The sequence below is a fragment of the Ochrobactrum sp. AP1BH01-1 genome (genome assembly GCF_018066705.1).
Taxonomy (GTDB): domain Bacteria; phylum Pseudomonadota; class Alphaproteobacteria; order Rhizobiales; family Rhizobiaceae; genus Brucella.
Map to the genome: position 1 here is coordinate 1 of NZ_JAGPOU010000005.1, position 57,671 is coordinate 57,671.

A 57,671-nucleotide genomic window follows, 5' to 3' on the forward strand; every position below is an offset into this window, starting at 1 on the left:
CAAAAATCTCAATCCGCTCACAAAGCCCGCTGCCAATCACCCAACCCGAAGGTCAAATCCCTGTCAGCGCCTCGTCTGCGGTGCCGGGCTTCTAGATCAGTCAAACCAACCTGTCAACCACTTTTTTTGAAGAAAATCACAAACTTACAAGCTGCTCTTTCCTTCCAACATCAACAGGACTTCCGCCCCGCCAACGCCGCCGGTCTAATCAAATCAGACATCGCTGTCCAACCCGTTCAACCAACCCAAGGGACGCATCAGTCTGCCGCTAGCAGCGTCGCCGCCCTCGTTGTGGAGGCGTATATAGGGGCGGCCCCTCCTCCATGTCAACAGCACCAAAGAAGTTTTTTGATGTTTTTTTGACAGCTTTCCACAAGCTGCCGGATTCCCACGTAATCGCCTTATATTATAGAGCGCTCATTGCCCCGGCAGCACTTGGGGAGGGCCTTAAACCGGCCTTATTGCCCGAATAGCTTCCACGCAACTTTTGAAACCGGCAAACAACACGCCTTGCGGGCGATTGTGGAAATCATTGTCCGGCAGGCTTGTCGTTGACTTACGTTTCATCGGCAGGCAAAACTCACATACCCTTTCGGGGCCCATTTGGGAGCCTTCCGACAAGATGGAAGACACCTTTATACCGGATTGGCGGTTTTCCCGCTTTTCCGATAAGCAACTTCAAGCACGTTTTGTGCGGTCAGTTTTATAGAGGACCGGCTATATCAGTATGAAAGAGTTGGGGCCGAACAATCTCGATCCGGGTGACGAGCCCCCGCTGAGCGTAGGCGGACGGCGGCGGCCTCCGGATCGTCGTGAGGTTTCTGCCCGCTGGCTCGCCGGTACTTTTCTGACCGGCGTCACCTCATGCATGCTGATTGGTGTTGCATTGTTCGCCGCCTTGGACGGTCGCGAACAGTTGGCGACCCCGCCTGAAATCCTTGCCCGAAACGACATGCCGGGTGTAGCCGACGACGTCGACGTTACCAAGGGCGGGCGTCTGGTCAGTACCGTTTCCCAGCAAAAACCGCGCGACCGGCGCCGTTTCGATCTTTCCACGATGCAGAAGGTGGGCGAGCGCGAGGTTATCCGGACCAGGCCGTTCGAATTCGTTCGCATGGCCCTTGCCGTCGACCATCCGACCAATCGCAAATATCCGGCCTTCGACGCCTTGACGGTATTCTCTGAAGGCCCTGCGGCACCACAACCGGCCGACGCCGGCCAGATTTACGGCGCCAAGGTCGAAAGCGAAGTCAGCCTGCATGTGGTTGATTTTCCGATGAACAGCACGACCTTCGACGCATCCAGCGACCTTACCGTCGATGAGGTCGAAAAGGTTGTGCGTGATACCGGCGGTCTCCTGACCGACGGCGACGTGCAGGTCGCCTCGCTTCATTATGTCGACCCCGCCCGTTTTGGCGGCTCGGACTCTCCCTTCGCGCTTGGCCCCGCGCTTGGTGTGAAGATTACGCAGGAAAATGTCAGCGTCGCGCAGCGCGGCGATGAAGATACGGTCAGTGAAGGTTTCTCGGAAGAACTGATTCCGTTCCGCCAGACCGCTGAAATTACGCAGGCGCTCGAAGATGCCGGCTACACCGGCGATGATGCCAGCAACATGGCCGATTCGCTTACGAGGCTGATGAATTCGCCGCGGCTCAAGGAAGGCAGCGTTCTGCGGGTGGGTACAGAAACCCGCGATGGCGTGGACCGTATCGTGCGTGCGAGCATCTACAATCGCACGACCCATCTGGTCACGGTCGCCCTCAACGACCGCGGACAGTATATTCCGTCCGACGAACCGGAACAGACCCCGCTCCTGCAGACGGCTTTCGACGGCAATGCCCTTCCAACGGCTATTCGAGGCAATTTGCCGAGTGTCTATGACGGGATCAGCCGTGCCGCGCTCGCCTATGGCATGTCGGAGACGATGCGCGAACAGCTCGTCAAGATGCTGGCAAGCGATGTCGACCTGCAATCGCGTCTGACGCCGAGCGACCAGATCGACGCATTCTTCTCGCTGCCGGACGACCCCGACAAACCGGAAGCCGATTCGCAACTTCTTTATGTTTCGGCTAATTTCGGTGGAACAACCCGGAAATTTTATCGCTATCAGGCTCCGGACGGCAGCGTCGATTACTTCAATGGCGACGGCAAGAGCGCGAAGCAGTTCCTGCTCCGCAATCCGGTTCCCAATGGTGTCTTCCGCTCGCCGTTCGGCATGCGTCGCCATCCGATCCTTGGCTATAGCCGCATGCATACCGGCGTGGACTGGGCCGCACCGCGCGGCACACCGATCATCGCCTCCGGTAATGGTGTGGTGGAAAAGGCAGGCTGGACCAATGGCTATGGTAACCAGACCCTGATTCGTCATGCCAATGGTTATGTAAGCAGCTATAGCCATCAGAACGCCATCGCCCGCGGCGTTACGGCGGGGGCCCGCGTGCGGCAGGGGCAAGTCATCGGCTATGTGGGATCGACAGGTCTTTCGACCGGCCCTCATCTGCACTACGAACTGATTGTGAACGACACCAAGGTCGATCCGCTGCGCATTCGTCTGCCCGACAACAAGGCGCTTTCCGGCAAGGAACTCGAAGCCTTCAAGCAGGAACGCGACCGCATCGATGCGCTTTTGAACAGCGATGACAATGGCACAAAGCTGGCTTCGAACGGATCGACGAAGAGCTGACAAAAAAGGCCGGATGAAGTGCCCGGCCTTTCTGCAGAATTATCGAACCTATTCGGTGAACTCTACCGTGACGCCGGGCTTCACCAGCTTCGCGAGCTCTTCCGCATCCCAATTGGTCAGTCGCACGCAGCCATGGCTTGAGGTCTTGCCGATTCTCGATGGCTCGGGCGTGCCGTGGATGCCGTAGGTCGGCTTGGAAAGCGCGATCCAGACTGTTCCCACCGGCCCGTTCGGCCCAGGCGGAATGGTCAGAATCTTGTCGTTGTTGCCCTGCTTGAAATTGATCTTCGGATTATAAGTGTAATTCGGATTGATCGCGATGCGCTCGACCTGGACGGTGCCGGACGGTGACGGATTGTCCGACGAACCAATGGTCGAGGGATAGGCAACGACAAGTTTGCCGGTCTCATCATAGCCGCGAACCTGCTTGCGTCCTTTGTCGGCAATGATACGGGCCACCTTGGTCCGGACAGGCTTGCCGAGATTGGGAATCTTCACGACCGAGCCGGGCTGGTTGAAGTTCACGCCGGGATTGATCTCTTTCAGATAGGCTTCGTCTATATGAAACTTCTCGCCCAGCATTTCTGTGACCGATGTATAGGCCATCGCCGGAAGCTGCGCCTTGTGGGCGTAATCTTCCGGAATGGAGGCGACGTATTGCCGTCCCACATCCTCATTGGTGATTGTGTATTCGATAAAGGCCGGACCGCCTGTCGCTTCCAGCTCCGCATTGACCGCCGCTTCATCCGTCGGGCTGATCGACTTTCCGGTCAGCTCGCCATAGGCGGCAGCCGCCTTGTCGACATTGCTGCCCGAACGGCCGTCAATGACGCCCGGCGATGCACCGGCGCGGTCGAGGAGTATTTGATAGGCTGCGATCTTCGCCTTTGCGCCCTGCCCCTTCGGCATTTCGATGGCCGGGGCCATGTCGCTTGGATTGGGAACACCTCTTGGCTGTTCATAACCCGGCTGGCCGTAATCCTGCTGGCCGTCATAGCCGGGATTGGCGCTGGCTGAATTGGTATTGTCCGGATACTGATCGCCTGCCGGTGGCAGTTCAGACCGCTGCACCTGCCCATCCCTGTTGCCGCGATATTGCGGCGCTGCGGGAGCATCAGGGTAGTAATTGGGGTCTTCGGGCACATTGCCGAAACCATCATAGGGCGCGCCGCCATCGACCGGACCATCGAGCGTCCAGTTGTCATCCGGCTGCGGCGCCCGGCGAACCCGGCGATCATAGGCGTTCGGGTCATAATTATTGGCATCCTCGACACTGAGGATCCGCCCGCGACGATCCATGGTAATGCGGCGGCCATACTGGTCGATGAACACTCGCACCCGGCGATCATGATAGATTTCCTCACCCGGATCATAAAGCTGCGCAAGCTGTACCGGGCGTCCGGCCACCGTTGCAGAACTGCTTTCGTCGGCCCGGGCAGCACCATTGACGGCGGTTGCCGCCACGGAAGCAAACAAAGCGAAACGAAGCATGCGTGTGTAATGCGCCATGAAGAATGCCCTGGGTGATCGAGAGATCATGGATGCCGCGAATATGGTTAATAACTGATTAGCTGATAAAGCAGATGCCAGATGAACTGGACATGAAAATGGCCAAGCTCGGCGGAAAACCGGAAAACTTGTCAGGGCTTATACGAAAAAGCGCCGCAACCTGTCCGGTTGCGGCGCCCGTGGTTTTCAACTCGTGAACGTTCAGGCGTTCTCGTCTACCTTGCGGCTTTCGTCCTCTTGCGCAGTCCGAATCGGACGGAAGTTGAGCCGGTCCGAACCGGCAGTGATCTTGACGATGGAACCGTCCAGAATGTCGCCCAGGAGAATGCGCTCGGCGAGCGGGTCCTGAACTTCCTTCTGGATGACGCGCTTCAAAGGACGCGCGCCATAGGCCGGGTCGTACCCCCTGTTGGCCAGCCATTCGCGTGCATCCTCTTCCAGCTGCAGCACGATCTTGCGATCGCTCAACAGCGTCTGGAGACGCTGCATCTGGATATCGACAATCGCACCCATGTCTTCACGGCGCAGCCGGTGGAACAGGATGATTTCATCGACACGGTTCAGGAATTCCGGACGGAAGGCAGCCCGCACCACGCCCATCACTTCCTCACGCACCGTTTCGACATCCTCCTTCTCGCCAAGGTTGACGAGATATTCGGCACCGAGGTTCGAGGTCATGATGATGACCGTATTGCGGAAGTCGACCGTGCGTCCCTGCCCGTCAGTCAGGCGACCGTCGTCCAGTACCTGCAACAGCACGTTGAACACATCCGGATGCGCCTTTTCGATCTCGTCGAACAGGATCACCTGATAGGGCCTGCGGCGCACGGCTTCCGTCAGGACGCCGCCTTCCTCATAGCCGACATAGCCGGGAGGCGCACCGATCAGCCGGCTCACGGAATGCTTTTCCATGAACTCCGACATGTCGATACGAACCATGGCCGTGTCGTCCTGGAAGAGAAACGCGGCGAGCGCCTTGGTCAGTTCCGTCTTGCCGACACCTGTAGGGCCGAGGAAAATGAACGAACCGATCGGACGGTTGGGGTCCTGAAGCCCGGCGCGGGCACGGCGAACGGCCTTGGAGATGGCCTGCACCGCTTCGCCCTGGCCGACGACGCGTTTTGCGAGCTCGTCTTCCATGCGCAGCAGCTTCTCACGCTCGCCTTCCAACATCCGGTCGACCGGAATGCCCGTCCAGCGTGAAATGATCTGCGCAACGTGGTCAGGCGTAACGGTTTCCTCAAGCAGAGAGCCCTTGCTTTCCTGACTTTCCGCTTCGACGAGCTGCTTTTCCAGCTGCGGAATCTTGCCATAGGCAAGTTCGCCCGCCTTCTGGAATTCGCCGTTGCGCTGCGCAATGGCAAGAGCGTTGCGCGCTTCTTCAAGCTGGCGCTTGAGATCGGCGGCCAGTCCGAGCTTCTGCTTTTCTGCCTGCCATTTCGCGGTGAGTTCTGCCGATTCTTCTTCCAGATCGGTCAGTTCCTTTTCAAGACGCTGCAAGCGGTCCCTGGAGGCTGCGTCGGTTTCAACCTTCAGCGCTTCGCGCTCGATCTTCAGCTGCATGATGCGGCGGTCGATCTCATCCAGCTCTTCCGGCTTGGAATCGACCTGCATGCGCAGGCGCGATGCCGCCTCATCGACAAGATCGATAGCCTTGTCGGGCAGGAAACGGTCGGTGATATAACGGTTCGAGAGTGTGGCCGCGGCAACCAGAGCCGAATCCGAAACGCGCACCTTATGGTGCTGCTCGTATTTTTCCTTCAGGCCACGCAGGATCGAAATCGTATCCTCGACGGTCGGCTCATCGACGAACACCGGCTGGAAGCGGCGGGCAAGCGCTGCATCCTTTTCCACATATTTGCGGTATTCCTCCAGCGTCGTCGCACCGACACAATGCAGTTCCCCGCGCGCAAGGGCTGGCTTCAACAGGTTCGATGCATCCATCGCGCCATCGGACTTGCCCGCACCGACCAGCGTATGCATTTCATCGATGAACAGGATGATCTGTCCGGCAGCCGTTTGCACCTCCGAAAGCACAGCCTTCAGACGCTCTTCGAACTCCCCGCGATACTTGGCACCGGCAATCAGCGCGCCCATGTCGAGCGCCATCAACTGCTTGTCCTTCAGGGATTCCGGCACGTCGCCATTGACGATGCGCAGCGCCAGACCTTCCGCGATTGCGGTCTTGCCGACGCCCGGCTCACCAATCAGAACCGGATTGTTCTTGGTGCGGCGCGACAGAACCTGGATAGTGCGGCGGATTTCCTCATCGCGGCCGATCACCGGGTCGAGCTTGCCGGAACGCGCATCCTCGGTCAGATCGCGGGCATATTTCTTCAACGCATCATAATTGCTTTCAGCAGACGCCGAATCGGCGGTGCGGCCTTTGCGCATGTCGTTTATGACCTTGTTGAGCGCCGTCGGCGTCACACCGGCAGCGGATAGTATTTCAGACGTCTTTGCGGTTTTTTCCATCGCCAGAGCGGTAAGAAGGCGCTCGACGGTGACGAAACTGTCCCCAGCCTTGCTGGCAAGTTCCTCGGCAAGCGAGAAAACCTTGGCAAGCGGCTGTGAAAGATAAAGCTGGTCGTTGCCGCCCGATACTTTGGGCAGCTTTTCGAGCGCGGCCTGCAATCCGATGCGCACATCAGCAATCCGCCCGCCTGCGCGTTCGATCAGCGACGAGGCAAGCCCCTCATCGTCATCGACGAGGACCTTCAACAGGTGTTCCGGTGTGAACTGCTGATTGCCGGACGACAGCGCAAAAGTCTGAGCAGACTGAATGAAACCGCGGACGCGTTCCGTATATTTTTCGATATTCATGATGTCTCCTTTGCCTTCCGGCCCGTCAAGCGGCACCAGAAGATATATGGTGACGAAGCCCCCACTTTGGGCGAGCTTCCTTCCATGACTGCATATGGGACGATGGCCCAGTTTCGGCAAGGGTTACAGGCACTTGCAAAACCAAATAAAAATGGCGCGGAAACCGCGCCATTTTTTACTCATTTACGAAAAGACAATCAGGCGTCGGAATTTGCGGGTTCCGTTGCCGGCGTCTCGTCACCGCTATCCTTGGCGGCGCGGCGCGGACGGCCCGGACGGCGCGTGGCGCGGCGTGGTGCTGCTGCTTCTTCGGCGGGTGCTACATCGGCAGCAGGAGCGGCCTCGGCGACAACCGGTGCTGCGGGCTCGGCGACGACTTCAACCGGAGCCGGCACCTCTTCAGCCGCTGGCTGAGCCTGCTTTTCCTGCGATTGTTCATCGGAACGTTCGTCGGCGTTGAAGCGCTCACGCTGCGGACGGCGACCACGACCGAGACGGCGGTCGCGATTGTCGCGTTCGCGCGGCTGCTGGCGGCCTTCGCCGGATTTTACCGGTTCGCCGCTTTCTTCACCGTAGACAACCTCGGCTGGCGTGCCTTCGATGACCGGCTGCGGGCCGGAACCATTGACGGGCTGCTGCACGGCGGCAGGCGTGAAAACGGCTTCCTCGTCATCCGCGCCGTCATCGTCGAAGCTTTCTTCGCGCTGGAACGGCACCGGATTCTGCGCCATGGCAGCCATGATGATGCGATTGTAATGTTCAGCGTGCTGAAGATAGTTTTCTGCCATCACGCGATCGCCAGATGCCTGTGCGTCGCGCGCAAGCGCCGAGTATTTTTCTGCAATATGTTGCGCATTGCCGCGGATCTTCACATCCGGGCCATTGCTTTCATAGTTGCGCGACAGAGGATTGGGGCCCTTGCGGTTGTTGTTGTTATTGTTATTCCCCCGTCCGCGCATGCGCCTGTTCTGCTGTGCTGGCCTCATATTCATCTCTTTTCAGATTAAAGGGCGTAGAAACTCCACAGCCAAAAAAGCTGCCGGTTTCGCGCTATCGAGCCATGGAGGAAGTACGCCCTAAAAACTTCCCACAAATCGACTGCTCCTGAGTTTAGGTACACCTTTTGAAGGTCCCCGAAACTCCGCGGTTGCATTAATGCATAACTCTTCCGAAAAGCTTTGCTCTTCGAGAGTATGCTTGAAAGTCGTGTACTTCCGCACAAGCCATCCCCAAAGAACCCTCCAGGGAGCATGACCGAAAATCGTCATGGAGCATTTCCGCTACCGCCCATCAGCGGGCAAAACCATTCTGGCTGTATACGGTGGCCGGAAACTAAACGGCTTCGCCGCAAATTCCAAGTGTTTTTTAGCGGTTCATCGCATCAAAATTGCGTAATCGATCCGTGCGCGAAAAGCATGGCCCTTCTGTGGCCGCCAAGATCACTTGCATGTCCTGCGAGTGAAAAGCCTGCGCTTTCGAACAGCGCTTCAACGTCCTGGAATTGTCCGGCGCCGATCTCTACGGCAACCATTCCATCCTTATATAGGTGATCCGCAGCCTTCTCTGCAAGGGCCCGGTAGAAATTCAACCCGTCGCCCCCGCCGTCAAGTGCCGCAACCGGATCATATTCACGCACCTCGCGCGACAGCCCGGCAATATCGTCATGCGGAATATAGGGCGGATTTGAGACGATAAGATGAAACCGTCCGCTCACATTCTGGAACCAGTCGCTTTTTAGCGCGGCAAAGCGATCGCCGACGCCATTGGCCGCAGCGTTGATTCGCGCCATTGCAAGCGCTCCGTCCGCGACGTCGAGGCCGATGCCGTGGGCGCACTCGAAGCGGTGCAGAAGCGAAATAACGATCGCGCCCGTTCCCGTCCCCATGTCGAGGAGCTCAAGCGCACTCTCCTGCTCGGCCAGCACTTCCAGTGCCGGTATGACCAGCTCCACCAGCGCTTCGGTATCGGGGCGCGGTTCAAGCGTTTCAGCAGAAAGCCGGAAAGGCAGGCCGAAAAACTCGCGCCCGCCCATGATCCGGTGAACCGGCTCTCCCGTTGCGCGGCGATTCAGCGCATTGGAAAGGTTCTCGATTGCTGTCGCATCCACCAACTGTTCGGGCGCCGATATCAGATCGAGCCGTGTCTTGCCCGTCGCCCATTCGACCAGAAGCCGCGCGTCGAGGTCTGGCGTATCCAGCCCCGCCGCACGGAGCCTTGTCCGTGCACCGGCCATCAGGTGGTCGAGGCGCATCTCGCTCACTTTTACTGCCCCAGTTCCGTGAGGAGCGCGGTCTGGTGATCGGAAATCAGCGCGTCGACCAGTTCGTCCAGATCGCCTTCCATGACCCGGTCGAGCTTGTAAAGCGTGAGATTAATGCGGTGATCGGTGACGCGGCCCTGCGGGAAGTTATAGGTACGGATTCGCTCGGAGCGGTCGCCCGAGCCGACCTGGCTGCGCCGCGATTCCGAACGCTCGTTTTCGGCCTTCTGACGCTCCATGTCATAGAGGCGTGCGCGCAGGATTTGCATGGCGCGGGCGCGGTTCTGATGCTGGGACTTTTCGGCCTGAACGACCATGATGCCGGTCGGGATATGCGTAATGCGCACCGCCGAGTCGGTGGTGTTGACGTGCTGACCACCGGCTCCCGAGGCGCGCATCGTATCGATGCGGATGTCCTCATTGCGAATTTCAATGTCGATGTCTTCGGCTTCCGGCAGTACCGCGACGGTCGCGGCGGAGGTATGGATACGCCCACCGGCTTCCGTTTCCGGCACGCGCTGCACGCGGTGCACGCCCGATTCGAACTTGAGCTTGGAAAACACGCCCTTGCCCGACACGGTGGCGATGATTTCCTTGTAGCCTCCGGCATCGCCTTCACTGGCCGAGACAAGCTCCACCCGCCAGCCTTTTTCCGCAGCATAGCGCTCATACATGCGGAAGAGATCGCCGGCAAAGAGCGCGGCTTCAAGACCGCCGGTACCGGCACGGATTTCCAGAATGGCGTTCTTCTCGTCGGCAGCATCTTTCGGCAGGAGCAGGATCTGGACTTCCTGTTCCAGTGTCCCGATGCGCTTTTCGACTTCCGGCAGTTCTTCCAGCGCCAGCGCGCGCATCTCGGCATCCGTGGAAGCGTCGTCACGCATGGCCGCCAGTTCAACCGCTTCCTTGCGGGCACCGGTCAGCTCGCGAATCTTGCCAACCACTTCCTGCAGATCGGAATATTCCGATGCGAGCTTCACATAGGTTTCCGAATCCGGATTGTTGGCCATCTGGCTTTCGATCATTGAGAACCGCTTCAAGAGCTGGTCCATCCGGTCTTGCGGCAATGCGATCATGTTATGTCCTAAAAATTGTCGGCACCGAATGCAGAACGGCCCGCCGCGCAATACCGCGCCGCGACCGTCCGGTCAGATCAATCTGCTTCGCTATAACGGAATATCGTTGTCTTCGGCAAATCTCATCAAAAGTTCGCGCAGCGAATGCGCGCTGTTGGGCTTGTCCAGCTCTTCCGCCAACAAGGCGGTGAGCTTGCCCGCGTCCAGCGCGCCAAGCATGGCCTTGACCGGGCCAATGGCTGCCGCCGACATCGAAATCGACCGGAACCCGATACCGACCAGCGCCATGGCAGGAAGCGGTCTGCTGGCCATTTCCCCGCACAGGGTAAGCGGCTTGCCGTGCCGGTTGCTGGTTTCGACAATGTGACGAAGCGCACGGAGGAATGCGGGCGAAAGCTGGTCAAAGCGCCCCGACATCAACGAGTTGCCACGATCCGTCGCCATCAGAAACTGAAACAGATCGTTCGACCCCACGGAAATGAAATCGACGAGCGACATCAATTCCTCAAGCTGCCACAATAGCGACGGCACCTCGACCATCGCGCCGAGTTTCAGGCACATGGGCAACTGGTGAGCAAAGCGCGACAGATGACGGACTTCCCGATCGATGATCTCACGCGCGGCCTTCACCTCGCTCACTTCCGTGATCATCGGCAGCAGGATTTTCAACTCGCGTCCGCCCGCCGCCTTCAAGAGCGCCCTTATCTGGGTGCGCAGCAGACCCGGACGATCAAGCGTCAGGCGGATGGCGCGCCAGCCGAGCGCCGGATTTTCTTCCTGCACGGTCGAACTGAAATAGGGAAGAACCTTGTCTCCGCCGATATCCAGCGTCCGGAAAGTCACCGGCTTGTCGCCCGCCGCCTCGATGACCGAGCGGTAGAGGCGTTCCTGCTGCTCGGCTCGCGGGAAGGTGGAAGCCACCATGAACTGAAGCTCGGTGCGAAACAGGCCGATGCCCGCCGCACCGGACGCCGACAGCTGGGGCAGATCGACGAGAAGCCCGGCATTCATCAGAAGCGAGATATCGACGCCGTCCTTGGTGACGGATGGCTTGTCCCGCAATTCGCGGTAATGGGCCTGCCGCCGTGCCCGGAAGCGGACCTTTTCCGCATAAGCCGTTTCCAGATCGGCCTGCGGACGCAGATGCATGATGCCTTCATCGCCGTCGACGATGGCCGCATCATTGTTTTCAGCCATGGAGACGATGCCCTTGGCCTGCCCGACGACCGGAATGCCCATGGCGCGGGCGACGATCACGACGTGGCTCGTGGCAGCGCCGTCTTCCAGAACGACACCGCGCAAGCGCTCGCGCGGATAATCCAGAAGTTCGGCAGCCCCCATGGACCGGGCGACGATAATCGCATCCTTGACCAGCGATTCGGCGATGGTCTTGATGTCGCGTCCCATGAGCTGGCGCAGCAGACGGTTCGCGAGATCGTCAAAATCCGAAAGGCGCTCGCGCATATAGGGATCGGTGAGGTGCACCATGCGGGCGCGCGTGTCGCTCTGCACCTTTTCAACGGCCGCTTCGGCGGTCAGTCCATTGTGAATGGCTTCTTCCAGACGCCGCACCCAGCCGCGGTCATGGGCAAACATGCGATAGGCTTCCAGCACTTCGCGGTGCTCGCCTTCCACCGCCACGTCACGGCGCGAAAGCATGTCATCGATGGATATGCGCAAGGACCCAAGCGCTTCATCCAGCCGGTTCAATTCTGCCTGGCTGTCTTCGTTGAAAAGATTGGTTACGACGATGCGCGGCTCATGCAGCACCACATGGCCGAGCCCGATGCCGTCATTGAAAGCCTGACCCGTCACGCTCATCGGACGACCGAGATCAAGCTCTATGCCGGGGCGCGCCAGACGCAGACCGTCGCCGGTCGCGATGATTTCGGCAAGGACCATGGCGGTGGTTTCAAGTGCTTCGACCTCGTCTTCCCGATAAGCCCGCTTGGTCTTGTTCTGGACGACAAGAACGCCCAAAGTGCGGCCAGCGCGAAGGACAGGAACGCCAAGGAAGGAATTATAAGCCTCCTCACCCGTTTCCGGCAGATAGGCGAAGGCCGGATGGCTTTGGGCGTCGGTCAGGTTGAGCGGACGGGCGCTTGCAGCAATCGTGCCGACCAGACCCTGGCCGAGACGAAGCTGGGCGAGGTGAACAGCTTGAGGATTAAGACCTTCCGTCGCGTAGAGTTCGAGAACGCCGTCGGCCCGCAGCACATAGAAGGAGCAGACTTCCGCGACCATATTCTGCGCGATCTCGCGGACGATCCGGTCGAGGCGCGCCTGCGGTTCCAGCGGCTCTGCCATCAATTCGCGCAGCCGCTTGAGCAGTACACGGGGACCGGTTGTCAGCTCACGCATGATCGTCGGGGGCTCCTTTCAGGTTGCTGGCATGCATTCGCCAGCCGATTCCCAATACCCGCCCGCGATGCGTTACGCCAATCCCTTTGTGAGCATTTTTGACACCCGCGTCCAGAACAAATAGTCGCGCCTCGCAAAATGTTGCAATGCCGCGCACCCTTTCGGCTACGCGGCAAAGCTCCAAAGCGGATGCTAATTCTGTTGATTATTTGTCGAGCCCGTAGACCGCATGCAGCGTGCGCACGGCCAGCTCCGCATAAGGGCCATCGATCAGGATCGAAATCTTGATTTCGGACGTCGTGATGGCGCGGATATTGATGCCCTTTTCGGCCAGCGCCTTGAAGGCGGTTGCGGCGACGCCCGCATGGCTGCGCATGCCGATGCCGATGACGGAAATCTTGGCAAGGCCGGTTTCCGACTGGATATTGTCAAAGCCGATCTCGCCCTTGACCTTGTCAAGCACCTTCAGCGCCTTGTCGATGTCGCCGGTCGGAATGGTGAAGGTCATGTCCGTCTTGGAGCCGTCTTCCGACACATTCTGCACGATCATGTCGACATTGATGTGCTCTTCAGCGAGCGGTCCGAAAATTGCCGCCGAAACGCCCGGCCGGTCGGCCACGCGCCGCAGCGAAATCTGAGCTTCATCCTTCGCAAAGGCGATACCTGTGACGACCTGCTGTTCCACGATTTCATCCTCGTCGCAAATAAGGGTTCCGGGCGGGTTGATCGGATCACCCATGCCCGGCGCATCTGGGTCCGTAAAGCTCGAGCGCACGAAAGTGCGCACCTTGTGCACCATGGCGAGTTCGACCGAGCGCACCTGCAGAACCTTGGCGCCCAGCGATGCCATTTCCAACATTTCCTCGAAGGAAATCTTCGAGAGGCGCTTTGCCTTCGGCTCCAGGCGCGGGTCGGTCGTGTAGACGCCATCCACATCCGTATAAATATCGCAGCGATCGGCCTTCACGCCAGCCGCAATGGCGACCGCGGACGTATCCGAACCGCCGCGTCCAAGCGTTGCAACGCGATTGTCGGGGCCCAGCCCCTGGAAACCCGCGACAACTGCAACCTGCCCCATTTCCATGCGGCGGATGATTTCCGAACCGTCGATTTCCTGGATACGGGCCGCGCCATGGGCGTTGTCGGTCTTGATCGGAATCTGCCAGCCCTGCCACGAACGCGCGTCGACGCCAATGGACTGGAGCGCAATCGCCAGAAGACCGCTCGTCACCTGCTCGCCGGAAGCGACGATGGTGTCGTATTCGCGCGCATCATAAAAGGGAGAGCTTGCGCCGCAGACTTTCGGCATGTTCTGCACCCAGCCGACCAGCTCATTGGTCTTGCCGGACATGGCCGAGACGACGACGGCAACCTGATTGCCCGCCTCGACCTCGCGTTTGACGTGGCGCGCCACATTATAGATGCGTTCCAGATCGGCCACCGAAGTGCCGCCGAATTTCATCACGATGCGCGCCATTTAAGGATACGTCCCGCTGTTTAGAAAAATTACACTCTCACCTGCCCAAACCTCATATTGTTGCGACAGGCAAACCCGGGGTCACATAGCTAATATGTCACGCTTCCGCAAGGCCGCGATTCGCATCGGGCCTCCTGAGAGCAAATTTGATTTGTTCCTTGACTTTGGAGTACTACCTTGAGAGCAGAACTGCACGCTTCCGCCGCTGGAGAATGGAAATGACCGAAACCGCCCGCACCACCATCGACGCTTCGGAAATCGAGCATTTTTCACGTATTGCAGCGGAATGGTGGAACCCGCAGGGCAAGTTCCGTCCTCTGCACAAGTTCAATCCGACGCGGCTTGCCTATATCAAGGAAAAGATCTGCGCCAAGTTCAACCGCGATCCCAATGCGCCGCGCCCCTTTGAAGGCCTGCGCCTGCTCGATATCGGCTGCGGCGGCGGGCTCCTATGCGAACCGATGGCGCGCCTCGGCGCGACCGTCATCGGAGCGGATGCCTCCACGACGAACATCGAGGTGGCGAAAATCCACGCAGCGCAAAGCGGCCTCGACATCGATTATCGCGCCACGACCGCAGAAGCGCTGGCCGAAGCCGGTGAAAAATTCGATGTCGTGCTCAACATGGAAGTGGTCGAGCACGTCTCCGATGTCGACCTGTTCATGTCGGCAACGAGCGAAATGGTGAAGCCCGGCGGACTGATGTTCGTCGCCACCATCAACCGTACGCTGAAGGCTTACGGCCTCGCCATCATCGGCGCGGAATATGTCCTGCGCTGGCTGCCACGCGGCACGCATCAATACGAAAAACTGGTGCGCCCGGAAGAACTGGAATCGGCTCTTTCCAAGGCGGGTCTACGCCTCATCGACAAGCTTGGCGTGACCTATAATCCGCTGGCCGACAGCTGGAACCGCTCCCGCGATACCGATGTGAACTATATGGTGCTTGCCGAACGGCCCGCCTGATCAGAGCACATCCTGAAAGTGTGAAACGGTTAGCCTCTCTGCGCGCGCGTTGTCATGGCGACGCCTGCGCAAATGACCAGCGCCCCGATCCATGTCAGCGGCGGATAGTGTTCGCCCAGGAACAGAGTTCCGGAAATAAGCCCCAGGGCTGCCGCGACATAGCCGATCTGGCTGAGATAAACCGGCCCGCCAACCGCCTGGAGCCGAAAGAAAAGCGCGAACATGCCCGCCGATGCAATAGACTGGACAAGGGCAGCCCATGGCGCAACCGACAGGGTTTCAATCGGAAACTGGCCGGTGAACAGGAATATTCCGGCACAGAGCATCAGCGCTGACGCCAGATGGCTTCCGGCAGCAAGCTCGGTCGGATCGGAATTCTTTGGCCAGTCGAGCGTGCGGTAGACATTACCGATGGCCAGAAACACCGGAATGAGCAATGCCGCGGCGATCCACAACGGATCGGCAGGCTTACCCACCTCGCCGCGCGTCAGCGCCACCATCACCGCGCCGATAAAGCCCATGGCTATACCGCCAATCCCGAGCGCATTGGGACGCCGCAGCCCGAATCCCATCGACAGGACGAGCGTGATCACTGGCGAGAGCGTGTACATGATGCCGGTAAAACCCGCGCCAAGGCGCGGAATGGCGGAAAGGATGAGGAGATTAGGTACTGCATAGGAGACGAAGGCGGTACAGATATAATAACGCAGCCGCCCGCCTGAAAAGCCGATCTTCTTTCCCTGCAAAAGAAGAACGGCGAACAGGATGATCCCCGCACTTGCCGAAAACAGAAATGTCCAGATGGCGGGCGGAATGCCCGCTTGCGCGGCAATCTTGCCAAGCGGCAGGATGAGCCCCAGCAAAGTGCCGGTTGCAACCAGCAGAAAAGGCGCAGAATCCATCAGTTTCATGCGCCCATCTCCTGTACGGCAATCAGTTCTTGTCTTCCGGGAATACCGGCAACGGCAGAACGTCGACGCCGTCTTCAAGCAGCGAATGCACATCCTCGCGCGACGCTTCGCCGTAGATACCACGTGTTTCGGTCTCGCCGAAATGGATCTTCCGGGCTTCCTCGGCGAACCTGTCACCGACATAATCCGCGTTCTCGCGAACCTTGCGGCTCAACTCCCGCATTTCATCCAGTATCTGTTTCTGCGTGTCGCCCAGCGCCATGGCAATCTTCTCCTTGCCACGGCTTGTCGAAACAGCCGGCGCCATCAGCGATTTCTGGACAGCTTGCGAATTGCACATCGGGCACGCGACGAGCTTCTTTTCCGACTGACGGTCGAAATCGGCATTGTCGCGAAACCAGCCCTCGAATTCATGGCCCTGATCGCAATGAAGCGAAAAGCGGATCATGGACTTATGCATCCTCATTCTGTTTGGCGGTCACCGTCTTCACGGCGAACTCGCGAGCATTCTTCAAATTCGGCACCTTGCCGCGCGCTGCAGCACTTTCGGCAACATCGATATCGGCAACGATCACAGCCGGTTCGTCATGGTCGGCTTCCGCCAACACCTTGCCCCATGGCGAAACGATGATCGAATGACCATAGGTTTCGCGCCCGTCCTCATGCAGTCCCCCTTGAGCGGCAGAGATAAGAAATGCGCCATTTTCGATAGCCCGCGCACGCTGCAAGATATGCCAGTGCGCCTCTCCGGTCTGTTTCGTGAAGGCAGCCGGACCGGTAATCACATTGGCGCCGGCAAGCGCCTGCGCGCGGAACAATTGCGGGAAGCGGATATCGTAGCAGATCGCCATGCCAAGGTTTGCGAAAGGCAATTGGGCAACAACTGTTTCCCTGCCCGGCTCGTAGGTTGCTGATTCGCGCCAGCTCTCACCATTGTCCAGATCGACGTCGAACATATGGATCTTGTCATAAGTGACGAGCTTCTCGCCTGAAGGGGCGAAAATGCCGGCGCGATTGGCGATCTTGCCATCACCGGCATCGATGGCGGTTGAACCGATATGCAGGAAGATGCCGTGCTTCGCCGCCAATGCCGAAGCAGCCTTGAAAACGAGATCGTTGGCTTCGTCACGCAGGCTAGCCTTGAAGGCGACCCGATCGCGCATCAAGGCGCCCGTCATCTCCGGCGATTGCACATAGACCGCGCCCTTCGCTGCCGCCTCGACGACCAATTTTTCCAAGTTCTCGACGTTGCGCACAACATCGGTACCCGAACGCATCTGTATTGCGGCAGCGCGGAACGTGCTCATCGGTGTCTCCCAATAACCTCAGTTCAATTGACCAGTCTCGAGCAGGCCGTCGAGTTTTCCCTGATCTTCCAGCGCATGAAGATCGTCGCAACCGCCAACGTGAACCGAACCGATGAAAATCTGGGGGAAGGTATTGCGGCCTGAACGCGCCTGCATTTCGGCGCGCAATTCCGGTGTTGCTCCGGCATTGATTTCATTGAATTCCACGCCCTTGCGGGTCAGCAGTTCCTTTGCCTTGGTGCAGTAAGGGCAACCGGGGCGCGTGTAGATGGTAACGTCAACCATGAAAAACTCCATTCTTTGCCCACTATATAAGCGGCAAAGGCGCTGTCTGGAAGCCCCGAAGCTTTTCACGAGCCTGTGTAGGTGTTGAGCCTTAATCCGGCAGAACGCGGCTGAACGTCAGAACGTCAACGCTTCTTGCACCGCCGCGCAGCAGAGCCCGCGTCACGGCCTTGACCGTTGCTCCGGTCGTATAGACATCATCGATCAGCAGGACCCGACGCCCGCGAACGTGAATCTCGTGTTCCTGCGGCACGCGAAACGCGCCGTCCACATTGCGCTTCCGTTCTTTGATACCAAGGCCGATCTGCTGTTCGGTGCGGCGTACGCGCTTCACGCCTTGCGGCGCAAAGGGTTTCGATTCCAGTTTCGCCAAGGCGCGGGCAAGCTCCGCCGACTGGTTGAAGCGGCGCTGCCAGAACCGCCAGCGATGCAGGGGCACCGGCAATATCACATCGCATTCGTCCAGCAATTCGCGCCCGGCCCGCTGCATCCAGCGCGCCATCCATGGAGCCAGATCGGTCCGGTCATGAAACTTGAGCGAGACCGCCATGCGTTGCGCTGCCCCCCGATGCAAAACCGCCGAGCGGAGCCGACGGAAAGGCGGGGGATCGGCAATCGCCTCCGCACTCATGAAATTCTCCCCGAAATCATGGCTGAAAGGTATGCCAAGCACGGGGCAAAAGGGCCTTTCGATAAACCGCAATTCCGGCCAGCATTTCGGGCACAGCGTCCCCGGTTCGGATACATGCATCCGGCAGCCGATACAGGTCGGCGGAAACAATGTGTCCGCCGTTGACCGGATCGCCTTCCCGACAAGTCGGCGAAGCCCTTTGCCCGCGCCGCGCAAAAAGGTTTGATGCGTTCTGTCGTCATCCGCCATTGCATTCGCCCCCGTTCGAATGCATCTATCCCGCAACGATTGTACTGAACCCTGCTCGAAAGAGAAGACCGATTCCATGCCTGCGCCGACCGATGAAAGCGCGATCTTTGATCGCGATCTCCTGCTCTCGTTTCGCCGCCGCGCCTTTGCGCGCAGAGAACCTGGCGCAGATTTCCTGTTGCAGCGCATTGCAGACGATCTTGGCGACCGCCTCGACGCCGTGGAGCGGCGTTTTCCCGTAGCCATCGATCTCGCTGGCCATACCGGCGCGGCAGCGACAGCCATAGCGCAGTCCGGCAAGGCAGACCTGATTGTCCGCGTCGAACGCGACAAAGATTTTTTGCAAGGTCCATTCCCGGCAATCGTCGGCGATGAGGAAATACTGCCCCTGAAAACCGGCACCGCCGATCTTATCGTGTCGCTGATGGCGCTGCACGCGACCAACGATACGCCGGGCACGCTGGTGCAGATCGCCCGCGCCCTCAAACCCGACGGCCTGTTTCTGGCCGCCTTGAGCGGCAGCGGGACACTGGGTGAATTGCGCGAGAGCTTGCTTCAAGCCGAAATCGAACTGACTGGCGGCGCCTCGCCGCGCATTTTCCCGTTTCCCGACGTGCGCGATGTGGGCGGCCTTCTTCAACGCGCAGGCTTTGCGCTGCCTGTAACGGATGTCGACAACATCACGGTGCGTTACGATTCGCTGTTCAACCTGATGGCCGATCTCCGCGCCATGGGCATGCAGAACATCCTGCGCGACCGTTCCAGAAAGCCGGTTTCCAAACGGCTTTTCCTGCGTGCGGCCGAAATCTACGCCGAAAGGTTCTCCGACCCGGACGGCCGCATCCGCGCGACGTTCTCCATCATCTGGCTGTCCGGCTGGGCACCGCATGAATCGCAACAAAAACCGCTGAAGCCCGGCTCGGCAAAAGCATCGCTGGCGGAAGCGCTTAAAAAGGCGGAAGAGAAATAAAGCATGTCTCCCAAAAGTGGAAACCAGTATGGGAATAAAGACATGCAAAAGAAAGTTAGCAATCGCCGCGGTGGCTGCCGTTCGCCTCGATAATGCAGACGGAATTGGGGCTTGGCTGCAGCACGCTCTTGCGCACCGTATAGGTCTGGCCTGCCGCATGAGGCTGGCCACCGTTATCGCGCTTGATCGAACCCGTCATGGTACGGTCGATCCCGTCTGGAAGCACCGACTGGGCTGCGATCTTGTTGGCCTGATCGTTGAGAACCGGCACAATGATAAGGGCGAGAGCGACAACCGCAGAGCCGAACAACAGCACAACGCGCAGGATTCCACGACCAGCCTTGGTGAGTGGCTTGGCCGTATATTCGTTGTGATCAGCGCTAAAATAATTGTTGTCGAAACTCATGCTTCAGGACTCCGGGGCAACTCGTAAACGAGAATGCCTCAACGGAGTGAATCATAGATTAACCAGCCAGCGAAATCGTAACAAATTGCCAACCTTTTTCCACAACTATGGAAAGATATCCGCCTATAGAAGATCAAGCAGGAAAGGGATCAAAGGTTCGTCGGCAGGCGGCATCGGATAGTCGCGCATATCTTTCGGACGAACCCATTTCAGCGCCTGTCCTTCCAGCCCCCGCGCAATGCCTTCATAACGGCGGCAAACATAGAGCGGCATGAGCAGGTGAAAGTCATCATAGGTGTGGCTGGCGAATGTCAACGGCGCAAGGCAAGCCGCTTTCGTCGTGATGCCGATTTCTTCCTGCAATTCGCGGATCAGAGTCTCCTCCGGTGTTTCGCCTGGCTCGACCTTCCCGCCGGGAAATTCCCACAGCCCGGCAAGCTGCTTGCCTTCCGGGCGCTGCGTCAGCAGAACCCGGCCATCCGAATCCACCAGCGCGCAAGCCGCGACGAGAAGAATGCGGCGTCCCTTCACCTCGGTCATTTCTCGCTGCTCTCCCGATAGGCATAGCGATAGGCTTCCTGAAAGCCGAAGCTTTCGTAAAGTGCAAGCCCGGCCACATTGTCCGCCTCGATCTGCAGCCATGCCGTCTTCGCGCCAAGCTTCGCTGCCCATTTGAGCGCCGAACCCACGATCACATGCCCGTGTCCCTTGCGCCTAGCATCACGCAGCGTTCCAACATCGAACAGCCCCGCCATGACGCCATCCTGCACGCAAAGCAGGTTGGATACGGCTCGTCCACCCTCCTCCAGCACGAACATGCCCTTGTTCGGACGAACATTGTTGAGAAGTTCGGAGAAGCCGGGGCGCATATCCTCCGGTCTTTCGTGGATGGAAAGCGAGGCATCCACGAAACGGCCGACATCCTTCAGGGGGATCTGATCAATCGCGCCCGACAGATCGAGTTCCTCGAGATTAGCGGTCATCACGATGGTTTCGTCCCGGCGCTTCCAGCCGAGCCCTTCGAGATAATCCTCCAGCTCACGCGGCGCGAGCGGGGAAAGCCGGAAGCAGGGAACCCGGCCATAGGCGCGGAAACGCTGCGCGGCCAGTTCCACGCGCGTAGGAATATCCCGCGTATCGCCAGGATCGAGCGGATTGACCGAGTTGAGACGCCGGGAGGGATGCGCTGCGGTCATGCGTATTGCCCATGTGCCGTCATAGTGGACGGACGTCGCGGGCCACGCACGAAAGCCTACGGCTTCAAGCTGGCGGACGATAGCGAGGCTTGGGGTGCTGGGTTTTTCCATCACTTCGATCAACTTCTGTAATCGCCGTTGATGGCGACGTATTCCTTGGTGAGATCGCAGGTCCAGACGGTTGCCTTGCCCTTGCCTATCCCCAGATCGACGCGAATATGAATATCCTCGCCCTGCATATAGGCAGAGGTGGCTTCTTCCGAATAAGCAGGATCGCGCTCGCCCTGATGGGCAACGCGAATATCGCCGAACCAGATCGCGAGCCGGTCACGGTCGGCAGGTTCGCCAGCCTTGCCGACGGCCATGACCACGCGGCCCCAATTGGCGTCTTCGCCGGCGACAGCCGTCTTCACCAGCGGCGAATTGGCGATGGAAAGCGCGATCTTCTTGGCGGAAGCCGCAGACTTCGCACCCGTGACTTCAACCTCCACCATCTTGCGCGCGCCCTCACCGTCGCGCACGACCTGTAGCGCCAGCGATTTCAGGAGACGCGCAAGCGCCTTTTTGAACTCACCCAGCCGCTTGTCGGCGGGGTCGGTAATCTCCGGCGCGCCGCGTTCCGCCGCCGTGCCGGTGGCAAAAAGCATCAGCGTATCGGACGTGGACGTGTCGCTATCCACCGTCACCGCATTGAAGGTAGAGCCGACGCCCTTCGACAGAAGGCTCTGCAAAACATCGGCCTTGATCGGCGCATCGGTGACGACGAAGGAAAGCATGGTTGCCATATCCGGCGCGATCATGCCTGCACCCTTGGCGATACCGTTGATCGTGACCGGCACCTGACCGAGCAGCACCGTTTCGGTTGCAACCTTCGGATAGGTATCCGTGGTCATGATCGCCTTGGCGGCTTCCGTCCAGAAGTCTTCCACGGCATCCCTGTTCATGTCACCAAGCAGATGCGCGAACTTGCCGGCATCGAGCGGTTCGCCGATCACGCCGGTCGAAGCGAGAAAGACGTCCGTCGTGGCGCAGCCGACCGCTTTGGCAGCAGCTTCCGCCGTTGCTTCCGTCGCCGCGCGACCCTTGATACCCGTAAAGGCATTGGCATTGCCGGAATTGACGACGACGGCGCGAGCCTTTCCGTGCACGAGGTTACGGCGGCAAAAATCGACAGGCGCCGACGGGCAGAGCGAACGGGTAAATACGCCAGCGGCTTCCGCCGGTCGGTCGAAGACCATCAGCATCACATCCGTTCGGCCCTTGTACTTGATCCCGGCAGCAGCGGTGGCGATGCGCACGCCATGGACGACCGGCATTGTTGGGTAATGTTTTGGAGCGAGCGGAGAAACTGACGCGGACATATGGGCCTCGATGGGATGCGGTTTCGTAGAAAGCCTGACGCGCGCATTGGAAAGGTTTGCGGTCTAAAATCAAGCAGTAAACGCAAGATCGAAATAAAAAACGCCCCGGCAAGCCGGGGCGTCGATACTTGAAGCGGGATTTACTGCTGAGGAGCAGCGTCTTCCGGCGCCTCATCCCTGTCCGCGCCCTCCTGGGCAGCGGCAGCGTCCTTCATGGCTTTCTCGACAGCCGGGTCCTTGTATTCGATCTTCATGCCGTCGCGCAGTTTCTTGACGGTTTCGACATAACGCTCGCGCATGATGATCGAACGGATCTGATCCTTGACCTGATCGAATGCCGGAGGCTGCTTGGTGCGGCGATCTTCGAGCTGGATGACGTGGAAGCCGAACTGGGTCTGTACCGGTGCCTTGGTGTATTCACCGGGCTTCAGTGCAAACGCGGCCTTTTCAAATTCCGGCACCATCTGGCCTTCCGTGAAGTAACCGAGATCACCGCCATTGGAAGCCGTTCCGTCGGTCGAGCTTTCCTTGGCAAGGTCCTCGAACTTGGCGCCGCCTGCAAGCTTCTTGATGATAGCTTCGGCTTCTTCCTTGGTCTTCACGAGGATGTGACGGGCCCGCACTTCGACCTGCGGCGGCATGGCTGCGATTTCCTTGTCGTAGCGCGCACGCACGTCGTCATCGCTGATCTTGTCGACAACAGCATCCTTGAAATATTCGTTATGGAGCGCGCGTTCACGCAGGAATTCCATGCGATCCTTGAATTCCTTGGACTGATCGAGCTTTTCCTTTTCCGCTTCACCAGCCATTGCCTTGATGTCGATCAGGGCGGCGAGCGCAGCCAGACGGCGCTGCTCGGCCGGAAGGCGCGAGAACTGCGGATCGAGATCGCCGGCAGCCTGATCGACCTCACCGACAGTAATATCCTTGCCGTTGACGGTCGCCAGAACCTTCGATGGATCTTCCTTTTCTGCAGGAGCGGCAGCCGGTGCAGCAGCAGGCTTTGCGGTACCTTGGGCAGCGTCCTGCGCGAATGCGGCGCCCGAATAGCCTGCCAGCGCCACCGAGGCCGCCAGAGACATGCCGACGACTGCGAGAGCCTTGCGATAAGGGGCTTTCAGTATAGCTTTCATATGGAATTCTCTCCTTCGTGACCGCTTACCGGCCCGATGAATGCGGCAGAATTTGGCCCGGACACCTCCAATATTACGACAAAGGAAAGGATTTCGAGCCTTTAGAGCAACGTTGACATCGCCCGAAGCCCCTCTTATCTGTCCTTCGGCTTTACGTCCAGTAAGGGGCGGGGGAATTGCGCCGGAAATGCGCCGTATCTGGCAGCTTTCACAGCGCAGTTTTCTTGCAATTGTTTCAATACGCGTGAATAAAGCATTCGACATTGCCGGAAGCGCTTCCGGCTGAACGGACAGGAAAGGACCAGTGATGGTCAGCTTTGGCGGCTTTGCCCGCAAGATATTCGGTTCATCCAATGACCGCCGCGTTAAAACCCTGCGCCAGCGGGCTAATCAAATTACTGCTATCGAGAAGAATTACGAAAATCTTACCGATGAGCAATTGCAGGCCAAGACCGCCGAATTCCGTGCGGCGCTGGCTGACGGCAAAACGCTCGACTCTCTTCTGCCAGACGCTTTCGCGACCGCGCGTGAAGCCGCCAAGCGCGTGCTTGGCATGCGCCCGTTCGACGTGCAGCTGATCGGCGGCATGGTTCTGCACGAACGCGGCATCGCCGAAATGCGTACCGGTGAAGGCAAGACCCTGATGGCGACCCTGCCGGTCTACCTCAATGCTCTTGAGGGCAAGGGCGTGCACGTGGTGACGGTGAACGATTACCTCGCCAGCCGCGACGCCGAAACCATGGGCAGGCTCTACAACTTCCTCGGCTTGACCGTCGGCGTCATCAAGCACGGTCTTGACGACGATGAGCGCCGCGCGGCCTATGCCTGCGACATCACCTATGGCACCAATAACGAGCTCGGCTTCGACTATCTGCGCGACAACATGAAGTATGAGCGCGCCCAGATGGTGCAGCGCCCGCACAATTATGCCATCGTCGACGAAGTGGACTCCATCCTCATCGACGAGGCGCGCACGCCGCTCATCATTTCCGGTCCGCTGGAAGACCGTTCGGATTTCTACAATCTCATCGACACCTTCATTCCAGCCCTCGATCCGGAAGATTTTGAAATCGATGAGAAGCAGAAGACCGCGATCTTCACCGAAGTCGGCACCGAGAAGGTCGAGCAGCTTCTGGAAGCCGCAGGCCACCTCAAGGGCGAGAGCCTCTACGACATCGAGAATGTCGCGGTCGTCCACCATCTGAACAATGCGCTTCGCGCCCACAAGCTGTTCCAGCGCGACAAGGACTATATCGTCCGCAATGACGAAATCGTCATCATCGACGAATTTACCGGACGCATGATGCCGGGCCGCCGTTATTCGGAAGGCCTGCACCAGGCGCTGGAAGCCAAGGAACATGTGACCATCCAGCCGGAAAACCAGACGCTGGCCTCGATCACGTTCCAGAACTACTTCCGCATGTACAACAAGCTCTCCGGCATGACCGGTACGGCTGCGACGGAAGCAGAAGAATTCGGCAATATCTACGGTCTCGAAGTAACCGAGATCCCAACGAACCTGCCCGTGCAGCGCATCGACGAGGACGATGAAGTCTATCGCTCCGTCGAAGAAAAATACCGCGCCATCGTGCGCGATATCCGCGCCTCGCACGAAAAGGGCCAGCCGATCCTCGTCGGCACGACGTCAATCGAAAAGTCGGAACAGCTGGCCGAACGTCTTCGCAAGGAAGGCATCAAGGAATTCCAGGTTCTGAACGCCCGTTATCACGAGCAGGAAGCCTATATCATCGCCCAGGCCGGTGTGCCGGGTACGATCACCATCGCCACCAACATGGCCGGTCGCGGTACCGACATCCAGCTCGGCGGCAATCTTGAAATGCGTGTCCGCCAGGAACTCGCCGATGTGCCGGAAGGCGCGGAACGCGAGGCGAAGATCGCCGCGATCAAGGCTGACATTGCGCAGCTGAAGGAAAAGGCGCTGGCAGCTGGCGGGCTTTATGTCCTCGCGACCGAGCGCCATGAAAGCCGCCGCATCGACAACCAGCTGCGTGGCCGTTCCGGCCGTCAGGGCGATCCGGGGCGCTCAAAATTCTTCCTGTCGCTGCAGGACGATCTGATGCGCATCTTCGGTTCCGACCGTATGGACAGCATGCTGCAGAAGCTTGGTCTCAAGGAAGATGAAGCAATCGTCCACCCCTGGATCAACAAGGCGCTTGAGAAGGCGCAGAAGAAGGTCGAAGCCCGCAACTTCGAAATCCGCAAGAATCTTCTGAAATACGATGACGTGATGAACGATCAGCGCAAGGTGATCTTCGAACAGCGTCTGGAAATGATGGACGAAGAAGACCTGACCGAGATCGTTGGCGAAATGCGCCACGAGGTCATCGAGGATATGGTCGCACTGCGCATCCCGAAGGACGCTTATGCGGAAAAGTGGGATATTGCAGGCCTGAAGGAAGACATCATTTCCAAGCTCAATCTCGACCTGCCGGTCGAGGACTGGGCCAAGGAAGAAGGCATTGCGGAAGAAGAGTTCGAGAACCGTATCAAGGAAGCCGCCGACAAGGCTGCTGCCGAAAAGGCCGAACGCTTCGGGCCGCAGATCATGACCTATGTCGAAAAATCGGTCATCATGCAGTCGCTGGATAATCTCTGGCGCGAGCATCTGGTCAATCTCGACCACCTGCGCTCGGTTGTCGGTTTCCGTGGCTATGCCCAGCGTGACCCGCTGAACGAATACAAGACCGAGGCGTTCGAACTGTTCCAGTCGATGCTTTCCAACCTGCGTGAAGTGGTTATCTCGCAGCTGATGCGCGTCGAGATCGTTCGTGAGGCGCCGCCGGAACCGGAATTGCCGCCAATGACCGGCCGCCACATTGACGGCACGACCGGCGAAAACGATTTCGATGAAGCAGCTTGGGCTGAACATCAGCATGACGACCGCAATGTGCCTGCTGCCGAACGCGATCCAGCCGATCCGCGCACCTGGGGCAAGGTCAGTCGCAACGAGCCCTGCCCGTGCGGCTCAGGCAAGAAGTACAAGCACTGCCACGGCGCTTTCGAGTGACGCGCGCGGAAGCTTCTCGCCGTTTCTAATCGACAAACCCCGGCAAGCCATTTGCCGGGGTTTATTGTTTCACCGGCAAGGCGTATCGATAGGGTTAGCGAGCGGTTCTATGCTTGCTCTATTTTAGATAACTCAAATATAGATGCCGTTTAGAAAATACTCACCATTCCTTGAAGTCTTGGAACCTTCGGCAGATTAGACTTTTTCTTTTTCTCTTTATAAAGAACTCCTGTCTAAGGTTTTCCTGCACGTCGCAGGCAACAAAGCACAGGCGTGAAAAGCCGGCTTGTCCGGCGCATAACAAGCAGGCCCGAAGAGACCTGCAAAGACAGGGTTGGCAAACAGTGCGGTTTTCGGCAGCTGAAACGGCGAGCCGGTTTTTACCCGGCAGGATCGCGGCCAGGCTTCGTCCCGTGACGGAGCGGCTGGATGCCGTGCTTACGGATAGTGGACCGCAGGCGAGCGCGCAGCGCTCGTCCCTCGCCGCCTTTTCCGTGCGCGTGGCGAGTGCCGGTATCGCTCTCCTGTCTCAGGTCATTCTGGCCCGCTGGATGGGTGAATTTGAATACGGCGTTTTCGTTCTCGTGTGGCTCGCCATGATCATCATAGGAGATCTGGCCTGCTTCGGACTGCACACGACCATCATCCGCTTCGTGCCGGAATATATGCAGCGCCAGTCCTTCGGACTTATACGAGGGATCATTGCAACCGGACGCATTTTTGCTTTCACAGCCGCCACGCTTCTCGCACTTGTGGGTACGGGCCTGTTGCTCCTGCTAAAGGACCATGTTGCGAGCTATTATCTCGTGCCCTTCATCCTCGGCTTCATCTGTCTGCCGATGATTGCGCTCGGCAATATGCTGGACGGTATTGCCCGCTCGCGTACCTGGGTGATGATGGCACTGACGCCAAGCTATATTATCCGCCCACTTCTGGTCCTCCTGTTGATGATCGTGGCGCATGGAGCCGGATTACCTTCGACCGCAACCGTCGCACTGGCTCTATCGATCGCAGCGACCTGGATCACAACGGCCGGCCAATTTCTGACGGTCGACCATTCGCTGAAAAAGGATATCCCCGCAGCAATGCATGAACAGCGGTTGGGCGAGTGGATGAAAGTCTCCCTGCCGATTTTCCTCGTGGAAGGCTTTTTCTTCCTGCTCATCAATATTGATGTTCTGATGGTCGGCCATGCGCTCGATCCCGAGCAAGTCGCGATCTATTTTGCGGCTACAAAGATCATGGCGCTTGCCCATTTTGTCTATTTTGCCGTGAAGGCCAGCGTCGCCCAGCGTTATTCCGACCTGCTCCACAGCGGCAACCGCGCCGAGTTTGCAAGCTTTGCCGAAGCATCCGTGCGCTGGACATTCTGGCCGACGCTGTTTCTCGGCATCGTCATCCTGCTGATGGGTTACCCGCTTCTGCGGCTTTTCGGTCCGGCCTTCACCGCCGGCTATCCGCTTCTGTTCATCCTCATCATCGGGGTGATCGCACGCGCCAGCGTCGGCCCGGCGGAAAGCCTTCTCAATATGTCGGGCAAGCAGAATATTTGCGCGCTTCTCTATGCCGCAACACTTGCCGTCAACGTCATTCTCAATCTCGTGCTGATACCACGGTTCGGCCTGACGGGCGCTGCCGTCTCGACCGCCATCGCCATGCTGATGGAGGCCGCACTCCTCTCGTCCGCCGTGTCACGCACCTTGCACATAACAATGTTCATTCTCATTCCACGAGACCGTGCCAAGACCTCGGAGGGAGCTTCGTAATGGCCGCGAAACCTTTGCTCGAAGAATCGGCAGGCGGAAATGCCGCCCACATCGTTTCGGAACTATCCGAGAGCGGGGTGGCGCATGAAGCCATCAAGAAGATTGAGGAGAGTCTGCACAGCCGCGACATACCGCGCAAGCTGGCTATCTATGGAGCGGCCGCGGGCTTTGAACTGCGCGATGAACTCGATCACCTGAGCAATCGTACGGTCGAACCGAACGTCTTCTTCAACGCGCGGTTTCTGGCGCCTGCCATGCCGCGCCTCGAAGATCGGGAAGTCCGCTTCATGGTGATGCGGGACGAAAACGAGATACGCAGCCGCCTGCGCTTCGTCATGCCCTACACGATCGAGCGTCCCGGACTGCCGCTTTCAACGCCCGTCATCCGTGCCTGGTCGACGCCGTTCGGACCGCAGGGCACGCCGCTGATCGATCAGGACGACCCTGTGGGCGTGCTCGAAGACCTGTTCGATATTCTGGCACGCAGGCATCTCAAATTGCCGGATGTGCTCGTTCTGCCGGAAATGCGGGCCGACGGCCCGGCGGCAAGGCTGATCCGTTCGGTCGCAGTAGGCCGGCAATTGCCCCTGGTCGCCATAGAGCAGAAAGAGCGTCCTTTTCTCGAAAGCGAACTGGATGGCGACGCTTATATCAGACAGGCAATCGGCGCACACCATCGGCGGGACTATAATCGCCTGTGGCGCAGGCTGTCGGAAAAGGGTGAACTTGCCTATCGCGTTGCCCGCACGCCTGAGGAAGTTCGCCACGCGTTCGAACATTTCCTGACGCTGGAAGCGAGCGGGTGGAAAGGCAAGCGCGGCACCGCGATGGCCGTCGACCGGTTTCGTGCCGCCTTTGCCCGCGAAGCGGTAAACAACCTTGCCGAACGTGACTGCGTGCGCGTGCACACGCTCGAACTAGACGGAAGGGTCATTGCCATCCTGATCGTCTTTACGGTTTCAGGCGAAGCCTGGACCTGGAAGACCGCCTACGACGAAAGCCTGAACGCCTGGTCACCCGGTGTGCTTCTGATGATCGAAGTCGTGAAGAACCACCTGAACGATCCCAACATCAACCGCACCGACTCGTGCGCCGTTCCTGACCATCCGGTTATGACACGGCTGTTCGATGCACGCGAAACTATCGAAACTCTGGTCATCGGGCTCAATCCGGCTACCGACAAGCTGGTCCGTCAGGCCGCATCGCAGATTCACCTCTATCAGCGGACACGCAATCTGGCCCGTATTCTCCGCAATCGCATCCGCAGTATCACCGAAAGGAAATAGGGACTTATATAAGAAACCTTAAAAATGCCCAGAAATCGCTGTCTTGGATATCCGATACCCGGAATTACCGGGCAATAAATGTTGCGCTTGCAGTTCTGCGGAACCCTTGCAAAGCTCATCCACGACGGTTCCAACGGCCAGCAGCGGCCAAATCGGATTTGAAGGTTCAGGAATGCGATTTCCACGCCCGACCATAGCCAGCGGCACGCTCTGCGTCCTGACCGCAATCTATCTTCTGGCTTTCACCAACGCCTCTTTCTGGCAGCGGCTGTTTGCATATTTTTCCGATCATCCGCAAAAGCTCGTTGTCGCGGCGGCGGCCATCCTTCTCATCCATATCGCAGTGCTGATGGCTTTCTCGGCCAAATACGTCATCAAGCCGGTTCTGATTTTTGCAGTATGGGTCGCCGCCGGCGGGTCCTATTTTACGGATACTTTCGGCACGATCATCGACCGGAATGTGGTCGAGGCAACGTTGACGACGACAAGAGCCGAGTCAGGCCATCTGATAACGACGGGCTTTCTGCTGCATATGCTGCTTTATGCCGTCCTTCCCTCGCTTCTCATCATCTGGGTGCGCGTGAAACACCGCCCGTTGTTGCAGAAGCTCATGGTCAATACTGCTTCGATCATCGCCTGCCTTGTCGGCGCAATCGTGCTGATCGGTTCCGATTACGGCAGCTTCTCATCAATGTATCGCGAACATCGTTCCGACATCATGGAACGCTTGATGCCTGGAACGCCGCTCAAGAGCACGGTGCAGTACATCGCGCATGACCTGAACGACAGGCAGATTGTGATGCAGCCCCTCGGCCTTGACGCCAGACAGGCGCTGCCGCCAGTTGCATCCGGCAAGAAGCTGTTGACGGTCATTGTGGTGGGCGAAACGGCCCGCGCCAAGAATTTCAGCCTTTACGGCTATCCGCATGAAACCAATCCCGAGCTCAAGCAGCAGGATATCATCACCTTCACCAACACGACCAGCTGCGGCACCGACACGTCCGTTTCCGTGCCGTGCATGTTCTCACCTTTTCCGCGCAAGGAATATTCAAGCTCCAAATTCCATAGCTCGGAAAATCTGATGGACCTCCTCAATCACGCCGGTGTGCAGGTTGCATGGTATGAAAACAACACCGGCAGCAAGGGCGTTTCAGACCGCATCCCGACGGTCGACCTGCAGAATTCGAACAATGCGCAATATTGCGACGGCGGCGAATGCCTCGACCAGATTCTGGTCGACCAACTGCGCGATCATCTGAAGGATGTCAGCGGCAATGCCACGATTGTCCTCCATATGACCGGCAGTCACGGCCCATCCTATTATCGCCGCTATCCGCTGGAGTTCGCCAGGTTCAAACCGGAATGCCGCACGAGCGAATTTTCCGATTGCACGACGGAGGAGATCGTCAACGCCTACGACAATTCGATCCTCTATACCGACCACATATTGTCGGAGATCATCAATGTCCTGAAAGGCAGCGACGACCGTTTTGCTCCAGCCATGATCTATATGTCCGATCACGGCGAATCGCTCGGCGAAGACGGTCTTTATCTGCACGCAGCGCCCTATTTCATCGCCCCAGACGTCCAGACCCATATTCCCTTTATCGCTTGGTTCTCACCCGACTATGCGAACGCCACCAAGCTCGACACGGCTTGCGTCAGGCAAGATGCCACCGACGTTTCCTCGCACGACAATCTGTTTCACACGGTCATCGGCATGATGGGCGTGAAAACATCGGCCTATGATCAGGCGCTCGACCGGTTCGCCAATTGCCGGAAAGCCAATGTCGCAGCGTCGAACTAGAATGCAAGATATCGCACGGGAACTGTCGATTCTGCCAGCCGGACCAATGATTTGAGCCCTACGCCAAAGCGTGATACACTTCGTCTTGGGAGAGCGCATGGACAGACGGAAGAGGAGGTCCGCACCGGTGCTATCCGGCACTTTGAACGAGTGCCTGAAGCCCGGATAAAATTATAAGCTTCCGTCTGGCTCAAACGCTATCGCGCCCTCCCGGGGAAGGAGATGCGCCATGGAATATTTTCACTATATAAGCACGCTGGATTATGTCCTGTTGGGCTTCATCGCCTTGCTGGTCTTCTGGAATCTGGTCGAGGCGAGCTTGCGGAGATAAATAGCCGCTGACTGTCTCGAACAGCGCCGAACAGATAAAGCCTGCCGCGTCTGACGCTGCCCGGAACGAACTTGTCGAGCGGGTTACCTGTCATGAATGGGCCGCTTGATGGGAGCGTGTGTCGTGATTTCTTTACCTTAGCGGCCATCAACCTGAAGAGCGTGCAAGCTGCGCTTTGAGCAATTGACCTCGTTTCGTTTAGCCGGTATATCCCAACCCGCTGTCCCTTTGGACCATATCGAACTGCTTCGGCAGAACTGTGCGGGTGTGGTGGAACTGGTAGACGCGCCGGACTCAAAATCCGGTTCCGAAAGGAGTGTCGGTTCGATTCCGACCACCCGCACCATCTTACAAACAATTATCCGAAAACGTTCTCCCTAGCGAGCGTGAGCGCACTGTCCGGAAGATGTTTCCGACCGGTTTCAGCAATGGAGATCGAGAAGATTGTCAGAGGACGCTCTGACAACTTTAGTTTGCTTATTCTCTCCATATCGACAACGATGGTGCCGTTTTTAAACTTCTGGGATACTCACGCAGGAGGAACCGCCACCATGGATGATACCCACCCCTTTGAGGGACCACAGTTGCAGAATGCGCGTTATGAACGTGCGGATATGTCGGGCTCCAATTTCGATGGCGTGGATTTGTCCGGTTCAAAGTTTTTTGCCGTTTTGACCAAGTCAAAGTTCGTCGATACCAATTTGAGCGACGCTGATTTCGATGATGTCAATCTGGCAGGGGCGCGCCTTCATAATATCAATCTGACCGGTGCAACAATTACGAATGCCAACATGAGTGGCTTGGCTATAAGCGGCGTGACTTTGGCACATACGAATATCACCGATGCTGACGTGACGGGTATGCGGATAAACGGCGTTCTCGTCTCTTCTCTGTTCGAAGCGTACGAAAACGCGCGTTCCTTGGACTAATTGCCGGGGAAAGCAGCAACAAACCGGTCGCTGCTTTCCGTCGCACAATGATTCACGCCTCTTCGAGCGCTTGCGCGAGGTCGGCGATCAGATCGTCGGGATGCTCGATGCCGATGGAAAGCCGGATCGTCGATTCGAGCACGCCGATACGCTCCCGCACATCAACGGGAACGCCCGAATGTGTCATCGCGGCAGGGTGGCTTGCGAGTGATTCCGTGCCGCCGAGACTGACCGCAAGCTTCAATATCTGAAGCGCGTTCAGGAAGCGGAATGCCGCCGCCTGTCCGCCTTTGATATCGAATGAGAAAGTCGATCCCGCACCGGTGCATTGGCGCTTGAACAGCGCGCCGACATCGGAATTCTCATCCGCGAAAGGAAGATAATGCAGCTTCTCCACCTTCGGATGGTCGCGCAGAAATTCCGCGATTGCCTGAGCGTTGCTGTTGGCGCGCTCCATGCGCAGCCCAAGCGTTTCGAGCGATCGGCCCAGCATCCAGCATGAATGCGGATCGAGCTGCGTGCCGATAGCCCCGCGCAATGCCTTGACCTGCTTTACAACAGCCTTGGCGCCCAGCACGGCCCCGGCAATCAAGTCCGAATGCCCGCCGACATATTTGGTCAGCGAATAGACCGAAAGATCGGCCCCATGATCGAGCGGCTTCTGATAGACGGGTCCAAGCAAGGTATTGTCGCAGGCAATGATCGGGCGATGTCCCTGCTTGTGTTCAATCTTCTCCGCGACGCGCCGGATCGCGGCAATATCAACAATACTGTTGGTCGGGTTGGCAGGCGTCTCGATCAGGACCACCGAAACACGTCCCTTGCGAACCGCCTCTTCGGCCGCCTGCTCTATCGAAGCCTCATGCACACCATCGGCGAAAGCGACAGCTTCGACGCCGAAATTGAGAAACGTCCTGGCAAGGAGCGTTTCCGTGCCACCGTAAAGCGGCTGCGAATGCAAAATGACATCGCCGGGACGCGCAAAGGCAAACAGCGTCGTGGCGATAGCCGACATGCCGGACGAAAACAGCGCGCAGCTCTCGCTGCCCTCATAAACCGCAAGGCGGTCTTCAACGATCTCGCTGTTGGGATGGTTGAAACGGGAATAGACGAGACCAGCGCCGACACCGGCAGGCGGTTCCTTGCGGCCGGAAACGAAATCGAAGAAATCGCGCCCGTCCTCGGCGGTCTTGAAGACGAAAGTCGACGTCAGAAATACTGGCGGCTTGACCGCTCCCTCCGAGAGTTCCGGGTCATAGCCATAGTTGAGCATCTGCGTTTCAGGATGCAGCGGATGATTGCCCAACATGGTCTTTGAAGGCCGTGGCGCAGTCATGAATACCTCCTTGAAAAAATCCTCCCGTCCGCATTCGGACAGGAGGAGCTTAACAGAGGTTTTCAGGAATCTTCTTGCGTTGTTTCAGGCTTCTGTGAAATCGCTGCAACGTCGGCAGATGTCTGTCAGGCAGAAATGCCTTCGATTACTTGATAACCAATACCGGCACGGTGCTGAGTGACAGAACCTCAGCTGCCTGGCTTCCCAGCAGCAATTTGTTCACGCCGCGACGGCCATGGGATGCAATGACGATCAGATCGGCATCCCGGGCATTCGCAGCCTCGACAATGCCCTGCGCCGGTGATTGATTCTCGACATGGACAGCCTCGGCGCTGACACCGAGTTCCGTTGCCTTGGCCTTGGCCTTCGACAGAATTTCCGTCGCCGCTTTGGTGATGGCCTCGCGATATTCCTGAAACGCCGCCGGGCTCGACGCCCATTCCGCCGCGACCACAATGCCATAGGATGGCAGCAACTCGGTTACGGAAACGAAGGTTACCTTCGCACCTGTTTCCTTCGCGAGCGCCACGCCCTGGTCAACACCTTTTTCGGCAAGCTCCGATCCATCCGTTGCGATCAATATGTTCCTGTACATTCGTGCTCTCCTGGCTGCCTGATGCCCGATGATGTGCGCGTCCCCGTCGGAGCGCATTGATGCGGATCAATCGAGCTTTAATCAAGGCTAATACGCGCCCTCCCAATTTTGATGGAATTTACTCCTAATTTCCGGAACTATACAGAATAAATTTCCAAACTTGTCCTGTGAAGCGCACGCGATCAACTATGCTTTTGCGCCGTTTCCTCTTAAACTTTGCGTGACAAAAAGGGAGATCACGCCATGAACAAGCCCCTGAACGAACCGCAAGTTGCTAAAACCGCAGGCCGTGGCCGCATTTACGATTCCATTCTCGACACGATCGGCAACACGCCGCTGGTGCGCATCGACAAGTTTGCCAGGGAAAAGGGCGTGGAAGCCAACCTCCTGGCGAAGCTGGAGTTTTTCAACCCTCTGGCGAGCGTGAAGGACCGTATTGGCCTGGCCCTTATCGAAGCGCTCGAACGCGACGGTCGTGCCGTACCGGGCAAGACGGTTTTCGTTGAGCCGACCTCCGGCAATACCGGCATTGCGCTTGCCTTTGCGGCAGCAGCCAAGGGCTATCGCCTCGTTCTCACCATGCCGGAAACCATGTCGGTAGAGCGCCGAAAGCTTCTTAAGCTTCTTGGTGCCGAACTGGTTCTGACCGAAGGCGCAAAAGGCATGAAGGGCGCCATTGCGGAAGCGGAAGCCATTGCAGAAGGCAATCCGAACGCGATCATCCCGCAGCAGTTCGAAAATCCCGCAAATCCCGAAATCCATCGCCTTACCACGGCGGAAGAAATCTGGAACGACACCAATGGTGAAGCGGATATCCTGATTTCGGGCATAGGAACCGGCGGCACGATTACCGGCGTCGGTCAGGTCATCAAGAAGCGCAAGCCGTCTTTCAAGGTGATCGCAGTCGAGCCGAAGGATTCGCCCGTGCTTTCCGGCGGCACACCCGGCCCACATAAGATTCAGGGCATAGGCGCAGGCTTCGCACCGAAGACGCTCGATACCGGCATCTATGATGAGGTCGTTCAGGTTTCCAACGAAGACGCTTTCGCCAATGCTCGCCTGCTGGCCCGTCTCGAAGGCATTCCTGTCGGCATTTCTTCCGGCGCAGCGCTGACGGCCGCTGTCGAGATCGGCAGACGTCCTGAAAACGCCGGCAAGAACATCGTCATCATCATCCCGTCCTTTGCAGAGCGCTATCTTTCAACGGCATTGTTTGAAGGTTTGGAATAATCCGCACTCATACGCGGAGGCCAAAAACAAAAGCCAGAGCGGGTAACCGTTCTGGCTTATTTTTTTAAAACGTCGGTCCGCTCGCCGTTCAGAAAACGGATTCTCGGTCGCTCATATCAATGGTGCGTACGCGCGGCGCAAGCCGGGCCTGGCCCGCGCATATAATGGCGCTCGGGCCTGTAGCTCGGTGCGACGAACTCACGGATGACATTAACACTGTCACGCAGCTGAACAAGGATGCTCATCGTCTTAACCTTCGTCGAAAATACTATTCGGAATGGATGCCCGTCCTGCCCCGGATCAACCGGGCTCTGAAACGTTGTTCATTTCCGAACATCTTAATGAAAACTTTAACAATCAAAGATGAATAAGCCCTGAACTCATATGGTTAAGGGTAAGTTAATAGTAAGGATGTTCAAGCTTTTCCACAGCCCGCGAATTGCCGCCACAATTGAAAAAGGCCGGTTCGAACCGGCCTTTTGCATGCAAACCATTGCCTGCCTCAGCGCGTCGGAACCGGATGCTCACCACGATAATCGTAGAAGCCACGGCCCGCCTTGCGTCCCAGCCAGCCTGCTTCGACATATTTGACCAGAAGCGGGCATGGGCGATATTTGGAATCCGCCAGCCCATCATGCAGGACCTGCATGATGGAAAGACACGTATCCAGGCCGATAAAGTCGGCAAGCTGCAACGGCCCCATCGGGTGATTGGCGCCAAGCTTCATTGCCGTATCGATGGCTTCGACGCTGCCGACGCCTTCATAAAGCGTGTAGATAGCCTCGTTGATCATTGGCAGCAGGATACGGTTCACGATGAAGGCCGGAAAATCCTCGGCAACGGTTATCGTCTTGCCAAGGGCGGTCACGAAATCGTTGGACTTGCGGAACGTTTCCTCATCAGTTGCAATACCGCGCACCAGCTCGACAAGCTTCATCACCGGCACGGGATTCATGAAATGAATGCCGATAAAGCGCTCCGGACGATCAGTCGTGGATGCGAGACGGGTAATCGAGATTGATGACGTGTTGGTGGCGAGAATCGCCTCCGGGTTCAGAACCGAGCAAAGCTGGGCAAAAATCTTGCGCTTGATGGTTTCGTCTTCCGTTGCCGCTTCGATCGCCAGATCGACACCCGCCAGATCCTCCATGGAATTTGCCGGACGGATGAGCTTCATCGCGGCTGCGCGCTGATCTTCCAGCAATTTCCCAGATGCAACCTGGCGCGCCATATTGCCGTTGATGGTGGCGATGCCCTTTTCCAGCCGGTCCGCTGCCGCATCGTGAAGAAGCACATCGAACCCGGCCAGCGCGCATACATGAGCAATACCGCTGCCCATCTGTCCTGCGCCGACCACCCCTACCGTCTTGATTGCCACAGTTATAACTCCTTCATTCAGCCGCCCTCTTGCGGAGCAGACCGACTATATCAATTCTGTCCAAGACAGATACAGTTCTCATTTAGAGAAATGTGAAAATACCGCTCACGCGAACAAACGTTGTCCCAAAATGAAAAAGCGGCGGGCCTGCCCGCCGCTTTCCAATCAATCAGAGCGCTTTTTGCAGTTCCGGCAGGACGGTAAAGAGATCGCCGACGAGACCATAATCCGCGACCTGGAAGATCGGCGCTTCCTCGTCCTTGTTGATGGCGACGATGACGCGTGAGTCCTTCATGCCAGCCAGATGCTGGATCGCGCCTGAGATGCCGACAGCGATGTAAAGCTCCGGCGCAACCACCTTGCCCGTCTGGCCAACCTGCCAGTCGTTCGGCGCATAGCCAGCATCGACCGCCGCACGGCTGGCGCCGACTGCAGCACCCAGCTTGTCGGCAACCGGCAGGATCACTTCCTGGAACTTTTCAGCCGAACCGAGGGCGCGACCGCCCGAGATGATGATCTTGGCCGACGTCAGTTCCGGACGGTCCGAAGCCGAAAGCGCATTGCCGACAAAGCTCGACAGGGCCGGATCGGCAGCCGCATTGACGCTTTCAACCGCAGCCGAACCGCCTTCGCCTGTCGCGGAGAAGGAGGCAGTGCGCACCGTGATCACCTTCTTGGCGTCGGTCGACTGCACCGTCTGGATCGCATTGCCTGCATAGATCGGACGCTTGAACGTATCAGCCGACACCACTTCCATGATTTCGGAGAGCTGCATCACATCGAGAAGCGCTGCCACGCGCGGCAGGATGTTCTTGGCCGAAGTCGTGGCCGGTGCGATGATCGTGTCGTAATTGGCGGCGAGTTCCACGATCAGTGCTGCCGTTGGCTCAGCCAGACGGTTTTCCAGCGCATCGCTTTCAGCCAGCAGTACCTTGCGCACGCCTTGAAGCTTGGCGGCAGCATCGGCTGCAGCCTTTGCACCCTTGCCAGCCACCAGAATATCGACATCGCCGCCAATCTGGGTCGCTGCCGTCAGCGCCTTTGCCGTCTGGTCCGAAAGGGTTGCATTGTCATGTTCGGCAATAAGAAGAATAGCCATTTGTCTTGTCCCTTCCGATTTCTTAGATGATGCCGTCAGCCTTGAGCTTCTCAACCAGCTCTGCGACGGAGCCGACCTTCACGCCAGCCTTGCGGCCACCCGGCTCCTCGGTCTTCAGCACTTTCAGACGCGGCGCAATATCAGCGCCGAAATCGGCAGGCGACTTCTCGTCGAGCGGCTTCTTCTTGGCCTTCATGATGTTGGGCAGCGATGCATAGCGCGGCTGGTTCAAACGAAGATCGACCGTGACAATCGCCGGAAGCTTCACATCGATGGTCTGGAGACCGCCATCCACTTCACGCGTGACCTTGGCCGAACCGTCACCCAGTTCCACCTTGGAGGCGAACGTCGCCTGGCTCCAGCCAAGCAGCGCCGACAGCATCTGGCCGGTCTGGTTGGCATCATCGTCAATCGCCTGCTTGCCGAGGAAGACGAGATCCGGCTTTTCCGCCTCGACCACACCCTTCAAAACCTTGGCGACGCCAAGCGGCTCCACCGTTTCATCCGTCTTGACCAGAATGGCACGGTCCGCACCCATGGCGAGCGCCGTGCGCAGCGTTTCCTGTGCCTGTGCCGGGCCGACCGAAACCGCGACGATTTCCGTCACCTTGCCCGCTTCCTTCAAACGGATCGCCTCTTCAACCGCGATCTCGTCAAAAGGGTTCATCGACATCTTCACGTTCGAAAGCTCAACCCCCGAACCATCACCCTTCACACGGATCTTCACGTTGTAATCGACAACCCGTTTCACTGCGACAAGGACTTTCATCCGCGATTACCTCTTCAATGACTCTTGCAGCACGACTATGCCGCCGTGAACTCCCACCCGCATGTCAAAATCCGACATGAAAGCGGCACCGGCGCAAACTGGGTAGTGACGCAAATGCGCTGCCTCTCCGCCGGGAACCGGCACGAAACCTAAAGACGGTTGACGTGCACGTCAATCAGGCATGGATCGCTATATCGATTAAAATCAATTTATTCTGACAACAGGTCATTCCGAATATGAGCAACCCGGCGTCTCCCCTTTTCATGTCATTTACAAGCAGCGCGCCGTGCTTTAGGTAACGCCCCGCAATCCGGTCGCAGCCTACCCGGTCAAAACAAGGAACCCTGACTTATGAAAACGCTCGTCGTCTGCTCCGGCGGACTCGATTCCGTTTCGCTTGCTTACAGAATAGCAGCCGAACACCAGCTCACCGCCCTTCTCTCCTTCGACTATGGCCAGCGTCACAGAAAGGAACTGGATTCGGCAAGAGCCTGTGCCGAACGGCTCAACGTCCCCCATCAGATTATCGATATACGGACTATTGGCGCCAGCCTGACCGGTTCGGCGCTGACGGACGATGTCGATGTCCCGGACGGACACTACGCCGAAGAAACGATGAAGATCACCGTCGTTCCGAACCGCAATGCAATCATGCTGGCAATCGCCTTCGGTGTGGCGGCGGCGCAAAACACCGATGCTGTAGCACTGGCCGTTCACGGGGGCGATCACTTCATCTATCCAGACTGTCGTCCCGGTTTTATCGACGCCTTCCAAACCATGCAGAACCATGCCTTGGACGGATACGCCGACATAAAGCTGCTTGCGCCTTATGTGCATGCATCGAAAGCCGACATCGTTACTGACGGCGCAAAATATGGGACACCCTTTGCCGCGACATGGTCCTGCTACAAGGGCAACGAACATCATTGCGGACGCTGCGGTACCTGTGTCGAACGGCGCGAGGCTTTCCATCTCGCCGGGATCGAAGACCCGACCTTCTATGAGGATCCAAGTTTCTGGCGCGCGGCAATCGAGAAGCGGAGCGTTTGATGTTTCGCATCACCAAGGAATTTCATTTCTCCGCATCACACCAGTTGACGGGCCTGCCTGCAGATCATCAATGTGCCCGCCTGCACGGCCATAACTATATCGTCGAGGTCGAGCTTTCCGCTTCCGACCTCAATCAACACGGATTTGTCCGCGACTATCATGAGCTGGCGCCATTCAAACGTTATATCGACGATTGTTTTGACCATCGCCATCTCAACGATGTTCTGGGCCACGACCAGAGCACAGCTGAAACCCTCGCCCGTCATTTTTTCGAATGGTGCCATGCGCGCTGGCCGGAAATTTCCGCCGTGCGGGTCAGCGAGACGCCCAAGACATGGGCCGAGTACAGACCGTGACCGATATACGCATCGCGGAAATTTTTGGGCCCACGATACAGGGCGAAGGCGTGCTGATCGGCGAGCCGACCGTTTTCGTGCGAACCGGTGGCTGCGATTATCGCTGTTCCTGGTGCGACAGCCTGCATGCTGTCGAGAGCCGCTTTCGCCATGAGTGGAAGCCAATGAGCGTCGAGGCGATTTGGGATGAAGTGACGACACTTTCCCGAAATGAGCCCCTGACAGTGTCACTTTCCGGCGGCAATCCCGCCATTCAGCCATTGGGACCCTTGATCGAGCATGGCAAGAAAAACGGCTATCGCTTTGCGCTGGAAACCCAAGGATCGGTTGCACAAGACTGGTTTTCCATACTCGACACGCTGGTGTTGAGCCCCAAACCGCCGTCAAGCGCCATGGTCACCGATTTCGATGCGGTGGCCGCATGTATCGAGGTTGCGGGCAATACGCCGCGAGCAGTGCTGAAATTCGTGATTTTCGACGATGCCGATTATGCCTTCGCCAAAGATGTGGCCCGCCGGCATCCCCAGCTGGCAGTCTATCTTCAGCCGGGCAATCACACACCACCGCCGCCGGAAGCGCATGACGCTGCGATCAACATCGACGGCATCATGCGGCGGATGGAATGGCTTGTCGACAAGGTGATCGCGGATGGCTGGTACGAAGCCCATGTCCTGCCCCAACTTCACGTGCTGATCTGGGGCAACAGGCGCGGCGTTTAGAGCGCGTTTCGATCTGATTGGATCAGATCGGCGCTCCAATCCTTTGTTTTACGCGCATCTTATCCGAAAACCGTTTCACACTTTTCGGGATGCGCTCTCACTAGCGATTGGCGCCGGGCACCCATAATACGTCCTGCGCGCCATTATCATTGACGGTTCGCGACGCCACGAACAGGAAATCGGAAAGGCGGTTGATATATTGCAGAGCCTCCGCCGAGACGACTTCTCCCTCGACGCGAGCAAGCGCAACCATGAGACGCTCGGCCCGGCGTGAAACCGTGCGAGCGAGATGCAAGGCAGCCGAGGCCGCCGAACCGCCGGGAAGAATGAATGAGCGGAGCGGCTGTAGATCGGCATTGAGCAGGTCTATATCGGCTTCCACACGTGCGACCTGCGAAGCGACAATGCGCAGCGGTTCGTAGGCGAGCGGTTTCCCGTCATCCGGCGTCGACAGATCGGCGCCAAGATCGAAAAGATCATTCTGGATTCGACCCAACATCGCATCGATCTGCGCATAGGGATTGTTCTCACCGCCAGTATGAAGGCGTGCCATCCCGATGCAGGCATTGGTTTCGTCCACTGTGCCGTAGGCTTCTACGCGCAGGTCCGACTTCAGCCGCCGTGGCCCGCTGGCAAGCCCGGTTGTGCCCTTGTCACCTGTGCGGGTATAGATCTTGTTGAGCTTGACCATACCTTACTGACCGTTTTTCACACGGGCGTAATAGATCGCCCCGACGATCAGGACAATGGCAATGAACTGCAGGAAAACGCGCAGCTGCATCATCTTGTTTGAAAAGTTGCCATCACCGCCGCGCATCATGTTGCGCAGGCCGATAATCAGAACGACAGCCACTGCAAACATGGCCACCATTGCCGCGCCCTTGAACAGAACGTCCATTTTATTTCCTTCCCATGCGCACTGTTCCGGACCTCACGACCGGTCTGACAGCATCCGGTAGAGCCAGCGTGCAGGCATCAGGCGCCGTGCCAGTGACCCAAGTTTCGCCGGCCTCGTCACCACATAATGCGGACGGGGACGCGGCGCCTCCAATGCATGAAGCAGTACAGCATAGACGGCTTCCGGTCCAAGCTTGTTCTTGGATTTTGTGCCGCCGCTTTCCAATTTCTCCATCTGGCGCTGGTAGAGTTCACGGTGCACCGAAGCCTCCATGTCGATATTGGCTCTTGCGTGGCTGGCGGCATTATACGTGAACTGCGAGGCTATCGGGCCAGGCTCGATCAACGACACATCGACACCGGAGCCTTCCAGCTCCATACGCTGGGCAAGCATCAACCCTTCAAGCGCGAATTTGGACGCCACATAAGCGCCGCGCCATTTCATTGGCACCAGTCCCAGGATTGACGAGCAATGCACAATACGCCCGTGCCCTTGCCGACGCATGACCGGAACCACGCGCCGGGTCAGGTCGTGCCAGCCGAAAAAATTGGCTTCAAACTGCTGGCGCAAGGCTTCGACCGGCAAATCCTCAATCGCTCCGGGCTGGGCATAAGCGCCATTATTGAACAGAGCATCAAGCTTGCCGTCAGTCTGGCGCAACACCTCATCAACCAGATTCGCTATCGACTGCGGCACGGTATAGTCGAGATAATACGCTTCCATTCCCTTTGTCTTGAGAGCTGCAATATCCCCGTCCTTGCGAGCCGTCGCAAAGACGCGCCAGCCTTGGCTGTGAAGCGCTTCGGCACAATAGGCGCCGATCCCGGAGGAGCAGCCGGTAATGATGATGGTTCGCTGTCGGTTCTGACCGAATGTTGCCGGAGCCATATGTTCGTTTCCCGCTGCCGTTTTGCCAAGATTGCTTGATTCGCCCTCGGTTTAAAACGGACCCCGCCCTTGCAATCCGCAGACCGATGCTAGATTTAAGGCCTTGAAACACAGGATGCACGCGTATCGGACACCAATCGCGACTTTGGGGACAAATCTGCGGATGCGAAAAATCAGACGTTTTCTCCGGCAGATCACCTGGGACGTCATTGGTCATTTCAGTTCGGACGATGGCTGGGCTTTCGCCAGCCATATCGCACTTTCCGGCCTGATGGCGCTGTTTCCGTTCCTCATTTTCGCCACGACGCTCGCAAGCTTTCTCGGCACCAAGGAATTCGCCGACACGGCGGTGCATGTCATCTTCGACATGTGGCCTTCGAACATCGCCGCTCCCATCGCCAATGAGGTGATGAACGTGCTGACCGTGCAGCGCAGCGGGCTTCTGACCCTCAGCGTCATTGCTGCCGCCTATTTTGCCTCCAACGGCGTGGAGGCATTGCGCATCGCTCTCAATCGCGCCTACCGCGTCACAGACCAGCGCTCGATCATTTTCTGCCGCCTGCAAAGCCTGGGCTTCGTTCTCGTCGGCACGCTGAGCCTGATGGCGATCAGCTTTCTCTTGGTTCTGGCACCACTTGCCGTGCGTATTGCCGAACAATGGTTCCCCGATATAGCACCGTTCACGGGCACGATTGCCTTCTGGCGCTATACGGTGGCTGTGGCCGTTCTGATTCTGGCGCTGTTCATGGTGCATATCTGGCTTCCGGCCGGGCGACGCAGCCTCGGCGACATCCTGCCGGGCATATTGGTCACGCTCGTTGCCTGGCTTGCCGCGGCCATGGCCTTTGCCAAATATCTGGAAACCTTCGCCAATTATGTAACGACCTATGCCGGCCTCGCCTCGATCATGGTGGCAATCGTCTTTCTCTACATGCTGTCGGCAATTTTCATCATCGGCGCGGAAATAAACGCCGCTATCATGATTTTCCGCAAGCGCGAACAGCAACCCGAACTTATCGACGCAACGTAGTCAAAGCGACGCCCAGCGTCGTCACCATCATGCCTGCAATCTGGATTGCAGACAGCGTTTCGCCGAAAATCAGATAGGCCATGATCGCCGCCGTTCCAGGCACCAGATAAAATAGCGACGCGACTTTCGACATTGCGCCTTCGCGGATCATGACCAGAAGCGCCAGAATGGCGCCAATGGAAATTGCAAGCGTCAGCCAGACCAGCGCAAAGATCAGCGATGGCGACCAGACCATCACCCGCGTTTCAAAGGCGAACGCACAGATGGCGGTCAGAATGGCGGCGGCGATATATTGTACCGCCGTCCCGGCCTTGAGATCGCCAGCCGTTCCGAACCGCTTCTGCCAGACCGTGCCGGTACTGATCGCCACCACTGTCAGAAAAGCTGCCGCAAGACTTTTCGGATCGACGCCGCTGCCGGCGGAAAATTTTGGCCATACCACCATGGCGACACCACAGAAGCCGATCAGCAGCCCTGCCCATTGCCGTCCGCTCGCCCGTTCTCCCAGAAGAATGGCTGCAATCAGCGTGGTCAGCATGGGCTGAAGACCTGCCACCAGACCGGACATTCCCGCAGGCAAACCGTGGTGGACGGCCCAGAACAAGGCAGACAGATAAACGCCATGGATGAGGCATCCGGCGATCGCCGCATGAAGAAGCACATCACCTTTCGGCCAGATGCTCCGGCTCGCCAGCGCCCAAAGCGTCATGATGACAGCCGCAATGGAAAAACGCACCGCCATGAAAGTGAACGGTTCCGCATAAGGCATGGAAAGCCCCGCACCGATGAAGCCGGTGGCCCAAAGCAGGACAAACATGATGGGGAAGAAACGGGCGGCCATGGCGGAACTCTCACTTTTGCGGCTCGCCTTATACTGTTTTGCGCCTATCACCTATCGCATAATACTGATTGCAGCGTTGAATTTGCCAAACAGCTGCCCGCATTTTATGAAGTGGCATGAACACGCCACCCGAAACGATCCGCATTCTCGTTGATGCCGACGCCTGCCCGGTGAAAGCTGAAGTCTATCGCGTGGCAGAACGGCACAATCTGCCGGTCATGCTGGTAGCCAACAGTTTCATTGCCATCCCGCGCGATGCGGAGCGCGTGGAACGGGTTATCGTATCGGACAAGCTCGATGCCGCAGATGACTGGATCGCCGAGAATTCACGGCCGGGCGCAATCGTGATTACCGCCGACATTCCCTTGGCCAGCCGCTCGCTCGAGAAAGGTGCCTCGGTGATTGCACCGAACGGGCGCGTTCACACCCAAAGCACCATCGGCAACACGCTGGCGACACGCAACCTGATGGACAGCTTGCGTTCCGCCGGCGAAGTGACGGGCGGCCCCTCCCCCTTTTCACCGAAAGACCGCTCTGCATTCCTCTCGGCCCTTGATCTCGCCATCGTCCGGCTGAAGCGCGCCGGTTACGTTTCAGGCTGACCGCATCGAGGCGGTTGCGACCCCGGCGCCGATCAGCAATGTCCCGCCAGCACGATTGAAGATGCTGAGCGCCCGTTCGCTCGAAAAGAAGCGGCGCGCCCGGGTTGCCAGAAGCGCATAGGCGAAGGCGTTGAGGAAAGCGAGCACGAGGAACGTGCTTTCAAAAACCAGCATCTGGGTCAGGAAATCCCGGTGCGGGCTGAGAAACTGCGGAAGAAAAGCTACGAAAAACGTAATGCTCTTCGGGTTGAGCGCAGTCACCAGCCAGGCATGAACCAGCATCCGCATCGGATGCACCTTGTCATGCCACGCATTGGCTTGAAGTGCTCCACCAGCGCGAAACAGTTTTATGCCTAGCCAGACCAGATAAGCCGCACCGGCCCATTTGACGACGGTAAAAACGGTTGCGGATGCCGCGAGCAGTGCGCCCACGCCAAGCATGGATAGCGTCATCGCGGTAAAGTCCCCAAGCGCGACGCCGAGGGCCATCGGAAACGCTGCCTTCCAACCTTGTCCCAGAGCATAGGAAACGACGAGCAGAACGGTTGGCCCCGGAATGACCAGAAGCACCAAGGATGCGGCGGAAAATGCGAGCCAGATTTCAATACTCATGGGCTGCTCCTCTTTGAAGAGGAAACAAGCCACTGATTCTCGACTTTGTCGAGTATTAAAGCTTCTGCGCCGCTTCGATGAGTTTTTTCGCTTCCGGGCTGTCCCATGGCGCGGGACCGTTCATGGCAGCAATCTGGCAGCCTTCCTTGTCGACGAGCAGCGTCACTGGAAGACCAAACGCCAGATTCTTGCGCTTCAATTCGTTGAAGCTCGACATGGAAGCGTCCCGGTGCAGGGTCAGGTTCTTGATGCCGATTTCACTAAGAAAGCCCTTTGGCTTGTCGTCGGAGCCGGTATCGATATTGATGGCAACAACGTCGAAATCGCTGCCGCCTTTTTCGCCTTGCAGCTTGTCGAGGGCGGGCATTTCCTCCCTGCAGGGAGCGCACCATGTCGCCCAGAGATTGACCAGCAGCGTCTTGCCCTTGTAGTCGCCAAGCGTCATCTGCTTGCCGTCCGGGCCGGTAAAGGCGATATGCGAAACGGAAATCGGCTTTTCGGCAGCGCGCATGGCTGCCACGCCACCGGTCGCAGCAGCATCCAGCGCCTTCAGCTTGTCCGCTTTCAGCACGCATTGTGCCGACGCTTCATCGCTTTCGGCTACAACATTCGCTGAAACATTCTGGTCAACGACATTGCCAGAAGGGCGCTCCATCACGTATACCGCCCCGATACCGGCAATGACACCGGCAAGGGCGGCAAGAAGGACGATCTTGCGATTTCCCGATTTCGTCTGCGGTTCGGAATTCGCCTTTTCGTTGTCTTCTGCCATGTCGCGTTACTTCTTTCCAATATTCCGCCAAATTGTCACTCGGGGCATATGAGCATGAGCGAACAAAAATCAAGCAACCAGATGTGGGGCGGCCGTTTTGCCTCAGGCCCCGATGCGATCATGGAAGAGATCAATGCATCGATCGGCTTCGACCGCAAGCTCTATGCGCAGGATATTCAAGGCTCGCTTGCCCATGCAGCCATGCTGGCAAAGACGGGCATTATTGCGGCGGAAGACCATCGACAAATCGAAGATGGCCTGAAAACCATTCTCAAGGAAATCGAGGACGGCAAGTTCGCCTTCTCGCGCAAGCTCGAAGACATTCACATGAATATCGAAGCGCGGCTTGCCGAACTGATCGGCCCGGCCGCCGGACGGCTCCATACCGCCCGCTCGCGCAACGATCAGGTGGCCGTGGACTTCCGTCTCTGGGTCAAGCAGGAACTGGAAAAGACCGCCGCCGCCCTTAAGAACCTGATCGAAGCTTTTCTGGAGCGCGCCGAAGAACATGCGGCAACCGTCATGCCGGGCTTCACCCATCTCCAGACCGCGCAGCCCGTCACCTTCGGCCATCATTGCATGGCCTATGTTGAAATGTTCGGTCGCGATCTGTCGCGCGTCCGCGATGCCATCGAGCGCATGGACGAATCGCCACTGGGTGCAGCAGCCCTTGCGGGAACAGGCTTCCCGATCGACCGTCATATGACCGCCAAGGCGCTCGGCTTTCGCGAGCCGACCCGCAATTCGCTCGACAGCGTTTCCGACCGAGACTATGCGCTGGAGTTCCTGTCGCTTGCCGCGATCTGCGCTGGTCACCTCTCGCGCCTTGCCGAAGAGATCGTCATCTGGTCTACGCCCCAGTTCAATTTCGTGCGCCTCTCCGACGCCTTCTCGACCGGCTCGTCGATCATGCCGCAGAAGAAGAATCCCGACGCCGCCGAACTGGTTCGCGCCAAGACGGGCCGCATCAATGGATCGCTGATAGCCCTTCTGACTATCATGAAGGGCCTGCCGCTCGCCTATTCCAAGGACATGCAGGAAGACAAGGAACAGGTCTTCGACGCCGCTGAAAATCTGGAACTCGCCATTGCGGCTATGGCTGGCATGGTGCGGGACCTGACGATCAATGTCGCACCGATGAAGAAGGCCGCAGGTTTGGGTTACTCCACCGCGACCGATCTCGCCGACTGGCTGGTACGCGAATTGGGACTTCCCTTCCGCGAAGCCCATCACGTTACCGGTCGCGCCGTCGCTCTGGCGGAAAGCCGCAAGGTCGATCTGTCAAAACTGTCGCTGGAGGAACTACAGTCGATCCATCGGGGTATCACGGACGCAATTTTCGGCTATCTGACGGTCGAAAAGTCGGTGAAGAGCCGTCAGTCCTTCGGCGGCACGGCCCCGCAGGAAGTGCGCCGCCAGATTCGTTACTGGAAGAAGCGCATTACCAAGGCCTGATAGTCGATCAACATGATGTCATGTGAAATCATCCAGTCAACGGATGATTTCACTCTTGGAAATTTTGCGTTACAGCTAGCGCAAATAGATTTTATTTCGGGAACCAACGCTGATGACAGGCCGCTCCGCCATTTCTTCCGTGCTTCTGATTGCCGCGCTTGCGGCCACGCTTGCCGCTTGCGGTCGCAAGGGCCCGCTTGAGCCACCGCCATCTGCCGTCGTGACCGACGAACAGGGCCACACCAAGCCGAAACCGAAGGAAGACAAGCCGATCATCCTCGACAAGTTGCTGTAAGTTTCCGCTGTAGGGCCTTTTTCCCGTGAACCATTTCGAATATCGCAACGGCGTCCTTCACGCCGAAAATGTCAGCCTGCCTGAAATCGCACAGGCCGTCGGCACACCTTTTTATGTCTATTCGCGCGCGACCGTCGAGCGCCATTTCCGCGTGTTCCGCGAAGCCTTCGCCGGTATGGAAACGCTCGTTACCTATGCGCTGAAGGCCAATTCCAACCAGGCCGTCCTCAAAACTCTGGCCAAGCTTGGCGCGGGTGCCGACACCGTTTCGGAGGGCGAGATTCGCCGTGCGCTTGCGGCGGGCATCCCGGCAAACAAGATCGTCTTTTCCGGCGTCGGCAAGACGCCGCACGAAATGGATTTTGCGCTTGAAGCTGGCATTTATTGCTTCAACGTGGAATCCGAACCGGAACTCGAAATTCTTTCGGCCCGCGCCGTCAGGGCAGGCAAGGTTGCATCCGTATCGCTGCGTATCAACCCTGATGTGGATGCCAAGACCCACGCCAAAATCTCGACGGGCAAGTCCGAGAACAAGTTCGGCATTCCCCGCGTCAAGGCGCGGGAAGCCTATGCCCGTGCAGCAAGCCTGCCCGGTCTCGACGTGGTCGGCATCGATATGCATATCGGCAGCCAGATCATCGACCTGGAACCATTCGACGATGCGTTTGCCCTGATGGCGCAACTGGTCAAGGAATTGCAGGCCGACGGCCACAATATCCGCCACGTCGATGTTGGCGGCGGATTGGGCATTCCTTATCGCACCGACAATACGCCGCCACCTTTGCCCGTGGCCTATGCTGAAATCGTCGCCAGGCATATCAAGCCGCTCGGCCTCAAGACCGTGTTCGAACCGGGCCGCCTGATTGTCGGCAATGCAGGACTTCTGGTGACGGAAGTGATCTTCGTGAAGGAAGGCGATGCCAAGAACTTCGTCATCGTCGATGCGGCGATGAACGATTTGATTCGTCCTACACTTTACGATGCCTTCCATGATATCAAGCCGGTTGCCCTGCCGAAAGACGATGCGCCGCGTATCCGCGCCGATTTCGTCGGCCCGGTCTGCGAAACCGGAGATTATCTGGGTCTCGACCGGGAAGTGGCCAAGCCCGCTCCGGGTGACCTGATTGCCGTCTGCACGACCGGCGCTTATGGCGCAGTGCTGTCCAGCACTTACAACAGCCGCCTGCTCATTCCCGAAGTGCTGGTCGATGGCGACCGCTATCATGTCGTGCGCCCGCGCCGGACTTATGAAGAATTGCTCGCGCTCGATTCCGTGCCGGAGTGGCTATAATCCCGCGAATACAATTATCATGGCAAAGCCTCGCCTTTGCCATGATGCGTGTTATCCTGTTGCAAGATGAAAACGCGATACACGCCAGAAAGCCCAGATGACGGATCGTAGCAACTACAGGAAAGACAGGCTGCGCCGCGCGCGCGATGCTTTTCTGCGGCTGTTTTCGGGCGAGGGTGCCAGCCTCCGCCGTTTGCGTCTGCGTGCCTTTCTTTCAATCGGCTTCGAGCGGCTGTGGCCGCTCATCCTGCCGCTGTTTCTTCTTGTCGGTCTGTTTCTCAGCCTGAGCTGGTTCGGCCTGTTCGGCATGATGCCGCGTTGGCTGCATATCGGCGTGCTGGGCCTCTTCGGGATCGCCGGTCTCATATCGATCTACCTGCCGTTCCGGTTTCGATCCCCAACCGAAAGTGACGTCACAAGCCGTATCGAGGCGATCAACGGCCTCGTGCACGAACCGCTTGCCGTGCAGACGGGCCATATGGCAACCGGCGAACATGATGCGTTTGCCCTTGCCCTGTGGCGGGAACACCAGCGCCGCATGGCGGACCGGTTGAAAAACCTGCAATCCGGCCTGCCTTATACGCGTGTTCCCGAACATGATCCCCTTGGCATTCGAGCACTGGTCGCCCTCCTTTTCGTGACCGCCTTCGCCTACAGTTTCAGCCCGAACAGCGGCCGCATTGCAGATGCCTTTCATATCCGTCCCGGTGACAGTACCGCTATTGCGCGCATCGATGCATGGGTGACGCCGCCGCGTTACACTGGCCGTGCTCCTGTTTTCCTGACCGTCGCGAACGGCAGCGACGCAGATGCAATCAACGTGCCGCGAGGCAGCATTCTTTCGGTCCGTGTTATTGGTGGCGGCTCTGAACGCCTTACCGCGACCGATGCAAAAGGCGAGCGCCGCGACGTCCAGCCGGTAAATGCCAAGGAAGATCAGAAGGCCCCTGCACAACAAGCCCTTGTCGATGGCAGCCGCAATTTCCGCTATGATCTGCAACAGGACGAAACCCTGGCGCTTTCCGGCACCGATGCTCGCTGGAAGTTTTCTGTTACGCCGGACGCCCCGCCCACAATCCGTTTCACCAAGGAGCCCGGGCGGGCATTGAACGGCACATTGCAGCTCTCCTATCAGATCGATGACGATTATGCGCCGGTAAAGGCCGAAGGTGAGATCGTCCCGCTCAACGATGACGAGGACGAGGAAGCCGCCCCCCTTTACGACGCGCCGGAACTGCCGCTTGCTTTGCCGCGGCGCGGTACGAAGGACGCAACGACGTCGAAGGACCTGACCGAACACCCATGGGCAGGTGAAAAGGTTGCCCTCTCGCTGGTTGTGACCGATGCCGCCGGACAAACGGGCCGTAGCGAAACCAAGGTCATCACCTTGCCGGAGCGCCCTTTCAGCAATCCGCTTGCCCGCGCCGTCGCGGAGCAGCGCCGTATCCTGGCGCTCGATGCGACGCAACGTGGGCATGTGCTCGACATGCTGTCGGCAATTACGCTGCGTCCGGAAGAAACCATCAAGAATGCCGCCCATTATCTGGGTCTGGTCACGATTGGCACACGTCTTCGGCTCGCTAGAAGCGATGACGACTTGCGCAATGCGGCGGATTATATGTGGCAGGTTTCGCTCGGTATCGAGGACGGCAATCTGTCCGCCGCCGAAAAACGCCTGCGGCAAGCCCAGGAAGCCTTGAAGAACGCTTTGCAGAACGGCGCCTCTCAAGAGGAAATTGAAAAGCTATCGGCAGACTTGCGCAAGGCAATGCAGGATTTCCTGCGCGAATTCGCGCAACGCCAGCAGCAGAATCCGAATGCGCGCCGCGCGACGCCGGATCCCAATGCACGGATGCTGACGGAAAAAGACCTCCAGCGCATGATGGATCAGATCGAAAATCTGGCGCGTCAGGGCTCGCGAGATCAAGCGCAAGAACTGCTGTCGCAATTGCAGAATCTGATGAATAACCTGCAGATGGGACAGGCGCAGCAGGGCCAGCAAGGTCAGGGGCAAGGCCAGATGCAGCAGCAGATGAACAAGCTCGGCGAACTGATGCAACGCCAGCAAAAGACCATGAACGAAACCTTCGATCTCGATCAGAAGATGCAGCGACAGTTCGGCGGCAGCGATGGTGAAGGCGAATTCGGCGACAACATGTTCCCCGGCGATGACGGCTCCAGGGGCGGTGAAGCTGAAAACGGAAAAGGCCAGGGTGGAAAGGGCGATGTTCCGCCCGATATGGCGGAAGCCATGCGCAAACTGCAACAGCAGCAGAAGAACCTCCAGTCCGACCTGCAAAAGCTGATGGACGACCTGAAGGGCATGGGTATCGAACCCGGCAAGGATTTTTCGGACGCCGGAAAATCAATGGGCAATGCCACGGATGCGCTGGGCCGCAGCGAAGGCGCGGAAGCAGGCGACCAGCAGGGCAATGCGCTCGATGCGCTGCGTCGCGGCGGGCGCGACATGATGCAGAAGATGCAGCAAGCCATGGGCCAGACCGGACAGGGGCAAAGCGGAGCCAACGGCAGCAGGGGGCGCGATCCGCTTGGGCGCCAGCCGGGTACCGGGGACAGCCTTAACGATGACGTCAAGATTCCCGGTGAAATCGATATTCAGCGTGCGCGTGAAATTCTCGATGAAATCCGCCGCAAGCTTGGCAATGCGCTGACGCCGCAGATGGAAAAGGAATATCTGCAGCGCCTGTTGAAATTCGATTGAGAAACAGGCCGAAGCCTTATTCCATCACGCGGCCAACATAAGGCAACTGGCGGAAGGCGTGCCCAACGTCCATACCATAACCGACGACAAAATAGTCCGGGCATTCAAAAGCCACGAAATCGGCATCAAGATCAACCTTGCGACGCACGCTCTTGTCAAGAAGAACAGCGATGCTGACGCTGCGCGCTCCGCGTTCCAGCATGAGTTCGCGAACGAATTTCAGCGTCTTGCCGGATTCCAGAATATCGTCGATCAGCAGCACGTCACGGTCACGAACGTCACTGTCGATATCGCGCAGCAGACGAACTTCCGTGCTTGTCGTACCCTTGCCGTAGCTTGAAACGGTAATGAATTCGACATCCGGTTCCACGCCCGCATCATGCATTGCGCGGATAAGATCGGCCGCAAAAATGAAGGAACCTTTCAGAATCGAGATCGTCAGCAGATTGTGGAATTTGCGTTCAGCAATGGCCTTGGCGAGATCAAGATTGCGGCCCGCAATCTCATCCGGACTGAAAAGAACTTCGATTGTCTTGCCGCCGACTTCGGGCATCTGCTGCTTCTCCTGATCGTTCGCTTACGCGCAGACTCGGGGCGCGCATAAAGGGCGCCGGAAAGGCTCGCTCTATAGCATGGTTTGAGGAAATTGCACCCCACCACTTCAAGATGCTCAGGCTTCTCCATTTCCCAACGTCAAGATTTCATATAGCGTGGCGTCCATGCATCCAGACATCATCGAACTGCGGTCATTTTACGATACCACTCTCGGCCATCTCGCGGAGCGCGCTATCCGCATGGCGCTTGCCGGGCTATGGGATCGCGTGCCGGGAGAGCGGCTTGTCGGCATGGGTTACAGCCTGCCCTATCTCGACCGTTTCAGTGCCGATACGGAGCGGACTTTCGCCTTCATGCCTGCCGGTCAGGGAGCAGTCGCCTGGCCCTCGGTGGAAAAAACGGCGACAGCGCTCGTTTTCGATGAAGAACTGCCGCTGCCGGATTCCTCGATCGATCGCGTGCTCATGGTGCATGCTCTGGAATATGCGGAAAACCCGACAGAAACACTGAAGGAGATGTGGCGTGTCCTCGCGCCCAATGGGCGGCTCGTCATCGTGGTTCCGAACCGGCGGGGCCTCTGGGCCCGCTTCGAACATACGCCGTTCGGCAGCGGACGGCCCTACAGCCGCACCCAGCTCACCACCTTGCTGCGCGAGGCGAATTTCACCGTCAGCACGGTAAGTGACGCCCTGCATTTTCCGCCCGCCACGCGACGATGGATGATGCGGCCCTGTCTCGCGCTCGAAGGAATGGGGCGGCGGCTGTGGCCGGTCTTTTCAGGCGTTCTGGTGGTGGAAGCGCAGAAGCGGCTCTATCAGGGGCTCCCCGTCTCCCAGCGCTCGTCGCGCCGCGTTTTCGTTCCGGTTCTCGCCCCGCAGGGCACACCCGTCGGCGGGTTGCGGAAAGTACCGGCACGAACCAGCACGACAGATCGTAAAAACTAGTGTGGTAATTCCGAAATTCGTATGACCTTAAAGCAGTGTTGCGACGAATTTCGGATTCAAACGCACACTAGGACATTTCCGCATCAAGCCCCGCAAAAACGTACAGTTGCTGCGGCCGACAAGTATTACCGGCCAAGGTTTTTCTCGACTTGGACGCAATGGCGGGATATGCCCCATCATACCTTTAACATTGACCTTTTGGCGGAGCCAAAATCATGACCGATACGCAGAACCTTACCCGTCCTCAGCCCAAGGCAGGCCTGCTCGACATCGCGGCCTACGTACCCGGCAAGGAACATGTGGAAGGCGTTGCCAAGGTCTATAAGCTCTCCTCAAATGAAACGCCGATCGGCCCGAGCCCGCATGCCGTCGAAGCCTATCGACACGCAGGCGAAAGACTGGAGCTTTATCCCGACGGACAGGCGCTGGCGCTGCGCCAGGCAATTGCCGAAACGCAGGCGCTCAACGTAGCGAATATACTGTGCGGCAACGGCTCCGACGAACTGCTCGGCCTGATCTGCCAGACCTATCTTGCTCCGGGCGATGAAACCATCATCACCGAACACGGATTTGCCGTCTACAAGATCCAGACGCTTGGCGCCGGTGCAACGCCGGTCACAGTTCAGGAGAAGAACGAGCATATTGATGTGGACGCGATTCTGGCTGGCCTGTCGCCGCGCACCAAAATCGTCTTCATCGCCAATCCGGGCAATCCGACCGGAACCTATCTGCCTTTCGAGGAAGTCCGTCGCCTTCATGCCGGGCTGCCGAAGCACGTGCTTCTGGTCCTCGATGCAGCCTATGCCGAATATGTGCGCCGCAACGACTACGAAGCCGGCCTTGAACTTGTTTCTTCCAACGAGAACGTCGTCATGACCCGCACCTTCTCGAAAATCCATGGGCTGCCGGGCCTGCGTATCGGCTGGATGTATGCGCCGCTTCACGTCATCGATGCCGTCAATCGCATCCGCGGACCGTTCAACATGAACTCTGCCGCCATTGCTGCGGGCGCTGCCGCAATCCGGGACCGCGCCCATGTCGAGAAGTCGATCGCCTATAATGAAAAATGGCTTGGCTGGCTGACCGAGGAATTCACCAAGCTCGGGCTTCGTGTAACGCCTTCGGTCACGAATTTCCTGCTGATCCACTTTCCGGAAGATGCTGCGCATTCGGCAGACAAGGCTGATGAATGGCTTTCCAAACGGGGTTATATCTTGCGTCGTGTGGGCGGTTACGGTTTCCCCAATGCCTTGCGCATGACCGTTGGACCGGAAGAAGCCAATCGTGGCGTTGTCGCCGCCCTGACCGAATTTTTGAAGTAGAACAATGTCCACGGTCCATTTCAACAAGATCGCCCTGATCGGCATCGGCCTTATCGGTTCATCGCTGGCCCGCGTCATTCGGCGTGAAAAGCTCGCGGATCACATCGCCATCGCCACGCGCAGCAGCGAAACGCTGAAACGCGCCGAAGAGCTGGGGCTCGGCGACAGCTACACCACGGATAGCGCCGAGGCCGTCCAGGATGCCGATCTCGTCATCGTGTCTGTACCGGTCGGCTCGTCAGGCACCGTCGCGCGCCAGATCGCGGCAAGTCTCAAACCCGGTGCCATCGTGACCGACGTCGGCTCCACCAAGGCATCCGTGATTGCCCAGATGCAGCCGGAATTGCCCGACACCGTGCGCTTCATTCCCGGGCACCCGCTGGCTGGCACGGAATATTCGGGTCCGGATGCGGGCTTCGCGGAACTCTTCACCAATCGCTGGTGCATTCTCACTCCCCTGCCCGACACGGATGAAGCAGCGCTGGAAAGGCTGAGCGATTTCTGGATCGCCTGCGGCTCGCGGCTTGATCGCATGGACCCTCAGCATCACGACCTAGTGCTGGCCATAGTCTCGCATCTGCCGCATATCATCGCCTATAACATCGTGGGTACGGCCAGCGATCTGGAACAGGTGACCAAATCGGAAGTCATCAAATATTCCGCTTCCGGTTTCCGCGACTTCACGCGCCTGGCCGCCTCTGATCCGACGATGTGGCGCGACGTCTGCCTGCACAACAAGGATGCAATCCTCGAAATGCTGGGGCGTTTTTCGGAAGATCTCGCCTCGCTGCAGCGCTCGATACGCTGGGGCGACGGTGAAGCGCTGTTCGAACTTTTCACGCGCACGCGCGCTGTCCGCCGTGGCATTATCGATGCGGGGCAGGAAGTGGATGCGCCGGACTTCGGTCGTCAGGCTGCGACGCGCAAGTAGGGCGGAACATGCCGCCCTACTCCCTTGCTGCCTTATTCACCTACTCCCCTAAAGAGCAGGTAACCGTCCAAGCGGAATGAAGCCGGCACTTACCTTGCCCTTGCGAACGGCGATCTCCAGCACAGGATTGCCGTTTTCGTCTTTCGGCATGGCCGAAAGAGCAAACAGTACGGTGGCTATATTGCCCCCCTGCTCGGGAAACACCGTCTGTCCGGCCTGTGCCAGCGATTGCGGATTGACCAGCGTCAGCTTCACATCGGCATTGATCAGCCCGTCCGCATCGATGGAAAACGGCCCAGCGACAGAAACCATGGCCCCATTGGGCATGGACAGAAAAGCCTGATTGACCGTGCCGGAATGCCCCCGCAACCTTTGATGAAAGGGCGTGTCGCTACGGGCGAGCAGCGTTGCGGCGTCTGACACATTGATGTCAGCCACACCGTCGATTTCGGGGCTGGTGGCATTGCCTATCGCGGCCTTGGCAAGCTTCAATCCGGCAAAGCGGCCATTGATCTTCAGAGTGCCGTCCGCTTCGCTCATGCGGAAATCCATCTGCTCGAGCGTGCTGAGCGGCTCCGTCGTCGTTGTTTCCGTGCGAAGACCAACCGCGACTTCACGCGCAGCCAGTTCGATTTCGGTCGGGAACGGCCGCGCCAGACGGGTATTGGAGGTAAATTTGCTCCAGTTGACCTCCAGCGGCTCCAGCCCCGGAAATTCGATGAAGGCGGGTCCGATGAGATCGTTCGAGAGGGAACGCGGCGCATAGACAGGAGAGCCGGAGGTAAAGCGCCCGGCACGGAACGACATGCCTTCGGAAGGACGCTGCCAGGAAATGCTGTCGCAGACGACATTGACGCGCAGCGGATAACCACCCATGCGCAGGTCTTCGCATTTCACGCCGACGCCCTGGGCCGCGAGCTTGGCCATGTCGGCCTTGGCCCGCGCTTCCAGCTTGTTTGCAATATAAAACCAGCCTGCCGTATAGCCAGCGATCAGGACGACGAGAATGACGAGGAGCGTTAGGGGACGCTTTTTGGCTTTCGGTGCGTTCATTCCAGTATGCGCCATTTCAAAAGCCTTGTTTATCAGTCAGTCATTTCGGGAGTTCGCTCTGGATTCGGACCATAGCCAAAATCCCGTAACGTTGTGCTCCTCTCGACTGGTGGCCATATTATGGCAGGATTGTGCCTTGTGAAGATATGGAAAAGAAAAATAGAGGGATATCCGTCGA

General features: G+C 58.1%; 51 protein-coding genes and 1 tRNA gene. 22 read left to right on the forward strand and 30 right to left on the reverse strand.

The window, feature by feature from the left end:
* Positions 1-727 precede the first annotated feature (727 nt).
* Positions 728-2,683 carry a M23 family metallopeptidase gene (locus J9800_RS17850; protein ID WP_114217303.1) on the forward strand — a complete coding sequence of 652 codons (1,956 nt, stop codon included), beginning with the start codon at positions 728-730 and terminating at the stop codon, positions 2,681-2,683.
* A gap of 48 nt (positions 2,684-2,731) precedes the next feature.
* Here J9800_RS17850 and J9800_RS17855 read toward each other — a convergent pair whose 3' ends face one another.
* The 7 genes from J9800_RS17855 to J9800_RS17885 all read right to left on the reverse strand — a co-directional run bounded on the left by J9800_RS17855 (position 2,732) and on the right by J9800_RS17885 (position 14,189).
* Complete coding sequence (locus tag J9800_RS17855; RefSeq protein WP_114217304.1) at positions 2,732-4,192, reverse strand: L,D-transpeptidase; 1,461 nt, start codon at positions 4,190-4,192, stop codon at positions 2,732-2,734.
* A 201-nt stretch (positions 4,193-4,393) separates the two neighbouring features.
* Positions 4,394-7,015, reverse strand: a complete 2,622-nt coding sequence (gene clpB / locus J9800_RS17860) for an ATP-dependent chaperone ClpB (RefSeq protein WP_114217305.1) — start codon at positions 7,013-7,015, stop codon at positions 4,394-4,396.
* Between the two features lie 197 nt (positions 7,016-7,212).
* The gene (locus J9800_RS17865) at positions 7,213-8,001 is read right to left on the reverse strand and encodes a DUF4167 domain-containing protein (RefSeq protein WP_114217306.1); all 789 of its coding nucleotides are present in this window, start codon (positions 7,999-8,001) and stop codon (positions 7,213-7,215) included.
* Positions 8,002-8,396: 395 nt separating this feature from the next.
* Positions 8,397-9,266 carry a peptide chain release factor N(5)-glutamine methyltransferase gene (prmC, locus tag J9800_RS17870; protein WP_286167676.1) on the reverse strand — a complete coding sequence of 290 codons (870 nt, stop codon included), beginning with the start codon at positions 9,264-9,266 and terminating at the stop codon, positions 8,397-8,399.
* Between the two features lie 11 nt (positions 9,267-9,277).
* On the reverse strand, positions 9,278-10,351 hold the full coding sequence (prfA, locus tag J9800_RS17875; RefSeq protein WP_112592312.1) for a peptide chain release factor 1: 1,074 nt from the start codon (positions 10,349-10,351) through the stop codon (positions 9,278-9,280).
* A gap of 90 nt (positions 10,352-10,441) precedes the next feature.
* Positions 10,442-12,712: a phosphoenolpyruvate--protein phosphotransferase gene (gene ptsP / locus J9800_RS17880; RefSeq protein ID WP_112592314.1), complete on the reverse strand. Its 2,271-nt coding sequence runs from the start codon at positions 12,710-12,712 to the stop codon at positions 10,442-10,444.
* Between the two features lie 205 nt (positions 12,713-12,917).
* Positions 12,918-14,189: an aspartate kinase gene (locus J9800_RS17885; RefSeq protein ID WP_006467884.1), complete on the reverse strand. Its 1,272-nt coding sequence runs from the start codon at positions 14,187-14,189 to the stop codon at positions 12,918-12,920.
* 218 nt (positions 14,190-14,407) lie between these two features.
* Between J9800_RS17885 and ubiG the strand changes: the two genes are divergently transcribed.
* Positions 14,408-15,154 (forward strand): bifunctional 2-polyprenyl-6-hydroxyphenol methylase/3-demethylubiquinol 3-O-methyltransferase UbiG, encoded by a 747-nt coding sequence (gene ubiG / locus J9800_RS17890; protein WP_114217307.1) that lies wholly within the window; start codon positions 14,408-14,410, stop codon positions 15,152-15,154.
* Positions 15,155-15,183: 29 nt separating this feature from the next.
* On the opposite strand, the gene J9800_RS17895 is transcribed toward ubiG, so the two are convergent.
* The 5 genes from J9800_RS17895 to J9800_RS17915 form a co-directional block, all read right to left on the reverse strand.
* Positions 15,184-16,065, reverse strand: a complete 882-nt coding sequence (locus J9800_RS17895; RefSeq protein ID WP_114217308.1) for a DMT family transporter — start codon at positions 16,063-16,065, stop codon at positions 15,184-15,186.
* Positions 16,066-16,087: 22 nt separating this feature from the next.
* Entirely contained in the window at positions 16,088-16,513 is a 426-nt protein-coding gene (locus J9800_RS17900) for a DUF1178 family protein (protein WP_112592344.1), read from the reverse strand.
* 4 nt (positions 16,514-16,517) lie between these two features.
* Positions 16,518-17,372: a carbon-nitrogen hydrolase family protein gene (locus J9800_RS17905; protein WP_114217309.1), complete on the reverse strand. Its 855-nt coding sequence runs from the start codon at positions 17,370-17,372 to the stop codon at positions 16,518-16,520.
* 18 nt (positions 17,373-17,390) lie between these two features.
* Positions 17,391-17,657: a glutaredoxin 3 gene (grxC, locus tag J9800_RS17910; RefSeq protein WP_114217327.1), complete on the reverse strand. Its 267-nt coding sequence runs from the start codon at positions 17,655-17,657 to the stop codon at positions 17,391-17,393.
* Positions 17,658-17,748: 91 nt separating this feature from the next.
* The gene (locus J9800_RS17915; RefSeq protein WP_114217310.1) at positions 17,749-18,537 is read right to left on the reverse strand and encodes a ComF family protein; all 789 of its coding nucleotides are present in this window, start codon (positions 18,535-18,537) and stop codon (positions 17,749-17,751) included.
* Positions 18,538-18,613: 76 nt separating this feature from the next.
* Between J9800_RS17915 and J9800_RS17920 the strand changes: the two genes are divergently transcribed.
* Positions 18,614-19,507: a methyltransferase domain-containing protein gene (locus J9800_RS17920; RefSeq protein ID WP_114217311.1), complete on the forward strand. Its 894-nt coding sequence runs from the start codon at positions 18,614-18,616 to the stop codon at positions 19,505-19,507.
* Between the two features lie 55 nt (positions 19,508-19,562).
* Here the strand turns inward: J9800_RS17920 and J9800_RS17925 are convergent, their stop codons facing one another.
* The 5 genes from J9800_RS17925 to J9800_RS17945 all read right to left on the reverse strand — a co-directional run bounded on the left by J9800_RS17925 (position 19,563) and on the right by J9800_RS17945 (position 23,603).
* On the reverse strand, positions 19,563-19,913 hold the full coding sequence (locus tag J9800_RS17925; protein ID WP_114217312.1) for a hypothetical protein: 351 nt from the start codon (positions 19,911-19,913) through the stop codon (positions 19,563-19,565).
* 123 nt (positions 19,914-20,036) lie between these two features.
* Entirely contained in the window at positions 20,037-20,453 is a 417-nt protein-coding gene (mutT, locus tag J9800_RS17930) for an 8-oxo-dGTP diphosphatase MutT (RefSeq protein ID WP_112592325.1), read from the reverse strand.
* Complete coding sequence (locus J9800_RS17935) at positions 20,450-21,220, reverse strand: GNAT family N-acetyltransferase (RefSeq protein ID WP_112592347.1); 771 nt, start codon at positions 21,218-21,220, stop codon at positions 20,450-20,452. Before J9800_RS17935 ends, mutT begins: the two co-directional genes overlap by 4 nt.
* An 8-nt stretch (positions 21,221-21,228) precedes the next feature.
* On the reverse strand, positions 21,229-22,470 hold the full coding sequence (gene argJ / locus J9800_RS17940) for a bifunctional glutamate N-acetyltransferase/amino-acid acetyltransferase ArgJ (protein ID WP_114217313.1): 1,242 nt from the start codon (positions 22,468-22,470) through the stop codon (positions 21,229-21,231).
* A gap of 140 nt (positions 22,471-22,610) precedes the next feature.
* Positions 22,611-23,603, reverse strand: a complete 993-nt coding sequence (locus J9800_RS17945; protein ID WP_114217314.1) for a peptidylprolyl isomerase — start codon at positions 23,601-23,603, stop codon at positions 22,611-22,613.
* Positions 23,604-23,910: 307 nt separating this feature from the next.
* On the opposite strand from J9800_RS17945, the gene secA reads away from it, so the two are divergent.
* The 6 genes from secA to J9800_RS17975 all read left to right on the forward strand — a co-directional run bounded on the left by secA (position 23,911) and on the right by J9800_RS17975 (position 32,750).
* Positions 23,911-26,631 (forward strand): preprotein translocase subunit SecA, encoded by a 2,721-nt coding sequence (gene secA, locus J9800_RS17950; RefSeq protein WP_114217315.1) that lies wholly within the window; start codon positions 23,911-23,913, stop codon positions 26,629-26,631.
* A 344-nt stretch (positions 26,632-26,975) separates the two neighbouring features.
* Positions 26,976-28,397: a lipopolysaccharide biosynthesis protein gene (locus J9800_RS17955; protein ID WP_162792731.1), complete on the forward strand. Its 1,422-nt coding sequence runs from the start codon at positions 26,976-26,978 to the stop codon at positions 28,395-28,397.
* On the forward strand, positions 28,397-29,683 hold the full coding sequence (gene bspF / locus J9800_RS17960; protein ID WP_114217316.1) for a type IV secretion system effector crotonyl transferase BspF: 1,287 nt from the start codon (positions 28,397-28,399) through the stop codon (positions 29,681-29,683). The genes J9800_RS17955 and bspF overlap by 1 nt, the downstream gene beginning before the upstream one ends.
* A 172-nt stretch (positions 29,684-29,855) precedes the next feature.
* The gene (locus J9800_RS17965; protein WP_114217317.1) at positions 29,856-31,490 is read left to right on the forward strand and encodes a phosphoethanolamine transferase; all 1,635 of its coding nucleotides are present in this window, start codon (positions 29,856-29,858) and stop codon (positions 31,488-31,490) included.
* Between the two features lie 592 nt (positions 31,491-32,082).
* A tRNA-Leu gene (locus tag J9800_RS17970) sits at positions 32,083-32,167 on the forward strand.
* Positions 32,168-32,249: 82 nt separating this feature from the next.
* Positions 32,250-32,750 carry a pentapeptide repeat-containing protein gene (locus J9800_RS17975; protein WP_114217318.1) on the forward strand — a complete coding sequence of 167 codons (501 nt, stop codon included), beginning with the start codon at positions 32,250-32,252 and terminating at the stop codon, positions 32,748-32,750.
* Between the two features lie 52 nt (positions 32,751-32,802).
* On the opposite strand, the gene J9800_RS17980 is transcribed toward J9800_RS17975, so the two are convergent.
* Complete coding sequence (locus J9800_RS17980) at positions 32,803-34,086, reverse strand: cystathionine gamma-synthase family protein (RefSeq protein WP_114217319.1); 1,284 nt, start codon at positions 34,084-34,086, stop codon at positions 32,803-32,805.
* A 145-nt stretch (positions 34,087-34,231) separates the two neighbouring features.
* Positions 34,232-34,681: a universal stress protein gene (locus tag J9800_RS17985; RefSeq protein WP_114217320.1), complete on the reverse strand. Its 450-nt coding sequence runs from the start codon at positions 34,679-34,681 to the stop codon at positions 34,232-34,234.
* 243 nt (positions 34,682-34,924) lie between these two features.
* Between J9800_RS17985 and cysK the strand changes: the two genes are divergently transcribed.
* Positions 34,925-35,911 (forward strand): cysteine synthase A, encoded by a 987-nt coding sequence (gene cysK / locus J9800_RS17990; protein WP_114217321.1) that lies wholly within the window; start codon positions 34,925-34,927, stop codon positions 35,909-35,911.
* 502 nt (positions 35,912-36,413) lie between these two features.
* On the opposite strand, the gene J9800_RS17995 is transcribed toward cysK, so the two are convergent.
* The 3 genes from J9800_RS17995 to J9800_RS18005 form a co-directional block, all read right to left on the reverse strand.
* Positions 36,414-37,289: a 3-hydroxybutyryl-CoA dehydrogenase gene (locus J9800_RS17995; RefSeq protein ID WP_112592341.1), complete on the reverse strand. Its 876-nt coding sequence runs from the start codon at positions 37,287-37,289 to the stop codon at positions 36,414-36,416.
* 169 nt (positions 37,290-37,458) lie between these two features.
* Positions 37,459-38,388: an electron transfer flavoprotein subunit alpha/FixB family protein gene (locus J9800_RS18000; RefSeq protein WP_210845900.1), complete on the reverse strand. Its 930-nt coding sequence runs from the start codon at positions 38,386-38,388 to the stop codon at positions 37,459-37,461.
* Between the two features lie 22 nt (positions 38,389-38,410).
* Entirely contained in the window at positions 38,411-39,157 is a 747-nt protein-coding gene (locus J9800_RS18005; RefSeq protein WP_210845901.1) for an electron transfer flavoprotein subunit beta/FixA family protein, read from the reverse strand.
* Positions 39,158-39,508: 351 nt separating this feature from the next.
* Between J9800_RS18005 and queC the strand changes: the two genes are divergently transcribed.
* Genes queC through queE form a run of 3 tightly spaced genes read left to right on the forward strand, consistent with a single transcriptional unit; the run spans position 39,509 to position 41,282 of the window.
* Complete coding sequence (gene queC / locus J9800_RS18010; RefSeq protein WP_114214593.1) at positions 39,509-40,207, forward strand: 7-cyano-7-deazaguanine synthase QueC; 699 nt, start codon at positions 39,509-39,511, stop codon at positions 40,205-40,207.
* Positions 40,207-40,563: a 6-carboxytetrahydropterin synthase QueD gene (gene queD / locus J9800_RS18015; protein WP_114214592.1), complete on the forward strand. Its 357-nt coding sequence runs from the start codon at positions 40,207-40,209 to the stop codon at positions 40,561-40,563. The genes queC and queD overlap by 1 nt, the downstream gene beginning before the upstream one ends.
* Positions 40,542-41,282: a 7-carboxy-7-deazaguanine synthase QueE gene (queE, locus tag J9800_RS18020; protein ID WP_114214591.1), complete on the forward strand. Its 741-nt coding sequence runs from the start codon at positions 40,542-40,544 to the stop codon at positions 41,280-41,282. The genes queD and queE overlap by 22 nt, the downstream gene beginning before the upstream one ends.
* A 100-nt stretch (positions 41,283-41,382) precedes the next feature.
* On the opposite strand, the gene J9800_RS18025 is transcribed toward queE, so the two are convergent.
* The 3 genes from J9800_RS18025 to J9800_RS18035 are packed head-to-tail and all read right to left on the reverse strand — an operon-like array spanning position 41,383 to position 43,068.
* Positions 41,383-41,973 carry a cob(I)yrinic acid a,c-diamide adenosyltransferase gene (locus J9800_RS18025; protein ID WP_114214590.1) on the reverse strand — a complete coding sequence of 197 codons (591 nt, stop codon included), beginning with the start codon at positions 41,971-41,973 and terminating at the stop codon, positions 41,383-41,385.
* Positions 41,974-41,976: 3 nt separating this feature from the next.
* Positions 41,977-42,180, reverse strand: a complete 204-nt coding sequence (locus J9800_RS18030) for a twin transmembrane helix small protein (protein ID WP_112592831.1) — start codon at positions 42,178-42,180, stop codon at positions 41,977-41,979.
* A 33-nt stretch (positions 42,181-42,213) separates the two neighbouring features.
* A complete protein-coding gene (locus J9800_RS18035; RefSeq protein WP_114214589.1) occupies positions 42,214-43,068 on the reverse strand; it encodes an SDR family oxidoreductase in 855 nt (284 codons plus the stop codon).
* A 163-nt stretch (positions 43,069-43,231) separates the two neighbouring features.
* Here J9800_RS18035 and J9800_RS18040 point away from each other — a divergent pair, with 163 nt between their 5' ends.
* Positions 43,232-44,098 carry a YihY/virulence factor BrkB family protein gene (locus tag J9800_RS18040; RefSeq protein ID WP_114214588.1) on the forward strand — a complete coding sequence of 289 codons (867 nt, stop codon included), beginning with the start codon at positions 43,232-43,234 and terminating at the stop codon, positions 44,096-44,098.
* Here the strand turns inward: J9800_RS18040 and J9800_RS18045 are convergent.
* Positions 44,082-44,939 (reverse strand): DMT family transporter, encoded by an 858-nt coding sequence (locus tag J9800_RS18045; RefSeq protein ID WP_210845902.1) that lies wholly within the window; start codon positions 44,937-44,939, stop codon positions 44,082-44,084. The two genes, J9800_RS18040 and J9800_RS18045, sit on opposite strands and share 17 nt — an antisense overlap.
* Positions 44,940-45,055: 116 nt before the next feature.
* Here J9800_RS18045 and J9800_RS18050 point away from each other — a divergent pair, with 116 nt between their 5' ends.
* The gene (locus J9800_RS18050; RefSeq protein WP_114214586.1) at positions 45,056-45,541 is read left to right on the forward strand and encodes a YaiI/YqxD family protein; all 486 of its coding nucleotides are present in this window, start codon (positions 45,056-45,058) and stop codon (positions 45,539-45,541) included.
* Here J9800_RS18050 and J9800_RS18055 read toward each other — a convergent pair.
* Together J9800_RS18055 and tlpA are read right to left on the reverse strand one after the other, a co-directional pair.
* A complete protein-coding gene (locus J9800_RS18055; RefSeq protein ID WP_114214585.1) occupies positions 45,533-46,153 on the reverse strand; it encodes a LysE family translocator in 621 nt (206 codons plus the stop codon). The two genes, J9800_RS18050 and J9800_RS18055, sit on opposite strands and share 9 nt — an antisense overlap.
* A gap of 55 nt (positions 46,154-46,208) precedes the next feature.
* Positions 46,209-46,925: a thiol:disulfide interchange protein TlpA gene (gene tlpA, locus J9800_RS18060; RefSeq protein WP_114214584.1), complete on the reverse strand. Its 717-nt coding sequence runs from the start codon at positions 46,923-46,925 to the stop codon at positions 46,209-46,211.
* 54 nt (positions 46,926-46,979) lie between these two features.
* Here tlpA and argH point away from each other — a divergent pair, with 54 nt between their 5' ends.
* From argH to J9800_RS18080, 4 genes are all read left to right on the forward strand, one after another.
* Complete coding sequence (argH, locus tag J9800_RS18065; protein WP_114214583.1) at positions 46,980-48,380, forward strand: argininosuccinate lyase; 1,401 nt, start codon at positions 46,980-46,982, stop codon at positions 48,378-48,380.
* A 112-nt stretch (positions 48,381-48,492) separates the two neighbouring features.
* Positions 48,493-48,675: an LPS translocon maturation chaperone LptM gene (gene lptM / locus J9800_RS18070; protein WP_006467922.1), complete on the forward strand. Its 183-nt coding sequence runs from the start codon at positions 48,493-48,495 to the stop codon at positions 48,673-48,675.
* A 25-nt stretch (positions 48,676-48,700) separates the two neighbouring features.
* On the forward strand, positions 48,701-49,966 hold the full coding sequence (gene lysA, locus J9800_RS18075) for a diaminopimelate decarboxylase (RefSeq protein WP_114214582.1): 1,266 nt from the start codon (positions 48,701-48,703) through the stop codon (positions 49,964-49,966).
* Positions 49,967-50,063: 97 nt separating this feature from the next.
* Positions 50,064-52,688 carry a TIGR02302 family protein gene (locus J9800_RS18080; RefSeq protein WP_210845903.1) on the forward strand — a complete coding sequence of 875 codons (2,625 nt, stop codon included), beginning with the start codon at positions 50,064-50,066 and terminating at the stop codon, positions 52,686-52,688.
* Positions 52,689-52,704: 16 nt separating this feature from the next.
* Here the strand turns inward: J9800_RS18080 and hpt are convergent, their stop codons facing one another.
* A complete protein-coding gene (gene hpt, locus J9800_RS18085; protein ID WP_114214580.1) occupies positions 52,705-53,241 on the reverse strand; it encodes a hypoxanthine phosphoribosyltransferase in 537 nt (178 codons plus the stop codon).
* A 166-nt stretch (positions 53,242-53,407) separates the two neighbouring features.
* On the opposite strand from hpt, the gene J9800_RS18090 reads away from it, so the two are divergent.
* The 3 genes from J9800_RS18090 (at position 53,408) to J9800_RS18100 (ending at position 56,440) form a co-directional block, all read left to right on the forward strand.
* Positions 53,408-54,187 (forward strand): class I SAM-dependent methyltransferase, encoded by a 780-nt coding sequence (locus J9800_RS18090; protein ID WP_112592812.1) that lies wholly within the window; start codon positions 53,408-53,410, stop codon positions 54,185-54,187.
* A 215-nt stretch (positions 54,188-54,402) separates the two neighbouring features.
* On the forward strand, positions 54,403-55,509 hold the full coding sequence (gene hisC, locus J9800_RS18095; RefSeq protein ID WP_114214579.1) for a histidinol-phosphate transaminase: 1,107 nt from the start codon (positions 54,403-54,405) through the stop codon (positions 55,507-55,509).
* A gap of 4 nt (positions 55,510-55,513) precedes the next feature.
* A complete protein-coding gene (locus tag J9800_RS18100; RefSeq protein ID WP_114214578.1) occupies positions 55,514-56,440 on the forward strand; it encodes a prephenate/arogenate dehydrogenase family protein in 927 nt (308 codons plus the stop codon).
* A gap of 48 nt (positions 56,441-56,488) precedes the next feature.
* Here the strand turns inward: J9800_RS18100 and J9800_RS18105 are convergent, their stop codons facing one another.
* Positions 56,489-57,493, reverse strand: coding sequence for a DUF2125 domain-containing protein (locus tag J9800_RS18105; protein WP_502696695.1), 1,005 nt, complete (start codon positions 57,491-57,493; stop codon positions 56,489-56,491).
* Positions 57,494-57,671 lie beyond the last annotated feature (178 nt).

Bases quoted from the DNA above. Each gene is read 5' to 3' on its own strand.
- bspF (WP_114217316.1), top strand. From the start codon at position 28,397: ATGGCCGCGAAACCTTTGCTCGAAGAATCGGCAGGCGGAAATGCCGCC.
- J9800_RS17905 (WP_114217309.1), bottom strand. From the start codon at position 17,372: ATGAGCACGTTCCGCGCTGCCGCAATACAGATGCGTTCGGGTACCGAT.
- hisC (WP_114214579.1), top strand. From the start codon at position 54,403: ATGACCGATACGCAGAACCTTACCCGTCCTCAGCCCAAGGCAGGCCTG.
- J9800_RS17975 (WP_114217318.1), top strand. From the start codon at position 32,250: ATGGAGATCGAGAAGATTGTCAGAGGACGCTCTGACAACTTTAGTTTG.
- J9800_RS17850 (WP_114217303.1), top strand. From the start codon at position 728: ATGAAAGAGTTGGGGCCGAACAATCTCGATCCGGGTGACGAGCCCCCG.
- J9800_RS17885 (WP_006467884.1), bottom strand. From the start codon at position 14,189: ATGGCGCGCATCGTGATGAAATTCGGCGGCACTTCGGTGGCCGATCTG.
- J9800_RS18105 (WP_502696695.1), bottom strand. From the start codon at position 57,493: ATGAACGCACCGAAAGCCAAAAAGCGTCCCCTAACGCTCCTCGTCATT.
- prfA (WP_112592312.1), bottom strand. From the start codon at position 10,351: ATGATCGCATTGCCGCAAGACCGGATGGACCAGCTCTTGAAGCGGTTC.
- J9800_RS17965 (WP_114217317.1), top strand. From the start codon at position 29,856: ATGCGATTTCCACGCCCGACCATAGCCAGCGGCACGCTCTGCGTCCTG.
- cysK (WP_114217321.1), top strand. From the start codon at position 34,925: ATGAACAAGCCCCTGAACGAACCGCAAGTTGCTAAAACCGCAGGCCGT.
- J9800_RS18030 (WP_112592831.1), bottom strand. From the start codon at position 42,180: ATGGACGTTCTGTTCAAGGGCGCGGCAATGGTGGCCATGTTTGCAGTG.
- secA (WP_114217315.1), top strand. From the start codon at position 23,911: ATGGTCAGCTTTGGCGGCTTTGCCCGCAAGATATTCGGTTCATCCAAT.
- grxC (WP_114217327.1), bottom strand. From the start codon at position 17,657: ATGGTTGACGTTACCATCTACACGCGCCCCGGTTGCCCTTACTGCACC.
- J9800_RS18025 (WP_114214590.1), bottom strand. From the start codon at position 41,973: ATGGTCAAGCTCAACAAGATCTATACCCGCACAGGTGACAAGGGCACA.
- queC (WP_114214593.1), top strand. From the start codon at position 39,509: ATGAAAACGCTCGTCGTCTGCTCCGGCGGACTCGATTCCGTTTCGCTT.
- J9800_RS18080 (WP_210845903.1), top strand. From the start codon at position 50,064: ATGACGGATCGTAGCAACTACAGGAAAGACAGGCTGCGCCGCGCGCGC.
- mutT (WP_112592325.1), bottom strand. From the start codon at position 20,453: ATGACCGAGGTGAAGGGACGCCGCATTCTTCTCGTCGCGGCTTGCGCG.
- queD (WP_114214592.1), top strand. From the start codon at position 40,207: ATGTTTCGCATCACCAAGGAATTTCATTTCTCCGCATCACACCAGTTG.
- lptM (WP_006467922.1), top strand. From the start codon at position 48,493: ATGACAGGCCGCTCCGCCATTTCTTCCGTGCTTCTGATTGCCGCGCTT.
- argJ (WP_114217313.1), bottom strand. From the start codon at position 22,470: ATGTCCGCGTCAGTTTCTCCGCTCGCTCCAAAACATTACCCAACAATG.
- hpt (WP_114214580.1), bottom strand. From the start codon at position 53,241: ATGCCCGAAGTCGGCGGCAAGACAATCGAAGTTCTTTTCAGTCCGGAT.
- J9800_RS17855 (WP_114217304.1), bottom strand. From the start codon at position 4,192: ATGGCGCATTACACACGCATGCTTCGTTTCGCTTTGTTTGCTTCCGTG.
- ubiG (WP_114217307.1), top strand. From the start codon at position 14,408: ATGACCGAAACCGCCCGCACCACCATCGACGCTTCGGAAATCGAGCAT.
- J9800_RS17865 (WP_114217306.1), bottom strand. From the start codon at position 8,001: ATGAGGCCAGCACAGCAGAACAGGCGCATGCGCGGACGGGGGAATAAC.
- J9800_RS17985 (WP_114217320.1), bottom strand. From the start codon at position 34,681: ATGTACAGGAACATATTGATCGCAACGGATGGATCGGAGCTTGCCGAA.
- J9800_RS18100 (WP_114214578.1), top strand. From the start codon at position 55,514: ATGTCCACGGTCCATTTCAACAAGATCGCCCTGATCGGCATCGGCCTT.
- J9800_RS17935 (WP_112592347.1), bottom strand. From the start codon at position 21,220: ATGGAAAAACCCAGCACCCCAAGCCTCGCTATCGTCCGCCAGCTTGAA.
- prmC (WP_286167676.1), bottom strand. From the start codon at position 9,266: ATGCGCCTCGACCACCTGATGGCCGGTGCACGGACAAGGCTCCGTGCG.
- J9800_RS17900 (WP_112592344.1), bottom strand. From the start codon at position 16,513: ATGATCCGCTTTTCGCTTCATTGCGATCAGGGCCATGAATTCGAGGGC.
- J9800_RS17915 (WP_114217310.1), bottom strand. From the start codon at position 18,537: ATGGCGGATGACGACAGAACGCATCAAACCTTTTTGCGCGGCGCGGGC.
- J9800_RS18000 (WP_210845900.1), bottom strand. From the start codon at position 38,388: ATGGCTATTCTTCTTATTGCCGAACATGACAATGCAACCCTTTCGGAC.
- J9800_RS18045 (WP_210845902.1), bottom strand. From the start codon at position 44,939: ATGGCCGCCCGTTTCTTCCCCATCATGTTTGTCCTGCTTTGGGCCACC.
- tlpA (WP_114214584.1), bottom strand. From the start codon at position 46,925: ATGGCAGAAGACAACGAAAAGGCGAATTCCGAACCGCAGACGAAATCG.
- ptsP (WP_112592314.1), bottom strand. From the start codon at position 12,712: ATGCGTGAGCTGACAACCGGTCCCCGTGTACTGCTCAAGCGGCTGCGC.
- argH (WP_114214583.1), top strand. From the start codon at position 46,980: ATGAGCGAACAAAAATCAAGCAACCAGATGTGGGGCGGCCGTTTTGCC.
- J9800_RS18040 (WP_114214588.1), top strand. From the start codon at position 43,232: ATGCGAAAAATCAGACGTTTTCTCCGGCAGATCACCTGGGACGTCATT.
- J9800_RS17920 (WP_114217311.1), top strand. From the start codon at position 18,614: ATGCCTGCGCCGACCGATGAAAGCGCGATCTTTGATCGCGATCTCCTG.
- clpB (WP_114217305.1), bottom strand. From the start codon at position 7,015: ATGAATATCGAAAAATATACGGAACGCGTCCGCGGTTTCATTCAGTCT.
- J9800_RS18035 (WP_114214589.1), bottom strand. From the start codon at position 43,068: ATGGCTCCGGCAACATTCGGTCAGAACCGACAGCGAACCATCATCATT.
- J9800_RS17925 (WP_114217312.1), bottom strand. From the start codon at position 19,913: ATGAGTTTCGACAACAATTATTTTAGCGCTGATCACAACGAATATACG.
- queE (WP_114214591.1), top strand. From the start codon at position 40,542: ATGGGCCGAGTACAGACCGTGACCGATATACGCATCGCGGAAATTTTT.
- J9800_RS18055 (WP_114214585.1), bottom strand. From the start codon at position 46,153: ATGAGTATTGAAATCTGGCTCGCATTTTCCGCCGCATCCTTGGTGCTT.
- J9800_RS17895 (WP_114217308.1), bottom strand. From the start codon at position 16,065: ATGAAACTGATGGATTCTGCGCCTTTTCTGCTGGTTGCAACCGGCACT.
- J9800_RS18090 (WP_112592812.1), top strand. From the start codon at position 53,408: ATGCATCCAGACATCATCGAACTGCGGTCATTTTACGATACCACTCTC.
- J9800_RS17945 (WP_114217314.1), bottom strand. From the start codon at position 23,603: ATGAAAGCTATACTGAAAGCCCCTTATCGCAAGGCTCTCGCAGTCGTC.
- J9800_RS17980 (WP_114217319.1), bottom strand. From the start codon at position 34,086: ATGACTGCGCCACGGCCTTCAAAGACCATGTTGGGCAATCATCCGCTG.
- J9800_RS18005 (WP_210845901.1), bottom strand. From the start codon at position 39,157: ATGAAAGTCCTTGTCGCAGTGAAACGGGTTGTCGATTACAACGTGAAG.
- J9800_RS18050 (WP_114214586.1), top strand. From the start codon at position 45,056: ATGAACACGCCACCCGAAACGATCCGCATTCTCGTTGATGCCGACGCC.